Source organism: Clostridium sp. DJ247, from assembly GCF_014231265.1.
This window is the reverse complement of record NZ_JABAIW010000021.1, coordinates 1-57,671: the sequence shown is the minus strand read 5'-3', so window position 1 is coordinate 57,671 and position 57,671 is coordinate 1. Positions and strand designations below refer to the sequence as shown.

General features: G+C 30.9%; 53 protein-coding genes and 1 pseudogene (1 of these 54 running past the window's edge). 35 read left to right on the top strand and 19 right to left on the bottom strand.

What is annotated here, in order from left to right; all coding sequences use genetic code 11:
* Together rsmH (HGI79_RS10155) and mraZ (HGI79_RS10160) are read right to left on the bottom strand one after the other, a co-directional pair.
* Window positions 1–475, bottom strand: the 5' portion of a protein-coding gene (gene rsmH / locus HGI79_RS10155; protein WP_185650609.1) for a 16S rRNA (cytosine(1402)-N(4))-methyltransferase RsmH. It extends 455 nt beyond the left edge of the window; the window shows 475 of its 930 coding nt (coding positions 1–475); its start codon is at window positions 473–475; its stop codon lies off the left edge, out of view.
* 55 nt (window positions 476–530) lie between these two features.
* Entirely contained in the window at window positions 531–959 is a 429-nt protein-coding gene (gene mraZ, locus HGI79_RS10160) for a division/cell wall cluster transcriptional repressor MraZ (RefSeq protein ID WP_185650610.1), read from the bottom strand.
* A 636-nt stretch (window positions 960–1,595) separates the two neighbouring features.
* Here mraZ (HGI79_RS10160) and HGI79_RS10165 point away from each other — a divergent pair.
* Together HGI79_RS10165 and ychF (HGI79_RS10170) are read left to right on the top strand one after the other, a co-directional pair.
* A complete protein-coding gene (locus HGI79_RS10165; RefSeq protein ID WP_185650611.1) occupies window positions 1,596–1,742 on the top strand; it encodes a hypothetical protein in 147 nt (48 codons plus the stop codon).
* Between the two features lie 125 nt (window positions 1,743–1,867).
* Window positions 1,868–2,965, top strand: a complete 1,098-nt coding sequence (gene ychF, locus HGI79_RS10170) for a redox-regulated ATPase YchF (RefSeq protein ID WP_185650612.1) — start codon at window positions 1,868–1,870, stop codon at window positions 2,963–2,965.
* A 616-nt stretch (window positions 2,966–3,581) separates the two neighbouring features.
* On the opposite strand, the gene HGI79_RS10175 is transcribed toward ychF (HGI79_RS10170), so the two are convergent.
* Both HGI79_RS10175 and deoC (HGI79_RS10180) read right to left on the bottom strand, forming a co-directional pair.
* A complete protein-coding gene (locus HGI79_RS10175) occupies window positions 3,582–5,897 on the bottom strand; it encodes an AAA family ATPase (RefSeq protein WP_185650613.1) in 2,316 nt (771 codons plus the stop codon).
* A 131-nt stretch (window positions 5,898–6,028) separates the two neighbouring features.
* The gene (gene deoC, locus HGI79_RS10180) at window positions 6,029–6,688 is read right to left on the bottom strand and encodes a deoxyribose-phosphate aldolase (protein WP_185650614.1); all 660 of its coding nucleotides are present in this window, start codon (window positions 6,686–6,688) and stop codon (window positions 6,029–6,031) included.
* Between the two features lie 608 nt (window positions 6,689–7,296).
* Between deoC (HGI79_RS10180) and HGI79_RS10185 the strand changes: the two genes are divergently transcribed.
* Window positions 7,297–7,701 (top strand): hypothetical protein, encoded by a 405-nt coding sequence (locus HGI79_RS10185; protein WP_185650615.1) that lies wholly within the window; start codon window positions 7,297–7,299, stop codon window positions 7,699–7,701.
* 36 nt (window positions 7,702–7,737) lie between these two features.
* Here HGI79_RS10185 and HGI79_RS10190 read toward each other — a convergent pair whose 3' ends face one another.
* A complete protein-coding gene (locus HGI79_RS10190) occupies window positions 7,738–10,278 on the bottom strand; it encodes a calcium-translocating P-type ATPase, PMCA-type (protein ID WP_207725757.1) in 2,541 nt (846 codons plus the stop codon).
* Between the two features lie 367 nt (window positions 10,279–10,645).
* Between HGI79_RS10190 and HGI79_RS10195 the strand changes: the two genes are divergently transcribed.
* Entirely contained in the window at window positions 10,646–12,286 is a 1,641-nt protein-coding gene (locus tag HGI79_RS10195) for a putative manganese-dependent inorganic diphosphatase (RefSeq protein WP_185650616.1), read from the top strand.
* 404 nt (window positions 12,287–12,690) lie between these two features.
* On the opposite strand, the gene HGI79_RS10200 is transcribed toward HGI79_RS10195, so the two are convergent.
* The 10 genes and pseudogenes from HGI79_RS10200 to HGI79_RS10240 all read right to left on the bottom strand — a co-directional run.
* Window positions 12,691–13,152, bottom strand: coding sequence for a hypothetical protein (locus HGI79_RS10200; RefSeq protein WP_185650617.1), 462 nt, complete (start codon window positions 13,150–13,152; stop codon window positions 12,691–12,693).
* Window positions 13,153–13,636: 484 nt separating this feature from the next.
* Window positions 13,637–14,428, bottom strand: a complete 792-nt coding sequence (locus HGI79_RS10205; RefSeq protein WP_185650618.1) for a flagellar hook-basal body complex protein — start codon at window positions 14,426–14,428, stop codon at window positions 13,637–13,639.
* 250 nt (window positions 14,429–14,678) lie between these two features.
* A complete protein-coding gene (locus HGI79_RS10210; protein ID WP_185650619.1) occupies window positions 14,679–15,458 on the bottom strand; it encodes a flagellar basal-body rod protein FlgG in 780 nt (259 codons plus the stop codon).
* Window positions 15,455–15,577 (bottom strand): hypothetical protein, encoded by a 123-nt coding sequence (locus tag HGI79_RS23240; protein ID WP_278046699.1) that lies wholly within the window; start codon window positions 15,575–15,577, stop codon window positions 15,455–15,457. The genes HGI79_RS10210 and HGI79_RS23240 overlap by 4 nt, the downstream gene beginning before the upstream one ends.
* 77 nt (window positions 15,578–15,654) lie before the next feature.
* Complete coding sequence (locus HGI79_RS10215; protein WP_185650620.1) at window positions 15,655–16,314, bottom strand: hypothetical protein; 660 nt, start codon at window positions 16,312–16,314, stop codon at window positions 15,655–15,657.
* Between the two features lie 37 nt (window positions 16,315–16,351).
* Window positions 16,352–17,083: a FliA/WhiG family RNA polymerase sigma factor gene (locus HGI79_RS10220; protein ID WP_185650621.1), complete on the bottom strand. Its 732-nt coding sequence runs from the start codon at window positions 17,081–17,083 to the stop codon at window positions 16,352–16,354.
* A gap of 4 nt (window positions 17,084–17,087) precedes the next feature.
* Entirely contained in the window at window positions 17,088–17,762 is a 675-nt protein-coding gene (locus HGI79_RS10225; RefSeq protein ID WP_185650622.1) for a flagellar brake protein, read from the bottom strand.
* Between the two features lie 13 nt (window positions 17,763–17,775).
* Window positions 17,776–18,654: a MinD/ParA family protein gene (locus HGI79_RS10230; protein ID WP_185650623.1), complete on the bottom strand. Its 879-nt coding sequence runs from the start codon at window positions 18,652–18,654 to the stop codon at window positions 17,776–17,778.
* Window positions 18,648–19,850: a flagellar biosynthesis protein FlhF gene (gene flhF, locus HGI79_RS10235; protein WP_185650624.1), complete on the bottom strand. Its 1,203-nt coding sequence runs from the start codon at window positions 19,848–19,850 to the stop codon at window positions 18,648–18,650. Before flhF (HGI79_RS10235) ends, HGI79_RS10230 begins: the two co-directional genes overlap by 7 nt.
* A pseudogene (locus tag HGI79_RS10240) lies at window positions 19,850–21,100 on the bottom strand (FHIPEP family type III secretion protein); the annotation flags it as partial. The gene flhF (HGI79_RS10235) and the pseudogene HGI79_RS10240, both read right to left, overlap by 1 nt.
* Before the next feature lie 44 nt (window positions 21,101–21,144).
* On the opposite strand from HGI79_RS10240, the gene HGI79_RS10245 reads away from it, so the two are divergent.
* From HGI79_RS10245 to HGI79_RS10285, 10 genes are all read left to right on the top strand, one after another.
* Window positions 21,145–22,341: an FHIPEP family type III secretion protein gene (locus HGI79_RS10245; RefSeq protein WP_395939533.1), complete on the top strand. Its 1,197-nt coding sequence runs from the start codon at window positions 21,145–21,147 to the stop codon at window positions 22,339–22,341.
* Complete coding sequence (gene flhF / locus HGI79_RS10250; protein ID WP_185650624.1) at window positions 22,341–23,543, top strand: flagellar biosynthesis protein FlhF; 1,203 nt, start codon at window positions 22,341–22,343, stop codon at window positions 23,541–23,543. The genes HGI79_RS10245 and flhF (HGI79_RS10250) overlap by 1 nt, the downstream gene beginning before the upstream one ends.
* Complete coding sequence (locus HGI79_RS10255; RefSeq protein WP_185650623.1) at window positions 23,537–24,415, top strand: MinD/ParA family protein; 879 nt, start codon at window positions 23,537–23,539, stop codon at window positions 24,413–24,415. The genes flhF (HGI79_RS10250) and HGI79_RS10255 overlap by 7 nt, the downstream gene beginning before the upstream one ends.
* 13 nt (window positions 24,416–24,428) lie before the next feature.
* A complete protein-coding gene (locus tag HGI79_RS10260; protein ID WP_185650622.1) occupies window positions 24,429–25,103 on the top strand; it encodes a flagellar brake protein in 675 nt (224 codons plus the stop codon).
* A 4-nt stretch (window positions 25,104–25,107) separates the two neighbouring features.
* A complete protein-coding gene (locus tag HGI79_RS10265; RefSeq protein WP_185650621.1) occupies window positions 25,108–25,839 on the top strand; it encodes a FliA/WhiG family RNA polymerase sigma factor in 732 nt (243 codons plus the stop codon).
* Window positions 25,840–25,876: 37 nt separating this feature from the next.
* Window positions 25,877–26,536, top strand: a complete 660-nt coding sequence (locus tag HGI79_RS10270; protein WP_185650620.1) for a hypothetical protein — start codon at window positions 25,877–25,879, stop codon at window positions 26,534–26,536.
* Between the two features lie 77 nt (window positions 26,537–26,613).
* Window positions 26,614–26,736: a hypothetical protein gene (locus HGI79_RS23235; RefSeq protein WP_278046699.1), complete on the top strand. Its 123-nt coding sequence runs from the start codon at window positions 26,614–26,616 to the stop codon at window positions 26,734–26,736.
* Window positions 26,733–27,512, top strand: a complete 780-nt coding sequence (locus tag HGI79_RS10275) for a flagellar basal-body rod protein FlgG (RefSeq protein ID WP_185650619.1) — start codon at window positions 26,733–26,735, stop codon at window positions 27,510–27,512. The genes HGI79_RS23235 and HGI79_RS10275 overlap by 4 nt, the downstream gene beginning before the upstream one ends.
* Window positions 27,513–27,762: 250 nt before the next feature.
* Complete coding sequence (locus HGI79_RS10280; RefSeq protein ID WP_185650618.1) at window positions 27,763–28,554, top strand: flagellar hook-basal body complex protein; 792 nt, start codon at window positions 27,763–27,765, stop codon at window positions 28,552–28,554.
* A gap of 484 nt (window positions 28,555–29,038) precedes the next feature.
* A complete protein-coding gene (locus HGI79_RS10285; protein ID WP_185650617.1) occupies window positions 29,039–29,500 on the top strand; it encodes a hypothetical protein in 462 nt (153 codons plus the stop codon).
* Window positions 29,501–29,904: 404 nt separating this feature from the next.
* Here HGI79_RS10285 and HGI79_RS10290 read toward each other — a convergent pair whose 3' ends face one another.
* Complete coding sequence (locus tag HGI79_RS10290; RefSeq protein ID WP_185650616.1) at window positions 29,905–31,545, bottom strand: putative manganese-dependent inorganic diphosphatase; 1,641 nt, start codon at window positions 31,543–31,545, stop codon at window positions 29,905–29,907.
* A gap of 367 nt (window positions 31,546–31,912) precedes the next feature.
* On the opposite strand from HGI79_RS10290, the gene HGI79_RS10295 reads away from it, so the two are divergent.
* Window positions 31,913–34,453, top strand: coding sequence for a calcium-translocating P-type ATPase, PMCA-type (locus HGI79_RS10295; RefSeq protein ID WP_207725757.1), 2,541 nt, complete (start codon window positions 31,913–31,915; stop codon window positions 34,451–34,453).
* Window positions 34,454–34,489: 36 nt separating this feature from the next.
* On the opposite strand, the gene HGI79_RS10300 is transcribed toward HGI79_RS10295, so the two are convergent.
* Window positions 34,490–34,894, bottom strand: coding sequence for a hypothetical protein (locus HGI79_RS10300; protein WP_185650615.1), 405 nt, complete (start codon window positions 34,892–34,894; stop codon window positions 34,490–34,492).
* A gap of 608 nt (window positions 34,895–35,502) precedes the next feature.
* Between HGI79_RS10300 and deoC (HGI79_RS10305) the strand changes: the two genes are divergently transcribed.
* Window positions 35,503–36,162 carry a deoxyribose-phosphate aldolase gene (gene deoC / locus HGI79_RS10305; RefSeq protein WP_185650614.1) on the top strand — a complete coding sequence of 220 codons (660 nt, stop codon included), beginning with the start codon at window positions 35,503–35,505 and terminating at the stop codon, window positions 36,160–36,162.
* 131 nt (window positions 36,163–36,293) lie between these two features.
* Complete coding sequence (locus tag HGI79_RS10310) at window positions 36,294–38,609, top strand: AAA family ATPase (RefSeq protein WP_185650613.1); 2,316 nt, start codon at window positions 36,294–36,296, stop codon at window positions 38,607–38,609.
* Between the two features lie 616 nt (window positions 38,610–39,225).
* Here the strand turns inward: HGI79_RS10310 and ychF (HGI79_RS10315) are convergent.
* Window positions 39,226–40,323, bottom strand: a complete 1,098-nt coding sequence (ychF, locus tag HGI79_RS10315; RefSeq protein ID WP_185650612.1) for a redox-regulated ATPase YchF — start codon at window positions 40,321–40,323, stop codon at window positions 39,226–39,228.
* Window positions 40,324–40,448: 125 nt separating this feature from the next.
* Complete coding sequence (locus HGI79_RS10320; RefSeq protein ID WP_185650611.1) at window positions 40,449–40,595, bottom strand: hypothetical protein; 147 nt, start codon at window positions 40,593–40,595, stop codon at window positions 40,449–40,451.
* A gap of 636 nt (window positions 40,596–41,231) precedes the next feature.
* Between HGI79_RS10320 and mraZ (HGI79_RS10325) the strand changes: the two genes are divergently transcribed.
* From mraZ (HGI79_RS10325) to HGI79_RS10410, 18 genes are all read left to right on the top strand, one after another.
* Window positions 41,232–41,660: a division/cell wall cluster transcriptional repressor MraZ gene (gene mraZ / locus HGI79_RS10325; protein ID WP_185650610.1), complete on the top strand. Its 429-nt coding sequence runs from the start codon at window positions 41,232–41,234 to the stop codon at window positions 41,658–41,660.
* Window positions 41,661–41,715: 55 nt separating this feature from the next.
* Entirely contained in the window at window positions 41,716–42,645 is a 930-nt protein-coding gene (gene rsmH, locus HGI79_RS10330) for a 16S rRNA (cytosine(1402)-N(4))-methyltransferase RsmH (protein WP_185650609.1), read from the top strand.
* A gap of 27 nt (window positions 42,646–42,672) precedes the next feature.
* Window positions 42,673–43,167 carry a hypothetical protein gene (locus HGI79_RS10335; RefSeq protein WP_185650608.1) on the top strand — a complete coding sequence of 165 codons (495 nt, stop codon included), beginning with the start codon at window positions 42,673–42,675 and terminating at the stop codon, window positions 43,165–43,167.
* Window positions 43,168–43,263: 96 nt separating this feature from the next.
* Window positions 43,264–45,450, top strand: coding sequence for a stage V sporulation protein D (locus tag HGI79_RS10340; protein ID WP_185650607.1), 2,187 nt, complete (start codon window positions 43,264–43,266; stop codon window positions 45,448–45,450).
* Between the two features lie 376 nt (window positions 45,451–45,826).
* Complete coding sequence (locus HGI79_RS10345; RefSeq protein ID WP_185650606.1) at window positions 45,827–47,281, top strand: UDP-N-acetylmuramoyl-L-alanyl-D-glutamate--2,6-diaminopimelate ligase; 1,455 nt, start codon at window positions 45,827–45,829, stop codon at window positions 47,279–47,281.
* 32 nt (window positions 47,282–47,313) lie between these two features.
* Window positions 47,314–48,696 (top strand): UDP-N-acetylmuramoyl-tripeptide--D-alanyl-D-alanine ligase, encoded by a 1,383-nt coding sequence (gene murF / locus HGI79_RS10350; RefSeq protein WP_185650605.1) that lies wholly within the window; start codon window positions 47,314–47,316, stop codon window positions 48,694–48,696.
* 39 nt (window positions 48,697–48,735) lie between these two features.
* The gene (mraY, locus tag HGI79_RS10355; protein WP_185650604.1) at window positions 48,736–49,683 is read left to right on the top strand and encodes a phospho-N-acetylmuramoyl-pentapeptide-transferase; all 948 of its coding nucleotides are present in this window, start codon (window positions 48,736–48,738) and stop codon (window positions 49,681–49,683) included.
* Window positions 49,684–49,747: 64 nt separating this feature from the next.
* Window positions 49,748–50,851, top strand: coding sequence for a stage V sporulation protein E (gene spoVE, locus HGI79_RS10360; protein ID WP_185650603.1), 1,104 nt, complete (start codon window positions 49,748–49,750; stop codon window positions 50,849–50,851).
* Between the two features lie 280 nt (window positions 50,852–51,131).
* Window positions 51,132–51,902, top strand: coding sequence for a cell division protein FtsQ/DivIB (locus HGI79_RS10365; RefSeq protein WP_185650602.1), 771 nt, complete (start codon window positions 51,132–51,134; stop codon window positions 51,900–51,902).
* A gap of 14 nt (window positions 51,903–51,916) precedes the next feature.
* Complete coding sequence (locus tag HGI79_RS10370) at window positions 51,917–52,639, top strand: DUF881 domain-containing protein (RefSeq protein WP_185650601.1); 723 nt, start codon at window positions 51,917–51,919, stop codon at window positions 52,637–52,639.
* Between the two features lie 20 nt (window positions 52,640–52,659).
* Window positions 52,660–52,998, top strand: a complete 339-nt coding sequence (locus HGI79_RS10375) for a small basic family protein (RefSeq protein ID WP_185650600.1) — start codon at window positions 52,660–52,662, stop codon at window positions 52,996–52,998.
* A gap of 13 nt (window positions 52,999–53,011) precedes the next feature.
* The gene (locus HGI79_RS10380; RefSeq protein ID WP_185650599.1) at window positions 53,012–53,728 is read left to right on the top strand and encodes a DUF881 domain-containing protein; all 717 of its coding nucleotides are present in this window, start codon (window positions 53,012–53,014) and stop codon (window positions 53,726–53,728) included.
* Window positions 53,729–53,904: 176 nt separating this feature from the next.
* On the top strand, window positions 53,905–54,570 hold the full coding sequence (locus HGI79_RS10385; protein WP_185650598.1) for a YggS family pyridoxal phosphate-dependent enzyme: 666 nt from the start codon (window positions 53,905–53,907) through the stop codon (window positions 54,568–54,570).
* A gap of 12 nt (window positions 54,571–54,582) precedes the next feature.
* Window positions 54,583–55,044, top strand: coding sequence for a cell division protein SepF (locus tag HGI79_RS10390; RefSeq protein WP_185650597.1), 462 nt, complete (start codon window positions 54,583–54,585; stop codon window positions 55,042–55,044).
* Between the two features lie 14 nt (window positions 55,045–55,058).
* Window positions 55,059–55,325, top strand: coding sequence for a YggT family protein (locus HGI79_RS10395; protein ID WP_185650596.1), 267 nt, complete (start codon window positions 55,059–55,061; stop codon window positions 55,323–55,325).
* Between the two features lies 1 nt (window position 55,326).
* The gene (locus HGI79_RS10400; RefSeq protein ID WP_185650595.1) at window positions 55,327–56,097 is read left to right on the top strand and encodes an RNA-binding protein; all 771 of its coding nucleotides are present in this window, start codon (window positions 55,327–55,329) and stop codon (window positions 56,095–56,097) included.
* 15 nt (window positions 56,098–56,112) lie between these two features.
* A complete protein-coding gene (locus tag HGI79_RS10405; RefSeq protein WP_185650594.1) occupies window positions 56,113–56,742 on the top strand; it encodes a DivIVA domain-containing protein in 630 nt (209 codons plus the stop codon).
* Window positions 56,743–56,882: 140 nt separating this feature from the next.
* Complete coding sequence (locus HGI79_RS10410) at window positions 56,883–57,575, top strand: 5'-methylthioadenosine/adenosylhomocysteine nucleosidase (RefSeq protein WP_185650593.1); 693 nt, start codon at window positions 56,883–56,885, stop codon at window positions 57,573–57,575.
* Window positions 57,576–57,671 lie beyond the last annotated feature (96 nt).

Genomic DNA, 57,671 nt, shown 5'->3' with positions numbered 1-57,671 from the left:
AGTTATCTTCACCATAATCTCTTATAACTCTGTATAATTCTTCTTCGCTATACCCATTAATTACATCATAGGCAGAAAAATCATCTTCTCTATTCATTCTCATATCTAATGGTGCATCTTTCATGTAACTAAAACCTCTTTCTGCTTCATCTAACTGATGAGAGGATACTCCAAGGTCCATTATTATACCGTCAACTTTTTCTACCTCTAACTCTTCTAATACTTTTTCAATATTATAAAAATTACTATGAACATATAAAACATTATTAAATGAAGCTAATCTCTTCTTAGCTGCTTCCAAAGCATTTTTATCTTGATCTATACCAATAAGTTTTCCCTCAGGAGACAACCTCTTTAAAATTTCATAAGAGTGTCCACCTCCACCTAAAGTACAATCTACATATATGCCATCTGCTTTAATATTTAGTCCGTCTATTGTTTCATTTAATAGCACAGATACATGCTTAAACTCCATATGTTACTTCCTCCGTTTTTATATTTAATCCTATTGATTAAGCAGCTTAACCAATTTAAATGCCCAATTCACCCATCTGTTCTGCGATTTGATCATAATCTATATTTGAGCTATTGTATTCCTCCCACTTTTCTTTACTCCATATTTCAATTCTATTTGATACTCCAATACTTACTATTTCCTTTTTTATGTCTCCATATTCTAAAAGACTTTGTGGAATTACTGTTCTTCCCTGTTTGTCCATCTCTATTTCATTAGCTCCAGAGAAAAAGAATCTTACAAAAGCTCTTGCATTCTTATTGGTTAAAGGAAGTTTTTTTAGCTTTTGCTCTAGTACTTCCCACTCATTTAAAGTGTAACAGTATAGACATCCGTCTAAACCCTTGGTGAGTATAAATTTATTACCTAATTCTTCTCTGAACTTCGAAGGTACAATTATTCTGTTTTTGCTATCTAAGGCGTGCTCGTATTCACCTATAAACATTTTGCACCTCAATTTTATCCATTAGCTACCATCCATAAGACTCCAGCTTTTGCAAACAGGGAGTTATGGGCTACTATGCTCTGGATTGGTTCAATTTATTATTTCACACCACTTTACACCACTTTTAACCACATAGGTTTACTTATTCTATTTTAACATAAAAATCCCTCTTTTCAAAAACTTTTTTAATGTATTTTTTAAACTTATTAAAATTATTTTTTCAACATATATCGACTTAAGTTTTTCTAAACACTTTACAAGACTTTGGCTTATACTACCTGAAGAATTATTTTCCTACATTAATTTCTACAAATTATACTACTAAATTTTTTATTATTAGTTAAGATATTATCAAAACATTTCCATTTTAAGGTAACATTCCCTTAACTTTTCTTAATAAAAACTCTCTAATACTTAAACAATAAATATATTAGCTTCTAGTAATGTCTACATAGATAAAGTGAAACTTGAATCAGATGGGGCTTTGATCCCACCTGATTCTTAGTTGAACAAATCCAGGGACGTGGCCGCTCTTTACTCCTACCTTGAAGAAGATGGGAGTATTAGAGCGGGTAGTCATCGGATAAAATATAAAACTTTGCATAGAAATATATTTTTAAGAGAGGAGATATAACCATGAGAAAATGTGGACCAATAAAGAGTATATTTAGACAACATCATGTTCACTGCTTAAATAACTATGAAAAAATGTGTATAGCTGCAATGATTGGTTTGGGTTTTATGAAGGGTGTGTGTGTGGGCATGTATCTTTCACGTAAATAGTTTTCATTTGTTTTCCAAGTTAAACTTCCATAATAAAAGCATTTCTTGAAATGACTTCTTTTGTAGAGTATAATTTAGACTGAATTATACTTGAAATTTTTGATTTGAGAAAGGAATGTACATACATGAAACTTGGAATTGTAGGCCTACCAAACGTAGGTAAAAGTACGTTATTTAATGCTATAACAAAGGCAGGTGCTGAATCTGCAAACTATCCATTTTGTACCATAGAGCCTAACGTAGGAGTTGTTAGTGTTCCTGACAAAAGATTAGATGTATTAGAGAAAATGTATAATACTAAAAAAAAGATATATACAGCTATTGAGTTTTATGATATAGCAGGCTTAGTTAGAGGTGCTAGCAAAGGCGAAGGACTTGGAAACAAATTCTTATCCCATATAAGAGAGGTTGAGGCTATAGTTCATGTAGTTAGATGCTTTGATGATCCTAATATAGTTCACGTAGATGCATCTGTTGACCCTATACGTGATATAGAAACTATAAGCTTAGAACTTATATTCTCAGATATAGAAGTTATGGATAGAAGAATTGAAAAGGTAGTTAAACTTGCTAGAAGCGGAAACAAAGAAGCTAAAGCAGAGTATGATCTTATGCAAAAGGTTAAACTGCATTTAGAAGAAGGAAAACCAGTAAGAACTATGGAACTTACTGATGATGAAGATGAACAAGTTAAAGGATTTTTCCTACTTACAACTAAACCTGTACTTTATGTAGCAAATGTTTCCGAAGATGATTTAGTGTCTGGAAATACAGAAAATGATTATGTTAAAAAAGTTAAAGAGTTTGCTGCTAACGAAGGTTCTGGGGTAGTAGTAATTTCAGCAAAAATTGAAGAAGAACTATCATCTCTAGAAGAAGATGAAAAAAGTGAAATGCTGCAAGAATATGGATTAGATGAGGCAGGTCTTGATAAGCTGATACACGAAAGTTATAAGTTGCTTGGACTTATGAGCTTCTTAACTGCTGGTGTTGTTGAAGTTAGAGCTTGGACTATAAAAAATGGTACAAAAGCACCTCAAGCTGCTGGAAAAATCCACTCAGATATAGAAAAAGGATTTATAAGAGCAGAAATAATATCCTATGATAAACTTGTAGAATCTGGTTCTGAATCCGCTGCAAGAGAAAAAGGATACTTTAGACTAGAAGGAAAAGATTATATTATGCAAGATGGAGACATCGTTCACTTTAGATTTAACGTATAATATAGGGGGCTAGAGTGAAAATTTAACTTATACGACCGGATATGTTGCCAAACTTCAGCACGTTAAAAACTTTTTATCAGTCTAAAGTTTGTGTTTTAAGCAGAGAGCCAAAATCTGTGATTTTGTGCGAATCGCTTACTCATCTGACGTAAGGAAGATGAGTTTCATATAAAATAAAAAGCTTTGATAAACTCGTACTTCAAACATATCAAAGCTCCTAAGATTTTCTAAAAACACTTCACTAAGACTGATAAAAAAGTTTTTAAATGTGCTTTCAGTTTTGGCAACATATCCCTACGTATAAGTTAAATTTTAACCAAGAATTCCTATATATAGATCTGGAACTTTTAAATTTAATTTATGTAGCATAGCACATTACTAGATTGTGCAACCTTTAAATAGTTTATTAGAAAGTCTTAGTCTCAAATTAGTAGGAAAGCTTAGTACTTTGATACTGTTTGAGCCTAAGCGAGTTTATCAAAGTCCTTAGCTTTTCTGCTAATTTGAGGCTTAGACTTTCTTAAACTATTTATCAGTGGCATAATCTAGTAATGTGCTAGGTGAAATAAATTAAATTTAAAAGTTCTGTACCTATATATTTTATATCCTTTTTAATTTACTTACGTTTTCTAGTGTCACTCTTTCCTAAGTATTTTTTAATTTCTTTTTCTATAGTATCCATTATATTTTCATATTTTACAGACTCCTCACCCATAAGTACTTCTACAGCATCCTCTATAGTTGACATTGAATAAATGTGGAAGCTTCCTTTTTTAATTGCTTCTTCTACTTCTCCACTCAATACAAGGCTATCAATATTAGAATCAGGAATAAGTACACCTTTTCCTTCTATACTATCGACTAACTTACATATCTTAAAAAAACCTTCTATTTTCTCATTGACTCCACCTATAGGCTGCACTTCTCCAAACTGATTTATGGAGCCAGTAACTGATATATTTTGCCTTATACCTATTTTACTTAGTGAAGATAGCATAGATATCACTTCTGCAACGGATGCACTGTCCCCATCTATCTTTCCATATAACTGCTCAAAGCTAATATGAAAATCTACTGGTAATTTTTCATATCCACCAATTAGTGTATTAATATATCCTCTTAAGGTATTTATTGCTTTGTTGTGAATTTTACCACTTAAATCACTTTCTTTCTGAACATCTACAATGTTCCCATTACCTTTATAGCAAGAACAGGTTATTCTTATTGGTTTTCCAAAACTAAAATAACCAGTGTCAATGACAGACAAAGCATTTATTTGACCTACTAATTTGTCTTTTACATTTATAAATATTTTACGTTCCTTATAGCTTTTAGCTATTTCTTCTTCTATTAATTCTTCACTATAAACAACCTCTATTATATCCGTTCCATTAATAGAATTTCTATTTTCATTTTCAACTTTATTATTAGCCAGCATTAAAACTCTTCCTAATTCATAATCGTCAATATACAACTTATTCTTATTTTCTGCCTTTCTTGCTGAAAATTTTGCTAGTTCTTTTATAGCTTCATCAGTTAAAGTGTTTAAGTTATTATCTCTGCATATACCATGAACTTTTTCTAAAAATGCCTGTGTAGTATCCTCATTAATATCTAATAACGACTTATATTCTGCTCTTATCTTAAATATTTTTTTAAAATCCTCATCATGGGTGTATAATAAGTCGTAGGTTTCATAATCTCCTATAAGTATTATTTTTTCACTAAACTTTACAGGCTCAGGCTTTAATCCACTAAGAGATAGAAGCTCTAAATATCCTCTATTATAATCTAAGTCTACTTTTCCACTTATTAAAGATTTCTTTAAATAGTAATATGCTGAAGAGTTATTTATAAGACTGTTAACCCTCAGTATTAAGCAACCACCGTTAGCTCTTAGAAATACTCCTGCCTTAATTAAACTTATATCTGTTGTATATACACCATTCTTATTTTCATATTCTATGCTTCCCAAAAGATTATTAACACTGGGATCTTCTTCAAAGATTACCGGTGGGCTGTCATTTTCACTGTTGTCTACCAAAACATTAACTACATATTTGTAAATTGTTTCATTTATCTCTTCTTCATCTTCATCGTAACCTATAGAATATATCTCTATTATACCTGTTTCGATATCATGGCAAACATAATTTAAAAATTCAATGACTTCAATATTATCTGCAAATTCACTCAGATATTCCTGTTTTAACTCTTTAGTCTCTTCTAAATAGTATGACTCCATAAGAACTTTTATTTTGTTGATTTCTGATAACTCCATATCCTTTAATTCATCTAGCACTTCTTGAGCGTTAACCTTTAACACACTAACTTTATTTAATATTTCTTCTTTTTCTAAAACTTCTAAAGAGTCATAATCTTTTTCATTCATTAGTTTACCTTCGTCTTTAAGTGGTATGAAGGTAAATCCATTTTTTGTAGGCCTCATGGTAAACCCATCTTCCTCTGCCATTTTTACTAATTTGCTAATTAAGTCATTTCTTTTCTTTTGTATATTATCTATGATTTCTTCTTTTTCCTTGTTTGAAGTTCCATTATAAAATTCATAAGTGCACACTTCATAGGCTTTTTGTATATTTTCTAAAGTTTTCTTAAGCTTTATACCTTTGCCACCTTCTAAAAATAAAGCTTTAGGATATTTTTCATCATCTCTTACCACGTAGCATATATCCTTAGGTCTACTTTTATTTTCTAGAATATCCTTTATAAATACCGTAATACTATCTAACTTATCCTTTGAAAAATCATCTATAAGATAAACATTATATCCTTCCTTATCTATTTCTAAAGCGGTTTTTATTTTTTTAAAAACTTCTCTATATTCGGGTACATTATTAGCTTCTTTTCTTACTTGAATATTACTAAAATTAAATTCATACACAATCTCCTCAGGCGTCAATTCTCTATTCATATCTCATCCCCCTTTCATGGCTTACTATAATAATATTCTTAAAAATTATATTTAGGCACAAAAATTATAAAAAATAAAAAGATACCTACAAATTTATTTAAAAATATGTAGATATCTCTTATTATTGATTATTACTTAGCACCTTCACATATGTCAATAGAAGCTGATGCACCTATTCTAGAGGCACCTGCCTCTATTAGAGCTTCTGCTTGTTGGAAACTATGTATCCCACCAGATGCTTTAACCCCTATATTACTACCAACAGTTTCTCTCATAATTCTTATATCCTCTATAGTAGCACCATTAGTTGAAAATCCCGTTGAAGTTTTTACATAATCTGCCCCTGCTTCTTTTGACAACTTACATGCTGTAACTTTCTCTTCCTGGGTTAAAAGACAAGCTTCAATTATAACCTTTGTTAACGCTTTTCCTTTAGCTGTATCTACTACGGCTTTTATGTCATTTTTTACATATTCATAGTCTTTATCTTTAAGTTTTCCAATATTAATAACCATGTCAACTTCCTGAGCACCATTTTTTATGGCATCTTCCGTTTCAAATGCTTTCACTGCAGATGTTGTAGCTCCTAGCGGAAAACCAATAACAGTACAAACCTTTACTGCACTTCCTTTTAACATTTCACAAACTAATGATACATGACATGGATTTACACACACTGAAGCAAAATTATTCTCTAACGCTTCCTTGCAAATCTCTCTAACCTTATGTTCTGAAGCCTCAGGTTTTAAGATCGTATGATCTATAATTTTTGCTATTTCTTGCTTTTTCATATTTAATCCTCCATTAATATATATTTTTTATAGTAGCTTGCGGAATTTCACAAGCATTGATTTGTATAACTTTTTTACTGTTAGGCTTTTATCTTTTCTTAGTTTATACTTAAGTTATTATATTAAATTATAGCACTGATATAAAAATATTAGTTATAAACTTCTAAATAAATATTAGTCTTAATCGCACAATAAACATATGTAATTAATATTTAAATTTTTAACCTAGACTTTATTTTATAATAGTAGTTAAAAACTTACAAGATATATTAGGTTATTAATTTACCTATAGAGTTCCTTGTCCAAAATTCAAACTTATATTCAATTCAACCAACGACTTATCAATGGTAATTGATAAGTTGATCCAGACTGTGATACGAGTTTATCAAAGGTTCTTAGATTTTCAGAAACACGAACTTTAGATTGATTAAAATGTTTTCATTATTTAAATACATCTAATAGAGTTTACAGGGAAAACTATAACAAAAGTACCTCATTATATTTTAAAATGAATAATACTATGTTATAATATACATAAAATTCTATCTGTAATTTCTGCTGAATACTCAGCATTCTATAAAATAATTTAACGTAAAGGAGTTATCTGCATGAGCTTTAAAGAAAAAATTGCGCAATACTACACAAAATCCTACTTAAAAAAATATGGTGATAGACTTACACAGCTACAAGGTACAGTAGTATCTGTAAAGGTTACTGAAAAAACTCTCCTTTGGATATTTAATAAGTTAAGTGTTACAATTCTAGTAAGACCTGAAAGAAGTAAAACTGTAATTAAATGTACTTATATTAGAAATAGATGGTTTAAGAAACCCGAATTTATAACAATAAACCAAGGTAATTTAGTTTTAGTTCAAGGACTTAAAGGTAAGAAAGGAAAACAAAATAGCGAGCAAATAGAGTTAATGAATATTAGAAATATGACTACTAAAAAGGATTTAGTCCCAATTGAAGGTAAGCCTCAAAGAGTTCAAAAAATACAAAGAATCAAATAAAATTAGAATTGCAGATGCAATTCTAATTTTTTTACCCTATTTAAAATATAAATATAGACTATTTACTAATGCAATGATTCCAGAGAAGAATATTACTATTCCCCACTGTCCTGCATTAAGTGCTGTAGTGTGGAATACGCCTTGCATAAATGGAATATAAAGTACACACAAAAGCATACTAATAGAAACAGCTACAGCTCCAACTAAATATGGGTTAGTAAATAATTTTATTTCAAATATAGAATGCCTTTCTGATCTACATTCAAATACATGTATTAATTGAGATATTATTAGTGTAGACAAAGCAAGTGTTCTGCAAGTTATTAAATTATAACCATAATATCTACCTGCAATAAATGCAAAAACCGTACAAACACCTATAAGCGATCCTCTTACAATTATTCTTTCACTGAGCCCTCTGGCAAATATACTTTCATTTTTAGGCCTTGGCTTTCCACTCATTATATCTTCATCTGCAGGATCAACGCCTAAGGCTATAGCAGGAAGTCCATCTGTAGCAAGGTTAACTAATAGAATCTGTATAGGAAGAAGAGGAGTATCTAGATAAAAAAGTGATGCTAAAAACATAGTTAAAACTTCTCCTAAGTTGCAAGAAAGCAAATATCTAATAAATTTTCTTATGTTGTCATAAATTATTCTTCCTTCTTCTACAGCTGATACAATGGTAGCAAAGTTATCATCTAAAAGTATCATTGAAGAAGCTTCTTTAGTTACATCTGTTCCCGATATACCCATTGAGATTCCGATATCTGCTTCTTTTACTGCTGGTGCATCATTTACCCCATCTCCAGTCATTGCCACAATTTTGTTTTTAGTTTTAAATGCTTTAACTATTCTTAACTTATGGTTTGGACTTACTCTTGCATAAATAGAAATCCCATCTACTTTTGATGCTAGTTGTTTATCGTTAAGTTTATCTATTTCCTCACCTGTTATAACTTCAGATTGATTCTTACATATATCTAATTCCTTTCCTATAGCAAAGGCAGTATTCTTGTGGTCACCAGTTATCATAACAGGTCTTATGCCAGCTAGTTTACATTTTAACACTGCATCTTTTGCTTCTTTTCTAGGCGGATCTATTATTCCTGCAACTCCTATAAATATTAAGTTCTCCTCTAAATTCTTTCCTTTAACTATTCCTTTATCCTTATAAGCAGCTGCTATACATCTTAAGGCATTGAAGGACATAGCCTCTACAGCTTTAAGAACTCTGTTTCTGTAATCTGATGTAAATAATTTTACTTCTCCTTTTTCTACAATATATTTGCACTTATTTATTATTCTCTCTGGAGCACCCTTTACATAGCAAGTTTCTTTCGTTCCTTCTCGCATGATTACAGACATCATTTTTCTATCTGAATCAAAGGGAATATCATAAACTCTTTTGGCTTTATTCAAAAATTCATTTAAGTGCGTACTATCCTTAAAAAAAGCTTTTATCAGAGCTGTTTCTGTAGGATCCCCAAACAAGCTTTTTGCAATATTATTTTCCTTATAATCAAAATTACAATCATTACAATATGTAAAAGCTTTCTTTAATAACAAGTTGTCAGGTGCCAATTCTCTATCTATATAGTAGGATCTACTATGAAAAAACATAGCCTTTACCGTCATCTTGTTTTCTGTTAAAGTTCCTGTCTTGTCACTGCAAATTATTGACGTGCACCCTAAAGTTTCAACTGCAGGTAGCTTCCTAATTAAAGCATTTCTCTTTAACATTCTAGAAACACCAAGAGCTAGAGCAACTGTAACTATTGCTGTTAGTCCTTCAGGTATTGCAGCTACGGCTAAACTTACTCCAAGTAGAAACATTTCGTATTTGTCTTGTCCTCGACCTATACCTGTTAGAGTAACCACAAAACAAATAACAATACAAAGTACTACTAATATCTTTCCAAGTGAATTAAGCTTTTCTTTAAGTGGAGATCTCTCATTCTCAATATTTTGAAGCATTCCAGCTATTTTTCCCATTTCAGTTTTCATACCAGTTTCGATAATTCTGCCTTTCCCTTTTCCTGTCAAAACTATAGTTCCCATAAAAATCGAATTATTTTTCGTTGTTGAGCTTTTTTCAACACTAACGGATTCCCCTGTTAAAAGAGATTCGTCAACCATAAAATTACTATCCTCTACAATCATACAATCCGCTGGAACTCTATCGCCGCTTTCAAGTATAATCAAATCTCCTATTACTAATTCCTCTGCACTTATTACTTTTACCACGCTGTTTCTTATTACTTTTGCAGTAGGAGCAGCCAACTCTTTTAGTGCTTCTAAGGATTTTTCAGTTTTATACTCTTGTATAAATCCTAAGAATGCATTCATTATAATTATTATAATGATAGTTATTGCATCAGCCTTTTCTCCCATAAACCCAGATATCAGTGTAGCAGCTATAAGTACCCAGGTTATAAAATCGTTAAACTGGGAAAGAAATATTCCAATTGGAGATACTTTTTTCTTTTTTTCTATTCTGTTTGCTCCATATTTTTTTAATCTTCTTTCAGCTTCTGCTTGAGTAAGCCCACTTTGCAAATCCTTTTCATTAATCAAATTTATCCCCCCTAGCTATTTATTATTTTACTCATCCATTACCATCTGGCCATACTTCTCCACAGATCATACAAGTTTTAAAGTTATATAATACAGTAGATGTATAGTAGTGGATATAACTACTTATTTATAGCAGTTATTAAATTTTTTCTTTACTAATTAAATATATGAACTGATACTGTAATATTATGAAAAAATCTTATATGTAAAAATTCATTTAACCTAGGCATCTGAAAACTAAAAATAATGGCTATATACTTGATTTTTATGATAAAATATGTTTGATAAAGCAAAAGTATTGTATATAATATATATATATATGCTTAGATATAATTTACTTTTAGTATAAATTTAGGAGGAAACCATAATGAATAATGTAGTATACATAACAGGGCACAAAAATCCAGATACTGATTCTATTTGTTCAGCCTTGTCTTATGCAGAACTTAAAAATAAAACTGGTGTAAATGCAGTTCCTATAAGACTAGGAAAAATAAGCAAGGAAACTCAATTTGTTCTTGACTACTTTGATGTAAAACCACCAATGCTTGTAGAAACTGTAAAGACTCAAATAGCAGATTTGAAAATAGATGGAATAACACCTATATCTGCTGACACTTCATTAAAAGCAGCTTGGTCAATAATAAGAAAGAATGATGTAAAAACTTTACCAGTAGTGGATAATGAAGATAGCTTAATCGGAATAGCGTCTCAATCAAACATAACATCTAGTTATATGGATATATGGGACACTAGTATAATTGAAAAAAGTGGTGCAAAACTTGAAAATATACTAGAAACTCTTTCTGCTAAATGCATCTATGCTTCTGAAAAAGAACCAAGGTTTACTGGAAAACTAGTTGTAGCAGCAATGCAACCAGAAAGTGCTGAAGAACTAATTGAAGAGGGTGATCTTGTAATCTGCGGCAACAGAGAGGATGCCCAAAATGTAATACTTGATTGTAAAGCTTCTTTAATGATAATAACAGGTAATCATGCTGTAAGTGATTCAATAATCGAAAAAGCTAAGAATATTGGTTGTTCAATAATAGTAACACCTTATGATAGCTTTACTACATCAAGATTAATACCTCAAAGCATACCTGTTAGTTACGTTATGACTAAAGAGAATCTTATATACTTTAAAACTGATGATCTTATTGACGATGTAAGAGATATAATGTTAAAAACAAGATTTAGAAGCTATCCTGTAGTGAATTCAGAAAATCAGGTTGTTGGGAATATATCTAGATATCATTTAATATCTGAAAATAAAAAGAAAGTTATTCTTGTAGACCATAATGAAAGAGCTCAATCTGTTCATGGTTTAGAAGACGCAGAGCTTTTAGAAATAATTGACCACCATAGAATAGCTGATATTCAAACAGGGTCTCCAATATATTTTAGAAATGAACCTGTGGGATGTACTGCTACAATAGTGGGTTCTATGTTCTTTGAGAATGGTATAAGACCATCTGCAAAAATTGCTGGTCTTTTATGTGCTGCTATTATTTCTGATACATTATTATTTAAATCTCCTACTTCAACTGATAAAGATAAAGCTGTGTTAGAAAGATTAGCAAGTATAGCTAACATTGATCCAGAGAAATTTGCAAAAGAAATGTTTAAAGCAGCTTCTTCTCTAGAAGGAAAAACACCTGAAGAAATACTTAATCAGGATTATAAAGAATTCGCTTTAAATGGTATAAAGATTGCTGTAGGTCAAGTTTCAACTATGGATATTGAAGGCTTTAAGCCAATAAAGAAAGATATTATCGATCTAATGGAGAGCAAATGTAAATCTGAAAACTTAGGTTTAGTTTTACTTATGCTTACAGATATACTAGATGGCGGTTCTGAATTAATTATAACGGGAGAATATAAAGACCTTGCAGCTGGAGTATTTAATGTAACTCTAGAGGAAAGCTGTGCTTATGCACCTGGCGTTATGTCAAGAAAGAAACAAGTTATACCACCTTTAACTACTGCTATGGCAGCTCTAAAATAATGAAAATTTAAATTATACGTAGAGATATGTTACCAAAACTGAAAGCACATTTAAAAACTTTTTTATCAGTCTTAGTGAAGTGTTTTAGAAAATCTTAGAACCTTATATATGTTTGAGCGTAGCGAGTTTATATAAGGTTCTTAGGTTTTCATTATGAAACTACTCTTCCTTTCGTCAGAGTAGTACACACAGAGTAAGCGACCATATCAAAATCACAGATTTTGATATGGTCGCTTAACCGATTCGCACAAAATCACAGATTTTGGCTCTCTGCTTAAACACAAACTTTAGACTGATTAAAAGTTTTTAACGTGCTGAAGTTTGGTAACATATCTTGGAGTATAATTTAAATTTTCATCTTAAAGCCCAATAATATGGTTGTTTTAAAACTAAATTTTATATTTTTAATCTTCTATTTCGCTTATATCAACAGTTCTCATCTTAATGTTTTCAATATTTCCTTGCCATAGGTTTTGTTCAACAGCATAGTTTATGTTTTCATTAGAAAAGTCTACTGTTTCTTCTCCTACTGAATCAAAAGATTGTCCATTTCCACTACTTATATTAGCACCATCTGAATATTGTTGCGGATCTTCTGTATGATCGCATGGACATTTATATGGATCAGTTGCTTTCATTCCTTCTACTTCAGTCATATCAGGATACATTCCAAAAGGCTGTACTCCTTGAAAGTCTGGAGTAGGATTAAATTGACCAGGCATTTGACCTGGAAAACCCATAACTTGCATATTAGCCATTGGGCACATCATTGGACACGCCATTCGATACATGTATAAACTATTCATAAATGGACAGTTATGTTGCATATTGGCTTCTGTATATTTTCTATAACAGTTATTATCCATATTAATCCCTCCTATAAACATATAATATATCAATATATTATATGTTTATACTGGTCAAATGTTTACACAAACTAGAAATTAAAACAAAAACACACTAGATAAATTACAGGTAACCATGCCCGAAATTTAACTTATACTCCAGTATATATTGCCATGTTTCGTCACGTTAAATATTTTTAATTAGTCTAGAGCTCAAATTTGAGAAAAATCTAAGAACTTTGATAAACTCGCTATGCTCAAACATATCTAAAGTTCTAAGATTTTTTCTCAAATTTTCGCTAAGACTAATAAAAAATATTTAAATGTGACCTCAACATTGGCAATATATACTTACGCATAAGTTAAATTTAAGTTGTAGTTACCTTTATAGATTTGGAACTTTTAAATTTAATTTATGTAGCATAGCACAATCTAGTAATGTGCTAGGTGAAATAAATTAAATTTAAAAGTTCCGTACCTATAATTTATCTAGTGTGCAAAAATTTTAGCGCCCCTTCATGCTGTTTATAAGACCCCACATCTCATCTCCAGTTTTCATTGCCCTAGAGCCTAATTCAAAGGCTCTTTGAGCTACAATCATATCTGTCATTTCCTTGCCTACATCTACATTGGAATCTTCTAAAAATCCTTGCATTATGTTTGTATCAGTTGTTCCATTCATTTGCGTTTGAGCATTAGGTACGTATAAATTTTCTCCAACAGAAGTTAAAGAATCTTGTCCTATAGGACTATATGTATTTATATTTCCATAAAGTACACTGTTACTATTATCATTTACATATATTTCACCACTTTGTTTAACTGCAAAGTTATCTGATGTAAAAACTTTTCCAGAATTAAACATATCAGAACCCTCTTGTGTAAAAGCTATGTCCAATCTATTACCATTTTTATCAACAATATCTCCATTATTATCTATATTAAATGAACCTGCTCTTTCATATGCCTTTGACCCATCTGGCAATGTAACTCTAAAATATCCATCTCCGTCAATAGCTAAGTCAGTTTTAACTCCTGTATCTCTTAGAGTTCCTTGAGTGGTATCTCTAATCCATTGTCCAGCCTTAACTCCAGTTCCATTTAAAATCTCATTTTTATTATTATCATTAGTAGGGTATCCTGTTCTCTTTAGGTTTTCATATACTAAATCTTGAAAACTTACATTTTCTTTTTTATAACCTACAGTATTAACGTTAGCAATATTATTAGAAATACTATCTAATTTTTGCTGTTCAGCATTCATAGCACTTCTTCCGTTCCAAAGAATCCTTAACATAGTTTAACCACCTTTGTATACACATAATAATTTTATCCCATAGTCAATTGCCGCTAATCCCCCTATTTCTTCAAGGGTTGAGCTTAGTAGTACTAATCTCTTGAATTCATTGAAGTTTCACTTTATCCGATGACTACCCGCTCTAATACTCCCATCTTCTCCAAAGTGGGAGTAAAGAGCGGCTGCGTCCCTGGATTCGTTCAGCTAAGAATCAGTTGAGGTCAAAACCTCATCTGATTCAAGTTTCACTTTATCTTACGCTGCCTACTTCATTTACAGCCTTTCCTAAGGTATCATCTAATGATTGAATAATTTTTTGATTTGTTTCGAAACTTCTCATAGTAGTAATCATGTCTGACATTTCATTTATTATATTTATGTTGGATCTTTCCAAAGAGTTTTGTCTAACTGTGGAGTTAACTTCCGTTGGATTAGTTCCTGCATATAAGTTATCTCCAACCTTTTTTAGATTCTTATAATCCCCAAAGTCTACAGTATATAATTTGTACATTTTAACATTGTTAACACTTATGTTACCATTAACATCACTAGTAATTTTGCCATTTCCAACGTTTATTGGTTCTAATTGATTCGTTTGAAGGTTTCTAGCAATAACTATATCTCCTGAATCATTTACTAAAACCCCATTCATATTTACATGAAAATGACCATCTCTAGTATAATACTCAGTATTATTAATGCCGTCATTTCTTTGAACCGTAAAAAATCCTTTTCCTTTTATAGCAAAGTCTGTTGGTTTATCAGTTGATTGTATCATACCTTGGGTAAAATTAGTATTTACAGAATCAACTTCACTTCCTAAGCTTAAGGATCCTATAACATTCTTTACGTTTTTTCCCCCAACTACTTTATCATAGTTTTGGAGTAATACATCATCAAACCTTTTAATGGATAAGTTGTCCCCCTTATAACCAACTGTATTAGCATTTGCTAAATTATTGGTTATAACATCTTGTTTTGCTTCTTGTGTTATCATGCCTGATACTGCAGTATATAAACCTCTTATCATTTGCCCACTCCCTTATTATTTATCACTTTAACTTCTTCTGGATAAACCATTCCCATAGATCTAGCTTTATCTTCTACTTGACTTTTACTCACTTGGTAACTTATCTTACTTCCAATCATAAGACCTGTAGATATAATAATTCCTATTCCAATACCTATTAATAGTTTTTTATCACTTAGGAAATCTATTAATGCTTTTATTTTATATATAATTCTTTTATTAATAGTACTTCCCCCTTACCTATACCTATAATCTTAGATATTTCATCTACAGACAGGCCATCCTCTAACATTTTGGTTATTTCCTTTATTTTTATATTATTATCAGTCACCTTGTTATTTTCGTATTTTTTTTCATTATTTTTTATAGTATTCTCTACATTTTTATGTATACTTTCCTTAGCACTAATATTTAACTTTTTATCCTTACTCATATCTCTTGATTTTTCTATTTCATTATTACTGTTTATCTCTATGTCTTTATTTATATTATAACTTATATCATTTTGATTTTTAAATTTTGTACTACTATTTATATCACTATCATAATTACTTAAATTTTTATGTTCATCTTTAGAATCCTTATCTATAGACATTTCTTTATGTACAAGTTCTTTTTTAGAATTATTACTTTCTATGACACTAACCTTATATTTTAAAGTCTCAATTTCCTTTTGAAGCTCTAAAATTGTCTCCGCAAATTCCTTCCTAATCTGTATAATTTTAACATCATAATCCTTTATGTCTTTTTCCTTAACATCAAGTGTTTCACTGAACGAGTTTTTACTTCTCTTGATAGCATTAATATTAACTACTATAAGCAGTATTCCTATTGTCAAAAGTGCTATTTCAGTCATGCTTCCTCCTTAAATAGATATGTAACTATTATATTTATTAATTTTCTATGTACTTGAGTTTACCCATTGCTTTCCTTAAGTGTACTATTGCTCTGCTATGAAGTTGGCATACTCTTGACTCTGATACACTTAATATCTTACCAATTTCTTTTAAGGTTAAACCTTCATAATAATATAAAGATAAAACTGTTTTATCTTTTTCGTTAAGTAAGTCTAGGGCTTTAGTAAGATATTCTAACTCTTCTTTTTCTTCAAGGGTTTTTTCAGGACTTGGACTTTTATTATCTTCTATAGTTCCCATCAAAGAAATATCGTCATCCTCTGAAAAAATAAGATCTTCTAGTGACACCACTGATATATAATTTATGTATCCTTCTATTTCCATCATTTCTTTTATTGTTATTTGGAGTAATTTGGCTATTTCATCATCTGAAGGTTCTCTTCCCAATTCCTTTTGAAGTTTTTCTACAGCATCATTGTATCTATTTAGTTTGTCCATTGCACCTTTAGATATAGGACTGTTTCTTCTAAGCTCATCTATCATAGAACCTTTTATTCTTATAGATGCATAAGTAGAAAACTTCATACCTCTATCTGCATCAAATTTGTTTATTGCATCCATAAGTCCAATCATTCCATAACTAACTAAATCTTCATACTCAATATATTTAGTTTTCCCTATTATTACTCTTGATGCAATATATTTAACTAACGGTATATACTTTTTAACCAATTCTTCCTTTACATCTAACTTACCTGCTAAAGCCATAGCGCTAATCCCCCTTCGCTCCTTTCTTCATCTGCTCTCTCATAGTTGCAAAGACCAAACCTATAATAGTCTCTCTACTTTTTTGATCTAAGTCTATAAAGCTTAACCCACAAATAAATTTAGGAATATTTTTATCATTCTCTATTCTTACAATTTTTCCTCTTATTGTTAAGTTTTCTTGTGGTAGTGAAATTGTAACTAATAATATATCTCCATAGTTAACTTTTGTCTCAAAACTTCTATCCACTGCCAATCTCATACCGCCGCCACTTATATCTAAGGAATATGCATCAAAAAACTCAATTTGATTGTTATTTATATTTTGTATATTCTTATCTTGAAATACAGTTGCACAATATACATTTAGCATTAAAGGTACTCTAACAAAACCTCTTCTTTGCATCTTATTCACTTTATCTGGTATCTTTAACATAATTAATAATATTTTTTCTATCTTTCTGCCTATTACAACTGTACTAAATTTATATACGTCATTACCAAAGTAGTATGTAGCCCTTACACTTTCACCTTTTTTTAAAGGCAGGTATTGACCATTATTTACAGGTATACTTATACCTATATAATCATCATTTACATCTTGTATAACGCTTTTGTAAACTCCATGTTCCAATTCGATTTCAATTTTTTTATTTACTTCAAACACCATTTTGTTACTCATATAGACTTACCCCTTACGAAAAAATATTAAAAATCTTTTTGAATAACTCTTGTACACTCTTACCTTTACTGTTTTCTTCAGCCCCCAGAATTTTTGAAGCTATATCGCTTAAATCTCGTGCTACTGTAGAATTAGGAAAACTTATTATAAAAGGTTCTTGTTTTCTCACAGCTTGTATAAGTCTCTTATCTTCTGACATACTACCTAAATACTGCAGTTTTATGTTAAGAAACTTTGTTACTGCATTATTAAACTTACTAAAGGTAGTCTCCCCCTCTTTATTGTCAAAAGTTTTGTTAACTACTATCTTAGCTGCATCTTTTATTTTAAAATGATTTACAGCCTTAAGCAAACTATACGCATCTGTAAGTGACGTTGGTTCAGGAGTAATTATAATCAAAAGCTCTTCGCAACAAGCAATAAAACCAAGTACGCTTCTGTTAACCCCAGCTCCTGTATCCATTATAATGTAGTCCAGATTATCTAGCTTTGATAACTTACTCAAAAATTCCTTATTTTGCTTTTCTGTTACTTCCTCAAATTGTGATACACCAGTTCCTCCTGGAAGCAGCTTTACTCCAAAGGGTCCCTCAATTATTACTTCCTCAATATTTTTATTACTAAATATTATATCATATACACTAAACCTAGGCAAAAACCCCATAAGCACATCATCATTACCCATGCCTATATCCGCATCAAATATAAGAACCTTTTTTCCCATTTTTTGAAGTGTTATGGCTAAATTTACTACAAAATTACTTTTTCCTACTCCACCTTTACCAGAAGTAACTGTGATTATCCTAGGTTTTAACTCAATTTTTTTTTCTTCTGCTTTATCTAATTTTTGCTTTTCTGCTAATTGTCTCAATTTGTCTGCTTGATCTAGCATATAGTATCCTCTCCTAGCATCACATTAGTTATATTTTTAGCAGTTAATATTTTTAAATCCTCTGGTACGTTTTGTCCTGTAGTGACAAAGCTAATGGGTTTATTTGCGCTTTGTTGTATATTTAGTATAGATCCGTAAGTAGAAGTTTCATCTAATTTTGTAATTATAATACTATTATAATTTAATGGTTTATATCCGTTAACAATTATATCGATATCTTTGTTTTTTGTTGTGCAACTAATAACTAAATGTATGCTGCATGTTTCTACTTTATCTATAAATGCTCTTAACTCAGAAATTTGCATTGCATTCTTACTACTTCTGCCTGTAGTATCAATTAATATCACATCGCAATGTTTCATACTATCTATTGCAGCTTCCATTTCTTTAATTGTCAAAACAACTCTAAAAGGTATGTTCATAATATCTGCATAAGTTCTCAACTGTTCAACTGCACCAATTCTATAAGTATCAATAGTTATAAGTCCTATATTTTTTCCTTCTATAAGGGCTAGTTTCCCTGCAAGTTTTGCAATAGTAGTTGTTTTCCCTACACCTGTTGGTCCTACAAGAACTACTTTATTGCCTAATGGTTTAGGATCTATTTTAATCATGTCTTCTATAACTTCTTTTAGTTTCTCTTCTTCTAATCTATCATCCGTAACGCTATTCATTTTACTAATTATACTTTTAATTACACTGGGTTTAAAATCATAACTTTCCAGTCTAATCTGCAGCTTACTTTTTCCAAGTTGGTTAGAGTTAGACATGGTCATCATTTCACTGAGCATAGTTCTCATTTCTTGTACTTCTTTTATCAAATCTGAATTATTTTTTTCTACTAAGTTATCATTATATATACTTTTAGGAACTTTACTGCTGCTATGCCCATTGTTAACATACCCTATAGTATCAGCACTCTTAGTAGTATTATTTACTGGCTTATATTTATCAGCTGCTGTTTCATTAGACATTATCTTTTTTATAGCTTCTAAGCCTTCCTGAACATCCTTTGACTTATCTTCCTTGTTATCAACTACTGCTGTAACTTCTAGAATCTTCTTTGAGAAAATTCCAAATAAACCCTTTTTTCTTACTTTTCTTTGGCTTACAATCACAGCATCCTTACCAAGCTCATACCTTATTCTAGTAACTGCCTCATTCATATTGTTTACTCTATATCTTTTTACAATCATTATATAGAAATCACTCCCTCAGTTTTTATCTGCACATCATTAGGTATTTCGTTAAGTGACAACACATTTACAGCTGGAAACACCATTTCAATTAATCTTCTGAAAGCAGGTCTGATTTTAGGCGATACTAAAATTACCGGTTGATTTTCGTAAAAATATACTGAATCCAAGGTGTTTTTGATGGAATTTAGTATGCTTCCAGTAGTATCTGGATCTATAGCAGGAAAAGAACCTTGCATAGATTTCTGTATATTATTACTTACTAAATCCTCTATACTAGGGTCTAGAGTAACTACAGTAACTGAACCGCTTTCATCTATTAGGGAATTACAAATGCTTCTTCCTAAAGAAAATCTTACATATTCTGTAAGCACTTCAATATCCTTTGTTGTTCTTGAGTTATCAGCAAGTGATTCCATTATAGTTACCATATCTTTAATAGATACTCTCTCTCTTAATAAGTTTTGAAGTACCTTTTGAAGCTCACCTATGGTTAAAAGATCAGGTATAAGTTCTTCTACAACAGTGCTGTATTTTTCTTTTACAGAGTCTACTATAAGCTTAACCTCTTGTCTTCCAAGCAGCTCATAGGAATGATTTTTTATAGTTTCTGTTAAGTGAGTAACCATAACAGTTGTTGGATCTACAACTGTGAGACCCTTAATTTCTGCTTCTTCTCTTTGATCTTTATTAATCCAAATAGCTGGAAGACCAAAGGAAGGTTCTACAGTTCTTATTCCCTGAATTTCTGCCTCTCCATTAGTAGGATCCATACATAAAAGCATACTTGGCATAAGCTCACCTTTTGCTAATACAGTTCCTCTTATTTTTATAACATACTCATTAGTTTTTAATTGAAGGTTGTCCCTTATTCTGATTGGCTGAACTACAATACCCATTTCTATAGCGCATTGACGTCTCACTGAAGTTATTCTTTGAAGTAAGTCACCGCCGGAAGCCTCATCTGCTAAAGGAATAAGTCCATAGCCAATTTCAACCTCCATAGGTTCTACAGATATTAAACTCATAACATTTTCTGGTTCTTTATTTTCAGTTTCAATTATTTCTTTCTGTTCCAATTCCATTTGCTGGACTACTTGTTCCTTTGCATCTTTATACAACAAATAAGCAGCAACACCACAAGCTGCAGCTAGTGTAAAGAAGGATAAGTGTGGAAGTCCAGGTATAATTGCCAAGAAAAGAAGAACTATTGATGCTATGGCTATTACCTTAGGAAATCCAGTTAACTGGATTTCCTAAGGTAATAGCCATAGCATCAATAGTTCTTCTTTTCTTGGCAATTATACCTGGACTTCCACACTTATCCTTCTTTACACTAGCTGCAGCTTGTGGTGTTGCTGCTTATTTGTTGTATAAAGATGCAAAGGAACAAGTAGTCCAGCAAATGGAATTGGAACAGAAAGAAATAATTGAAACTGAAAATAAAGAACCAGAAAATGTTATGAGTTTAATATCTGTAGAACCTATGGAGGTTGAAATTGGCTATGGACTTATTCCTTTAGCAGATGAGGCTTCCGGCGGTGACTTACTTCAAAGAATAACTTCAGTGAGACGTCAATGCGCTATAGAAATGGGTATTGTAGTTCAGCCAATCAGAATAAGGGACAACCTTCAATTAAAAACTAATGAGTATGTTATAAAAATAAGAGGAACTGTATTAGCAAAAGGTGAGCTTATGCCAAGTATGCTTTTATGTATGGATCCTACTAATGGAGAGGCAGAAATTCAGGGAATAAGAACTGTAGAACCTTCCTTTGGTCTTCCAGCTATTTGGATTAATAAAGATCAAAGAGAAGAAGCAGAAATTAAGGGTCTCACAGTTGTAGATCCAACAACTGTTATGGTTACTCACTTAACAGAAACTATAAAAAATCATTCCTATGAGCTGCTTGGAAGACAAGAGGTTAAGCTTATAGTAGACTCTGTAAAAGAAAAATACAGCACTGTTGTAGAAGAACTTATACCTGATCTTTTAACCATAGGTGAGCTTCAAAAGGTACTTCAAAACTTATTAAGAGAGAGAGTATCTATTAAAGATATGGTAACTATAATGGAATCACTTGCTGATAACTCAAGAACAACAAAGGATATTGAAGTGCTTACAGAATATGTAAGATTTTCTTTAGGAAGAAGCATTTGTAATTCCCTAATAGATGAAAGCGGTTCAGTTACTGTAGTTACTCTAGACCCTAGTATAGAGGATTTAGTAAGTAATAATATACAGAAATCTATGCAAGGTTCTTTTCCTGCTATAGATCCAGATACTACTGGAAGCATACTAAATTCCATCAAAAACACCTTGGATTCAGTATATTTTTACGAAAATCAACCGGTAATTTTAGTATCGCCTAAAATCAGACCTGCTTTCAGAAGATTAATTGAAATGGTGTTTCCAGCTGTAAATGTGTTGTCACTTAACGAAATACCTAATGATGTGCAGATAAAAACTGAGGGAGTGATTTCTATATAATGATTGTAAAAAGATATAGAGTAAACAATATGAATGAGGCAGTTACTAGAATAAGGTATGAGCTTGGTAAGGATGCTGTGATTGTAAGCCAAAGAAAAGTAAGAAAAAAGGGTTTATTTGGAATTTTCTCAAAGAAGATTCTAGAAGTTACAGCAGTAGTTGATAACAAGGAAGATAAGTCAAAGGATGTTCAGGAAGGCTTAGAAGCTATAAAAAAGATAATGTCTAATGAAACAGCAGCTGATAAATATAAGCCAGTAAATAATACTACTAAGAGTGCTGATACTATAGGGTATGTTAACAATGGGCATAGCAGCAGTAAAGTTCCTAAAAGTATATATAATGATAACTTAGTAGAAAAAAATAATTCAGATTTGATAAAAGAAGTACAAGAAATGAGAACTATGCTCAGTGAAATGATGACCATGTCTAACTCTAACCAACTTGGAAAAAGTAAGCTGCAGATTAGACTGGAAAGTTATGATTTTAAACCCAGTGTAATTAAAAGTATAATTAGTAAAATGAATAGCGTTACGGATGATAGATTAGAAGAAGAGAAACTAAAAGAAGTTATAGAAGACATGATTAAAATAGATCCTAAACCATTAGGCAATAAAGTAGTTCTTGTAGGACCAACAGGTGTAGGGAAAACAACTACTATTGCAAAACTTGCAGGGAAACTAGCCCTTATAGAAGGAAAAAATATAGGACTTATAACTATTGATACTTATAGAATTGGTGCAGTTGAACAGTTGAGAACTTATGCAGATATTATGAACATACCTTTTAGAGTTGTTTTGACAATTAAAGAAATGGAAGCTGCAATAGATAGTATGAAACATTGCGATGTGATATTAATTGATACTACAGGCAGAAGTAGTAAGAATGCAATGCAAATTTCTGAGTTAAGAGCATTTATAGATAAAGTAGAAACATGCAGCATACATTTAGTTATTAGTTGCACAACAAAAAACAAAGATATCGATATAATTGTTAACGGATATAAACCATTAAATTATAATAGTATTATAATTACAAAATTAGATGAAACTTCTACTTACGGATCTATACTAAATATACAACAAAGCGCAAATAAACCCATTAGCTTTGTCACTACAGGACAAAACGTACCAGAGGATTTAAAAATATTAACTGCTAAAAATATAACTAATGTGATGCTAGGAGAGGATACTATATGCTAGATCAAGCAGACAAATTGAGACAATTAGCAGAAAAGCAAAAATTAGATAAAGCAGAAGAAAAAAAAATTGAGTTAAAACCTAGGATAATCACAGTTACTTCTGGTAAAGGTGGAGTAGGAAAAAGTAATTTTGTAGTAAATTTAGCCATAACACTTCAAAAAATGGGAAAAAAGGTTCTTATATTTGATGCGGATATAGGCATGGGTAATGATGATGTGCTTATGGGGTTTTTGCCTAGGTTTAGTGTATATGATATAATATTTAGTAATAAAAATATTGAGGAAGTAATAATTGAGGGACCCTTTGGAGTAAAGCTGCTTCCAGGAGGAACTGGTGTATCACAATTTGAGGAAGTAACAGAAAAGCAAAATAAGGAATTTTTGAGTAAGTTATCAAAGCTAGATAATCTGGACTACATTATAATGGATACAGGAGCTGGGGTTAACAGAAGCGTACTTGGTTTTATTGCTTGTTGCGAAGAGCTTTTGATTATAATTACTCCTGAACCAACGTCACTTACAGATGCGTATAGTTTGCTTAAGGCTGTAAATCATTTTAAAATAAAAGATGCAGCTAAGATAGTAGTTAACAAAACTTTTGACAATAAAGAGGGGGAGACTACCTTTAGTAAGTTTAATAATGCAGTAACAAAGTTTCTTAACATAAAACTGCAGTATTTAGGTAGTATGTCAGAAGATAAGAGACTTATACAAGCTGTGAGAAAACAAGAACCTTTTATAATAAGTTTTCCTAATTCTACAGTAGCACGAGATTTAAGCGATATAGCTTCAAAAATTCTGGGGGCTGAAGAAAACAGTAAAGGTAAGAGTGTACAAGAGTTATTCAAAAAGATTTTTAATATTTTTTCGTAAGGGGTAAGTCTATATGAGTAACAAAATGGTGTTTGAAGTAAATAAAAAAATTGAAATCGAATTGGAACATGGAGTTTACAAAAGCGTTATACAAGATGTAAATGATGATTATATAGGTATAAGTATACCTGTAAATAATGGTCAATACCTGCCTTTAAAAAAAGGTGAAAGTGTAAGGGCTACATACTACTTTGGTAATGACGTATATAAATTTAGTACAGTTGTAATAGGCAGAAAGATAGAAAAAATATTATTAATTATGTTAAAGATACCAGATAAAGTGAATAAGATGCAAAGAAGAGGTTTTGTTAGAGTACCTTTAATGCTAAATGTATATTGTGCAACTGTATTTCAAGATAAGAATATACAAAATATAAATAACAATCAAATTGAGTTTTTTGATGCATATTCCTTAGATATAAGTGGCGGCGGTATGAGATTGGCAGTGGATAGAAGTTTTGAGACAAAAGTTAACTATGGAGATATATTATTAGTTACAATTTCACTACCACAAGAAAACTTAACAATAAGAGGAAAAATTGTAAGAATAGAGAATGATAAAAATATTCCTAAATTTATTTGTGGGTTAAGCTTTATAGACTTAGATCAAAAAAGTAGAGAGACTATTATAGGTTTGGTCTTTGCAACTATGAGAGAGCAGATGAAGAAAGGAGCGAAGGGGGATTAGCGCTATGGCTTTAGCAGGTAAGTTAGATGTAAAGGAAGAATTGGTTAAAAAGTATATACCGTTAGTTAAATATATTGCATCAAGAGTAATAATAGGGAAAACTAAATATATTGAGTATGAAGATTTAGTTAGTTATGGAATGATTGGACTTATGGATGCAATAAACAAATTTGATGCAGATAGAGGTATGAAGTTTTCTACTTATGCATCTATAAGAATAAAAGGTTCTATGATAGATGAGCTTAGAAGAAACAGTCCTATATCTAAAGGTGCAATGGACAAACTAAATAGATACAATGATGCTGTAGAAAAACTTCAAAAGGAATTGGGAAGAGAACCTTCAGATGATGAAATAGCCAAATTACTCCAAATAACAATAAAAGAAATGATGGAAATAGAAGGATACATAAATTATATATCAGTGGTGTCACTAGAAGATCTTATTTTTTCAGAGGATGACGATATTTCTTTGATGGGAACTATAGAAGATAATAAAAGTCCAAGTCCTGAAAAAACCCTTGAAGAAAAAGAAGAGTTAGAATATCTTACTAAAGCCCTAGACTTACTTAACGAAAAAGATAAAACAGTTTTATCTTTATATTATTATGAAGGTTTAACCTTAAAAGAAATTGGTAAGATATTAAGTGTATCAGAGTCAAGAGTATGCCAACTTCATAGCAGAGCAATAGTACACTTAAGGAAAGCAATGGGTAAACTCAAGTACATAGAAAATTAATAAATATAATAGTTACATATCTATTTAAGGAGGAAGCATGACTGAAATAGCACTTTTGACAATAGGAATACTGCTTATAGTAGTTAATATTAATGCTATCAAGAGAAGTAAAAACTCGTTCAGTGAAACACTTGATGTTAAGGAAAAAGACATAAAGGATTATGATGTTAAAATTATACAGATTAGGAAGGAATTTGCGGAGACAATTTTAGAGCTTCAAAAGGAAATTGAGACTTTAAAATATAAGGTTAGTGTCATAGAAAGTAATAATTCTAAAAAAGAACTTGTACATAAAGAAATGTCTATAGATAAGGATTCTAAAGATGAACATAAAAATTTAAGTAATTATGATAGTGATATAAATAGTAGTACAAAATTTAAAAATCAAAATGATATAAGTTATAATATAAATAAAGACATAGAGATAAACAGTAATAATGAAATAGAAAAATCAAGAGATATGAGTAAGGATAAAAAGTTAAATATTAGTGCTAAGGAAAGTATACATAAAAATGTAGAGAATACTATAAAAAATAATGAAAAAAAATACGAAAATAACAAGGTGACTGATAATAATATAAAAATAAAGGAAATAACCAAAATGTTAGAGGATGGCCTGTCTGTAGATGAAATATCTAAGATTATAGGTATAGGTAAGGGGGAAGTACTATTAATAAAAGAATTATATATAAAATAAAAGCATTAATAGATTTCCTAAGTGATAAAAAACTATTAATAGGTATTGGAATAGGAATTATTATATCTACAGGTCTTATGATTGGAAGTAAGATAAGTTACCAAGTGAGTAAAAGTCAAGTAGAAGATAAAGCTAGATCTATGGGAATGGTTTATCCAGAAGAAGTTAAAGTGATAAATAATAAGGGAGTGGGCAAATGATAAGAGGTTTATATACTGCAGTATCAGGCATGATAACACAAGAAGCAAAACAAGATGTTATAACCAATAATTTAGCAAATGCTAATACAGTTGGTTATAAGGGGGACAACTTATCCATTAAAAGGTTTGATGATGTATTACTCCAAAACTATGATAAAGTAGTTGGGGGAAAAAACGTAAAGAATGTTATAGGATCCTTAAGCTTAGGAAGTGAAGTTGATTCTGTAAATACTAATTTTACCCAAGGTATGATACAATCAACTGATAAACCAACAGACTTTGCTATAAAAGGAAAAGGATTTTTTACGGTTCAAAGAAATGACGGCATTAATAATACTGAGTATTATACTAGAGATGGTCATTTTCATGTAAATATGAATGGGGTTTTAGTAAATGATTCAGGAGATATAGTTATTGCTAGAAACCTTCAAACGAATCAATTAGAACCAATAAACGTTGGAAATGGCAAAATTACTAGTGATGTTAATGGTAACATAAGTGTTAACAATGTTAAAATGTACAAATTATATACTGTAGACTTTGGGGATTATAAGAATCTAAAAAAGGTTGGAGATAACTTATATGCAGGAACTAATCCAACGGAAGTTAACTCCACAGTTAGACAAAACTCTTTGGAAAGATCCAACATAAATATAATAAATGAAATGTCAGACATGATTACTACTATGAGAAGTTTCGAAACAAATCAAAAAATTATTCAATCATTAGATGATACCTTAGGAAAGGCTGTAAATGAAGTAGGCAGCGTAAGATAAAGTGAAACTTGAATCAGATGAGGTTTTGACCTCAACTGATTCTTAGCTGAACGAATCCAGGGACGCAGCCGCTCTTTACTCCCACTTTGGAGAAGATGGGAGTATTAGAGCGGGTAGTCATCGGATAAAGTGAAACTTCAATGAATTCAAGAGATTAGTACTACTAAGCTCAACCCTTGAAGAAATAGGGGGATTAGCGGCAATTGACTATGGGATAAAATTATTATGTGTATACAAAGGTGGTTAAACTATGTTAAGGATTCTTTGGAACGGAAGAAGTGCTATGAATGCTGAACAGCAAAAATTAGATAGTATTTCTAATAATATTGCTAACGTTAATACTGTAGGTTATAAAAAAGAAAATGTAAGTTTTCAAGATTTAGTATATGAAAACCTAAAGAGAACAGGATACCCTACTAATGATAATAATAAAAATGAGATTTTAAATGGAACTGGAGTTAAGGCTGGACAATGGATTAGAGATACCACTCAAGGAACTCTAAGAGATACAGGAGTTAAAACTGACTTAGCTATTGACGGAGATGGATATTTTAGAGTTACATTGCCAGATGGGTCAAAGGCATATGAAAGAGCAGGTTCATTTAATATAGATAATAATGGAGATATTGTTGATAAAAATGGTAATAGATTGGACATAGCTTTTACACAAGAGGGTTCTGATATGTTTAATTCTGGAAAAGTTTTTACATCAGATAACTTTGCAGTTAAACAAAGTGGTGAAATATATGTAAATGATAATAGTAACAGTGTACTTTATGGAAATATAAATACATATAGTCCTATAGGACAAGATTCTTTAACTTCTGTTGGAGAAAATTTATACGTACCTAATGCTCAAACGCAAATGAATGGAACAACTGATACAAACATAATGCAAGGATTTTTAGAAGATTCCAATGTAGATGTAGGCAAGGAAATGACAGATATGATTGTAGCTCAAAGAGCCTTTGAATTAGGCTCTAGGGCAATGAAAACTGGAGATGAGATGTGGGGTCTTATAAACAGCATGAAGGGGCGCTAAAATTTTTGCACACTAGATAAATTATAGGTACGGAACTTTTAAATTTAATTTATTTCACCTAGCACATTACTAGATTGTGCTATGCTACATAAATTAAATTTAAAAGTTCCAAATCTATAAAGGTAACTACAACTTAAATTTAACTTATGCGTAAGTATATATTGCCAATGTTGAGGTCACATTTAAATATTTTTTATTAGTCTTAGCGAAAATTTGAGAAAAAATCTTAGAACTTTAGATATGTTTGAGCATAGCGAGTTTATCAAAGTTCTTAGATTTTTCTCAAATTTGAGCTCTAGACTAATTAAAAATATTTAACGTGACGAAACATGGCAATATATACTGGAGTATAAGTTAAATTTCGGGCATGGTTACCTGTAATTTATCTAGTGTGTTTTTGTTTTAATTTCTAGTTTGTGTAAACATTTGACCAGTATAAACATATAATATATTGATATATTATATGTTTATAGGAGGGATTAATATGGATAATAACTGTTATAGAAAATATACAGAAGCCAATATGCAACATAACTGTCCATTTATGAATAGTTTATACATGTATCGAATGGCGTGTCCAATGATGTGCCCAATGGCTAATATGCAAGTTATGGGTTTTCCAGGTCAAATGCCTGGTCAATTTAATCCTACTCCAGACTTTCAAGGAGTACAGCCTTTTGGAATGTATCCTGATATGACTGAAGTAGAAGGAATGAAAGCAACTGATCCATATAAATGTCCATGCGATCATACAGAAGATCCGCAACAATATTCAGATGGTGCTAATATAAGTAGTGGAAATGGACAATCTTTTGATTCAGTAGGAGAAGAAACAGTAGACTTTTCTAATGAAAACATAAACTATGCTGTTGAACAAAACCTATGGCAAGGAAATATTGAAAACATTAAGATGAGAACTGTTGATATAAGCGAAATAGAAGATTAAAAATATAAAATTTAGTTTTAAAACAACCATATTATTGGGCTTTAAGATGAAAATTTAAATTATACTCCAAGATATGTTACCAAACTTCAGCACGTTAAAAACTTTTAATCAGTCTAAAGTTTGTGTTTAAGCAGAGAGCCAAAATCTGTGATTTTGTGCGAATCGGTTAAGCGACCATATCAAAATCTGTGATTTTGATATGGTCGCTTACTCTGTGTGTACTACTCTGACGAAAGGAAGAGTAGTTTCATAATGAAAACCTAAGAACCTTATATAAACTCGCTACGCTCAAACATATATAAGGTTCTAAGATTTTCTAAAACACTTCACTAAGACTGATAAAAAAGTTTTTAAATGTGCTTTCAGTTTTGGTAACATATCTCTACGTATAATTTAAATTTTCATTATTTTAGAGCTGCCATAGCAGTAGTTAAAGGTGGTATAACTTGTTTCTTTCTTGACATAACGCCAGGTGCATAAGCACAGCTTTCCTCTAGAGTTACATTAAATACTCCAGCTGCAAGGTCTTTATATTCTCCCGTTATAATTAATTCAGAACCGCCATCTAGTATATCTGTAAGCATAAGTAAAACTAAACCTAAGTTTTCAGATTTACATTTGCTCTCCATTAGATCGATAATATCTTTCTTTATTGGCTTAAAGCCTTCAATATCCATAGTTGAAACTTGACCTACAGCAATCTTTATACCATTTAAAGCGAATTCTTTATAATCCTGATTAAGTATTTCTTCAGGTGTTTTTCCTTCTAGAGAAGAAGCTGCTTTAAACATTTCTTTTGCAAATTTCTCTGGATCAATGTTAGCTATACTTGCTAATCTTTCTAACACAGCTTTATCTTTATCAGTTGAAGTAGGAGATTTAAATAATAATGTATCAGAAATAATAGCAGCACATAAAAGACCAGCAATTTTTGCAGATGGTCTTATACCATTCTCAAAGAACATAGAACCCACTATTGTAGCAGTACATCCCACAGGTTCATTTCTAAAATATATTGGAGACCCTGTTTGAATATCAGCTATTCTATGGTGGTCAATTATTTCTAAAAGCTCTGCGTCTTCTAAACCATGAACAGATTGAGCTCTTTCATTATGGTCTACAAGAATAACTTTCTTTTTATTTTCAGATATTAAATGATATCTAGATATATTCCCAACAACCTGATTTTCTGAATTCACTACAGGATAGCTTCTAAATCTTGTTTTTAACATTATATCTCTTACATCGTCAATAAGATCATCAGTTTTAAAGTATATAAGATTCTCTTTAGTCATAACGTAACTAACAGGTATGCTTTGAGGTATTAATCTTGATGTAGTAAAGCTATCATAAGGTGTTACTATTATTGAACAACCAATATTCTTAGCTTTTTCGATTATTGAATCACTTACAGCATGATTACCTGTTATTATCATTAAAGAAGCTTTACAATCAAGTATTACATTTTGGGCATCCTCTCTGTTGCCGCAGATTACAAGATCACCCTCTTCAATTAGTTCTTCAGCACTTTCTGGTTGCATTGCTGCTACAACTAGTTTTCCAGTAAACCTTGGTTCTTTTTCAGAAGCATAGATGCATTTAGCAGAAAGAGTTTCTAGTATATTTTCAAGTTTTGCACCACTTTTTTCAATTATACTAGTGTCCCATATATCCATATAACTAGATGTTATGTTTGATTGAGACGCTATTCCGATTAAGCTATCTTCATTATCCACTACTGGTAAAGTTTTTACATCATTCTTTCTTATTATTGACCAAGCTGCTTTTAATGAAGTGTCAGCAGATATAGGTGTTATTCCATCTATTTTCAAATCTGCTATTTGAGTCTTTACAGTTTCTACAAGCATTGGTGGTTTTACATCAAAGTAGTCAAGAACAAATTGAGTTTCCTTGCTTATTTTTCCTAGTCTTATAGGAACTGCATTTACACCAGTTTTATTTTTAAGTTCTGCATAAGACAAGGCTGAACAAATAGAATCAGTATCTGGATTTTTGTGCCCTGTTATGTATACTACATTATTCATTATGGTTTCCTCCTAAATTTATACTAAAAGTAAATTATATCTAAGCATATATATATATATTATATACAATACTTTTGCTTTATCAAACATATTTTATCATAAAAATCAAGTATATAGCCATTATTTTTAGTTTTCAGATGCCTAGGTTAAATGAATTTTTACATATAAGATTTTTTCATAATATTACAGTATCAGTTCATATATTTAATTAGTAAAGAAAAAATTTAATAACTGCTATAAATAAGTAGTTATATCCACTACTATACATCTACTGTATTATATAACTTTAAAACTTGTATGATCTGTGGAGAAGTATGGCCAGATGGTAATGGATGAGTAAAATAATAAATAGCTAGGGGGGATAAATTTGATTAATGAAAAGGATTTGCAAAGTGGGCTTACTCAAGCAGAAGCTGAAAGAAGATTAAAAAAATATGGAGCAAACAGAATAGAAAAAAAGAAAAAAGTATCTCCAATTGGAATATTTCTTTCCCAGTTTAACGATTTTATAACCTGGGTACTTATAGCTGCTACACTGATATCTGGGTTTATGGGAGAAAAGGCTGATGCAATAACTATCATTATAATAATTATAATGAATGCATTCTTAGGATTTATACAAGAGTATAAAACTGAAAAATCCTTAGAAGCACTAAAAGAGTTGGCTGCTCCTACTGCAAAAGTAATAAGAAACAGCGTGGTAAAAGTAATAAGTGCAGAGGAATTAGTAATAGGAGATTTGATTATACTTGAAAGCGGCGATAGAGTTCCAGCGGATTGTATGATTGTAGAGGATAGTAATTTTATGGTTGACGAATCTCTTTTAACAGGGGAATCCGTTAGTGTTGAAAAAAGCTCAACAACGAAAAATAATTCGATTTTTATGGGAACTATAGTTTTGACAGGAAAAGGGAAAGGCAGAATTATCGAAACTGGTATGAAAACTGAAATGGGAAAAATAGCTGGAATGCTTCAAAATATTGAGAATGAGAGATCTCCACTTAAAGAAAAGCTTAATTCACTTGGAAAGATATTAGTAGTACTTTGTATTGTTATTTGTTTTGTGGTTACTCTAACAGGTATAGGTCGAGGACAAGACAAATACGAAATGTTTCTACTTGGAGTAAGTTTAGCCGTAGCTGCAATACCTGAAGGACTAACAGCAATAGTTACAGTTGCTCTAGCTCTTGGTGTTTCTAGAATGTTAAAGAGAAATGCTTTAATTAGGAAGCTACCTGCAGTTGAAACTTTAGGGTGCACGTCAATAATTTGCAGTGACAAGACAGGAACTTTAACAGAAAACAAGATGACGGTAAAGGCTATGTTTTTTCATAGTAGATCCTACTATATAGATAGAGAATTGGCACCTGACAACTTGTTATTAAAGAAAGCTTTTACATATTGTAATGATTGTAATTTTGATTATAAGGAAAATAATATTGCAAAAAGCTTGTTTGGGGATCCTACAGAAACAGCTCTGATAAAAGCTTTTTTTAAGGATAGTACGCACTTAAATGAATTTTTGAATAAAGCCAAAAGAGTTTATGATATTCCCTTTGATTCAGATAGAAAAATGATGTCTGTAATCATGCGAGAAGGAACGAAAGAAACTTGCTATGTAAAGGGTGCTCCAGAGAGAATAATAAATAAGTGCAAATATATTGTAGAAAAAGGAGAAGTAAAATTATTTACATCAGATTACAGAAACAGAGTTCTTAAAGCTGTAGAGGCTATGTCCTTCAATGCCTTAAGATGTATAGCAGCTGCTTATAAGGATAAAGGAATAGTTAAAGGAAAGAATTTAGAGGAGAACTTAATATTTATAGGAGTTGCAGGAATAATAGATCCGCCTAGAAAAGAAGCAAAAGATGCAGTGTTAAAATGTAAACTAGCTGGCATAAGACCTGTTATGATAACTGGTGACCACAAGAATACTGCCTTTGCTATAGGAAAGGAATTAGATATATGTAAGAATCAATCTGAAGTTATAACAGGTGAGGAAATAGATAAACTTAACGATAAACAACTAGCATCAAAAGTAGATGGGATTTCTATTTATGCAAGAGTAAGTCCAAACCATAAGTTAAGAATAGTTAAAGCATTTAAAACTAAAAACAAAATTGTGGCAATGACTGGAGATGGGGTAAATGATGCACCAGCAGTAAAAGAAGCAGATATCGGAATCTCAATGGGTATATCGGGAACAGATGTAACTAAAGAAGCTTCTTCAATGATACTTTTAGATGATAACTTTGCTACCATTGTATCAGCTGTAGAAGAAGGAAGAATAATTTATGACAACATAAGAAAATTTATTAGATATTTGCTTTCTTGCAACTTAGGAGAAGTTTTAACTATGTTTTTAGCATCACTTTTTTATCTAGATACTCCTCTTCTTCCTATACAGATTCTATTAGTTAACCTTGCTACAGATGGACTTCCTGCTATAGCCTTAGGCGTTGATCCTGCAGATGAAGATATAATGAGTGGAAAGCCAAGGCCTAAAAATGAAAGTATATTTGCCAGAGGGCTCAGTGAAAGAATAATTGTAAGAGGATCGCTTATAGGTGTTTGTACGGTTTTTGCATTTATTGCAGGTAGATATTATGGTTATAATTTAATAACTTGCAGAACACTTGCTTTGTCTACACTAATAATATCTCAATTAATACATGTATTTGAATGTAGATCAGAAAGGCATTCTATATTTGAAATAAAATTATTTACTAACCCATATTTAGTTGGAGCTGTAGCTGTTTCTATTAGTATGCTTTTGTGTGTACTTTATATTCCATTTATGCAAGGCGTATTCCACACTACAGCACTTAATGCAGGACAGTGGGGAATAGTAATATTCTTCTCTGGAATCATTGCATTAGTAAATAGTCTATATTTATATTTTAAATAGGGTAAAAAAATTAGAATTGCATCTGCAATTCTAATTTTATTTGATTCTTTGTATTTTTTGAACTCTTTGAGGCTTACCTTCAATTGGGACTAAATCCTTTTTAGTAGTCATATTTCTAATATTCATTAACTCTATTTGCTCGCTATTTTGTTTTCCTTTCTTACCTTTAAGTCCTTGAACTAAAACTAAATTACCTTGGTTTATTGTTATAAATTCGGGTTTCTTAAACCATCTATTTCTAATATAAGTACATTTAATTACAGTTTTACTTCTTTCAGGTCTTACTAGAATTGTAACACTTAACTTATTAAATATCCAAAGGAGAGTTTTTTCAGTAACCTTTACAGATACTACTGTACCTTGTAGCTGTGTAAGTCTATCACCATATTTTTTTAAGTAGGATTTTGTGTAGTATTGCGCAATTTTTTCTTTAAAGCTCATGCAGATAACTCCTTTACGTTAAATTATTTTATAGAATGCTGAGTATTCAGCAGAAATTACAGATAGAATTTTATGTATATTATAACATAGTATTATTCATTTTAAAATATAATGAGGTACTTTTGTTATAGTTTTCCCTGTAAACTCTATTAGATGTATTTAAATAATGAAAACATTTTAATCAATCTAAAGTTCGTGTTTCTGAAAATCTAAGAACCTTTGATAAACTCGTATCACAGTCTGGATCAACTTATCAATTACCATTGATAAGTCGTTGGTTGAATTGAATATAAGTTTGAATTTTGGACAAGGAACTCTATAGGTAAATTAATAACCTAATATATCTTGTAAGTTTTTAACTACTATTATAAAATAAAGTCTAGGTTAAAAATTTAAATATTAATTACATATGTTTATTGTGCGATTAAGACTAATATTTATTTAGAAGTTTATAACTAATATTTTTATATCAGTGCTATAATTTAATATAATAACTTAAGTATAAACTAAGAAAAGATAAAAGCCTAACAGTAAAAAAGTTATACAAATCAATGCTTGTGAAATTCCGCAAGCTACTATAAAAAATATATATTAATGGAGGATTAAATATGAAAAAGCAAGAAATAGCAAAAATTATAGATCATACGATCTTAAAACCTGAGGCTTCAGAACATAAGGTTAGAGAGATTTGCAAGGAAGCGTTAGAGAATAATTTTGCTTCAGTGTGTGTAAATCCATGTCATGTATCATTAGTTTGTGAAATGTTAAAAGGAAGTGCAGTAAAGGTTTGTACTGTTATTGGTTTTCCGCTAGGAGCTACAACATCTGCAGTGAAAGCATTTGAAACGGAAGATGCCATAAAAAATGGTGCTCAGGAAGTTGACATGGTTATTAATATTGGAAAACTTAAAGATAAAGACTATGAATATGTAAAAAATGACATAAAAGCCGTAGTAGATACAGCTAAAGGAAAAGCGTTAACAAAGGTTATAATTGAAGCTTGTCTTTTAACCCAGGAAGAGAAAGTTACAGCATGTAAGTTGTCAAAAGAAGCAGGGGCAGATTATGTAAAAACTTCAACGGGATTTTCAACTAATGGTGCTACTATAGAGGATATAAGAATTATGAGAGAAACTGTTGGTAGTAATATAGGGGTTAAAGCATCTGGTGGGATACATAGTTTCCAACAAGCAGAAGCTCTAATAGAGGCAGGTGCCTCTAGAATAGGTGCATCAGCTTCTATTGACATATGTGAAGGTGCTAAGTAATAATCAATAATAAGAGATATCTACATATTTTTAAATAAATTTGTAGGTATCTTTTTATTTTTTATAATTTTTGTGCCTAAATATAATTTTTAAGAATATTATTATAGTAAGCCATGAAAGGGGGATGAGATATGAATAGAGAATTGACGCCTGAGGAGATTGTGTATGAATTTAATTTTAGTAATATTCAAGTAAGAAAAGAAGCTAATAATGTACCCGAATATAGAGAAGTTTTTAAAAAAATAAAAACCGCTTTAGAAATAGATAAGGAAGGATATAATGTTTATCTTATAGATGATTTTTCAAAGGATAAGTTAGATAGTATTACGGTATTTATAAAGGATATTCTAGAAAATAAAAGTAGACCTAAGGATATATGCTACGTGGTAAGAGATGATGAAAAATATCCTAAAGCTTTATTTTTAGAAGGTGGCAAAGGTATAAAGCTTAAGAAAACTTTAGAAAATATACAAAAAGCCTATGAAGTGTGCACTTATGAATTTTATAATGGAACTTCAAACAAGGAAAAAGAAGAAATCATAGATAATATACAAAAGAAAAGAAATGACTTAATTAGCAAATTAGTAAAAATGGCAGAGGAAGATGGGTTTACCATGAGGCCTACAAAAAATGGATTTACCTTCATACCACTTAAAGACGAAGGTAAACTAATGAATGAAAAAGATTATGACTCTTTAGAAGTTTTAGAAAAAGAAGAAATATTAAATAAAGTTAGTGTGTTAAAGGTTAACGCTCAAGAAGTGCTAGATGAATTAAAGGATATGGAGTTATCAGAAATCAACAAAATAAAAGTTCTTATGGAGTCATACTATTTAGAAGAGACTAAAGAGTTAAAACAGGAATATCTGAGTGAATTTGCAGATAATATTGAAGTCATTGAATTTTTAAATTATGTTTGCCATGATATCGAAACAGGTATAATAGAGATATATTCTATAGGTTACGATGAAGATGAAGAAGAGATAAATGAAACAATTTACAAATATGTAGTTAATGTTTTGGTAGACAACAGTGAAAATGACAGCCCACCGGTAATCTTTGAAGAAGATCCCAGTGTTAATAATCTTTTGGGAAGCATAGAATATGAAAATAAGAATGGTGTATATACAACAGATATAAGTTTAATTAAGGCAGGAGTATTTCTAAGAGCTAACGGTGGTTGCTTAATACTGAGGGTTAACAGTCTTATAAATAACTCTTCAGCATATTACTATTTAAAGAAATCTTTAATAAGTGGAAAAGTAGACTTAGATTATAATAGAGGATATTTAGAGCTTCTATCTCTTAGTGGATTAAAGCCTGAGCCTGTAAAGTTTAGTGAAAAAATAATACTTATAGGAGATTATGAAACCTACGACTTATTATACACCCATGATGAGGATTTTAAAAAAATATTTAAGATAAGAGCAGAATATAAGTCGTTATTAGATATTAATGAGGATACTACACAGGCATTTTTAGAAAAAGTTCATGGTATATGCAGAGATAATAACTTAAACACTTTAACTGATGAAGCTATAAAAGAACTAGCAAAATTTTCAGCAAGAAAGGCAGAAAATAAGAATAAGTTGTATATTGACGATTATGAATTAGGAAGAGTTTTAATGCTGGCTAATAATAAAGTTGAAAATGAAAATAGAAATTCTATTAATGGAACGGATATAATAGAGGTTGTTTATAGTGAAGAATTAATAGAAGAAGAAATAGCTAAAAGCTATAAGGAACGTAAAATATTTATAAATGTAAAAGACAAATTAGTAGGTCAAATAAATGCTTTGTCTGTCATTGACACTGGTTATTTTAGTTTTGGAAAACCAATAAGAATAACCTGTTCTTGCTATAAAGGTAATGGGAACATTGTAGATGTTCAGAAAGAAAGTGATTTAAGTGGTAAAATTCACAACAAAGCAATAAATACCTTAAGAGGATATATTAATACACTAATTGGTGGATATGAAAAATTACCAGTAGATTTTCATATTAGCTTTGAGCAGTTATATGGAAAGATAGATGGGGACAGTGCATCCGTTGCAGAAGTGATATCTATGCTATCTTCACTAAGTAAAATAGGTATAAGGCAAAATATATCAGTTACTGGCTCCATAAATCAGTTTGGAGAAGTGCAGCCTATAGGTGGAGTCAATGAGAAAATAGAAGGTTTTTTTAAGATATGTAAGTTAGTCGATAGTATAGAAGGAAAAGGTGTACTTATTCCTGATTCTAATATTGATAGCCTTGTATTGAGTGGAGAAGTAGAAGAAGCAATTAAAAAAGGAAGCTTCCACATTTATTCAATGTCAACTATAGAGGATGCTGTAGAAGTACTTATGGGTGAGGAGTCTGTAAAATATGAAAATATAATGGATACTATAGAAAAAGAAATTAAAAAATACTTAGGAAAGAGTGACACTAGAAAACGTAAGTAAATTAAAAAGGATATAAAATATATAGGTACAGAACTTTTAAATTTAATTTATTTCACCTAGCACATTACTAGATTATGCCACTGATAAATAGTTTAAGAAAGTCTAAGCCTCAAATTAGCAGAAAAGCTAAGGACTTTGATAAACTCGCTTAGGCTCAAACAGTATCAAAGTACTAAGCTTTCCTACTAATTTGAGACTAAGACTTTCTAATAAACTATTTAAAGGTTGCACAATCTAGTAATGTGCTATGCTACATAAATTAAATTTAAAAGTTCCAGATCTATATATAGGAATTCTTGGTTAAAATTTAACTTATACGTAGGGATATGTTGCCAAAACTGAAAGCACATTTAAAAACTTTTTTATCAGTCTTAGTGAAGTGTTTTTAGAAAATCTTAGGAGCTTTGATATGTTTGAAGTACGAGTTTATCAAAGCTTTTTATTTTATATGAAACTCATCTTCCTTACGTCAGATGAGTAAGCGATTCGCACAAAATCACAGATTTTGGCTCTCTGCTTAAAACACAAACTTTAGACTGATAAAAAGTTTTTAACGTGCTGAAGTTTGGCAACATATCCGGTCGTATAAGTTAAATTTTCACTCTAGCCCCCTATATTATACGTTAAATCTAAAGTGAACGATGTCTCCATCTTGCATAATATAATCTTTTCCTTCTAGTCTAAAGTATCCTTTTTCTCTTGCAGCGGATTCAGAACCAGATTCTACAAGTTTATCATAGGATATTATTTCTGCTCTTATAAATCCTTTTTCTATATCTGAGTGGATTTTTCCAGCAGCTTGAGGTGCTTTTGTACCATTTTTTATAGTCCAAGCTCTAACTTCAACAACACCAGCAGTTAAGAAGCTCATAAGTCCAAGCAACTTATAACTTTCGTGTATCAGCTTATCAAGACCTGCCTCATCTAATCCATATTCTTGCAGCATTTCACTTTTTTCATCTTCTTCTAGAGATGATAGTTCTTCTTCAATTTTTGCTGAAATTACTACTACCCCAGAACCTTCGTTAGCAGCAAACTCTTTAACTTTTTTAACATAATCATTTTCTGTATTTCCAGACACTAAATCATCTTCGGAAACATTTGCTACATAAAGTACAGGTTTAGTTGTAAGTAGGAAAAATCCTTTAACTTGTTCATCTTCATCATCAGTAAGTTCCATAGTTCTTACTGGTTTTCCTTCTTCTAAATGCAGTTTAACCTTTTGCATAAGATCATACTCTGCTTTAGCTTCTTTGTTTCCGCTTCTAGCAAGTTTAACTACCTTTTCAATTCTTCTATCCATAACTTCTATATCTGAGAATATAAGTTCTAAGCTTATAGTTTCTATATCACGTATAGGGTCAACAGATGCATCTACGTGAACTATATTAGGATCATCAAAGCATCTAACTACATGAACTATAGCCTCAACCTCTCTTATATGGGATAAGAATTTGTTTCCAAGTCCTTCGCCTTTGCTAGCACCTCTAACTAAGCCTGCTATATCATAAAACTCAATAGCTGTATATATCTTTTTTTTAGTATTATACATTTTCTCTAATACATCTAATCTTTTGTCAGGAACACTAACAACTCCTACGTTAGGCTCTATGGTACAAAATGGATAGTTTGCAGATTCAGCACCTGCCTTTGTTATAGCATTAAATAACGTACTTTTACCTACGTTTGGTAGGCCTACAATTCCAAGTTTCATGTATGTACATTCCTTTCTCAAATCAAAAATTTCAAGTATAATTCAGTCTAAATTATACTCTACAAAAGAAGTCATTTCAAGAAATGCTTTTATTATGGAAGTTTAACTTGGAAAACAAATGAAAACTATTTACGTGAAAGATACATGCCCACACACACACCCTTCATAAAACCCAAACCAATCATTGCAGCTATACACATTTTTTCATAGTTATTTAAGCAGTGAACATGATGTTGTCTAAATATACTCTTTATTGGTCCACATTTTCTCATGGTTATATCTCCTCTCTTAAAAATATATTTCTATGCAAAGTTTTATATTTTATCCGATGACTACCCGCTCTAATACTCCCATCTTCTTCAAGGTAGGAGTAAAGAGCGGCCACGTCCCTGGATTTGTTCAACTAAGAATCAGGTGGGATCAAAGCCCCATCTGATTCAAGTTTCACTTTATCTATGTAGACATTACTAGAAGCTAATATATTTATTGTTTAAGTATTAGAGAGTTTTTATTAAGAAAAGTTAAGGGAATGTTACCTTAAAATGGAAATGTTTTGATAATATCTTAACTAATAATAAAAAATTTAGTAGTATAATTTGTAGAAATTAATGTAGGAAAATAATTCTTCAGGTAGTATAAGCCAAAGTCTTGTAAAGTGTTTAGAAAAACTTAAGTCGATATATGTTGAAAAAATAATTTTAATAAGTTTAAAAAATACATTAAAAAAGTTTTTGAAAAGAGGGATTTTTATGTTAAAATAGAATAAGTAAACCTATGTGGTTAAAAGTGGTGTAAAGTGGTGTGAAATAATAAATTGAACCAATCCAGAGCATAGTAGCCCATAACTCCCTGTTTGCAAAAGCTGGAGTCTTATGGATGGTAGCTAATGGATAAAATTGAGGTGCAAAATGTTTATAGGTGAATACGAGCACGCCTTAGATAGCAAAAACAGAATAATTGTACCTTCGAAGTTCAGAGAAGAATTAGGTAATAAATTTATACTCACCAAGGGTTTAGACGGATGTCTATACTGTTACACTTTAAATGAGTGGGAAGTACTAGAGCAAAAGCTAAAAAAACTTCCTTTAACCAATAAGAATGCAAGAGCTTTTGTAAGATTCTTTTTCTCTGGAGCTAATGAAATAGAGATGGACAAACAGGGAAGAACAGTAATTCCACAAAGTCTTTTAGAATATGGAGACATAAAAAAGGAAATAGTAAGTATTGGAGTATCAAATAGAATTGAAATATGGAGTAAAGAAAAGTGGGAGGAATACAATAGCTCAAATATAGATTATGATCAAATCGCAGAACAGATGGGTGAATTGGGCATTTAAATTGGTTAAGCTGCTTAATCAATAGGATTAAATATAAAAACGGAGGAAGTAACATATGGAGTTTAAGCATGTATCTGTGCTATTAAATGAAACAATAGACGGACTAAATATTAAAGCAGATGGCATATATGTAGATTGTACTTTAGGTGGAGGTGGACACTCTTATGAAATTTTAAAGAGGTTGTCTCCTGAGGGAAAACTTATTGGTATAGATCAAGATAAAAATGCTTTGGAAGCAGCTAAGAAGAGATTAGCTTCATTTAATAATGTTTTATATGTTCATAGTAATTTTTATAATATTGAAAAAGTATTAGAAGAGTTAGAGGTAGAAAAAGTTGACGGTATAATAATGGACCTTGGAGTATCCTCTCATCAGTTAGATGAAGCAGAAAGAGGTTTTAGTTACATGAAAGATGCACCATTAGATATGAGAATGAATAGAGAAGATGATTTTTCTGCCTATGATGTAATTAATGGGTATAGCGAAGAAGAATTATACAGAGTTATAAGAGATTATGGTGAAGATAACTTTGCTAAAAGGATAGCAAAAAAGATAGTAGAAAAACGTGTAAAGGAGGACATAAAGACTACAGGACGATTAGTAGAAATAATTAAAGAAGCTATACCAGCAAGGTTTCAAAAAGATGGTCATCCAGCAAAGAGAACGTTTCAAGCAATAAGAATCGAAGTTAATAAGGAATTAGAAATATTAGATAAAGCAGTAGAAGATAGTATACAGCATTTAAACAAAGGTGGAAGAATAGCAATTATAACCTTCCATTCATTAGAAGATAGAAAAATAAAAGTAAAGTTTAAAGAATTAGATAACCCTTGCAAATGTCCTTCGGATTTTCCATTCTGTGTATGTGGAAAGAAGCCTTTAATAAAGATAATAAGTAGAAAGCCTATAGAACCTTCCAAAGAAGAAATGGAGGTAAATTCAAGAAGTAAAAGTGCAAAGCTTAGGGTAGCTGAGAGAATTTAGTTCTAAAATTTATGTGGGGTGAATAAAGTGATAGTGGTAAATGAAGATAGCGTTATACATGGTAATACTGTTCTGCAGCCTAAATATAATCCTTCCATAGACAAAGGAATAGATAGGGAAAAAGAAGCAAAGAGAAAAATAAAGGAAAGAAACCAAAGGCAAAGAAGACTTAAAGATAAAGTTAAGGTTATAAGAAATATAGCGTTAACTTTCGCTATAGGATTAACCTTAGTAGGTAGATACTGTTATATATATAACATGCAAATGGAACTGAATTCTATAAAATCAAATATAGGCGAAACAAATAAGGATAACGAAAATTTAAAAGTAGAGCTAGTAAAGTACAATAATCTTCAATACATAGAGGAAACTGCAATAAATAGGCTGCATATGTTACCACCAGATAAAAGTTCAGCAATTTATACTGATTTACATAAGGATGTTATACAATACACAGAGAAAAAAAGTAAAGAAGAGACACAACAGAATATATGGAATAAGTTGAAAAAGATGCTATTTTAAGTTTTATAAGCAATTAGTCAATATTTATTACCTTCATAGGATTGCTTAGAACAACTTAAATAGCTGTTCTTAGTAATATTTTACGGAGGTAATAGTTTGTCTAAAAAAGAATATAGAGATAAAGTAGTTATCCGAAAGAGAATGGTAGTTGTTTTCAGCTTTCTTTTTGTTGCATTCTGCGTGCTATTTGGCAGAATGTTTTACGTAATGGTGCATCAATCGGCTAAACTTAAAACATTAGCAATTGATCAGTGGACAAGTGAGGTAAAAATTGATGCTAAAAGAGGTAGGATATTAGATAGAAACGGGCACGAGCTTGTAGTAAGTGCTAACGTTTATAGAGTAGATTTGGATATGAACACACTAAAGGATACTATGAAAGAAAAAAATTTAACACAGGATGAAGTTGCAGATAAATTAGCTTCGGCCTTATCAATGGAAAAGACTCAGGTTTCCAAAATACTTAATAAGAAGCTACCTGGTGGACTTCCATTAGGTTCTGCTTATCTTAAGAGGAGAATAGAAAAAGATGAAGCAGACAAGGTAAGGGATTTAAATTTAAGAGGAGTTTTAATATCTGCAGATACTAAAAGATATTATCCTAACAACAATTTTTTAGCACATGTTCTTGGACATACTAACTCTGATGGTAATGGACTTACAGGGGTAGAATTATATTATAATAAGGAGCTATCAGGAATACCAGGAGTCAGGATTGCTGAAACAGATAAAAAAAGCAAGGGTCTTCCATACACTATTTCTGAATATACTAAACCCAAGGATGGTAAAGATGTTGTTTTAACCATTGATGAAATGATTCAGCATTTTGCAGAAAAAGCCGCAGATCAAGCCATGATTGATAATAAAGCGAAAGCTGTAACTATAATAGTTATGGATCCTAAAAATGGTGAAGTTTTAGCGTTGGTTAACAAGCCGGACTATAATCTCAATGATCCATGGATTAAAGATAAATCTTATGATGAGCTTCAGAAAATGTGGAGAGACAGAGCAGTAAATGATACTTTTGAACCTGGATCCATATTTAAAGTAATTACAGCCTCAGCTGCCATGGAAGAAGGTGTGGTAAGTGAGAATGATAGATTCTCTTGTTCAGGCAGTTTTACTGTAGCAAATAAGATTATACATTGTTGGAAAACTTCTGGTCATGGAGAAGAGAGTTTTATTGATATATTAAAAAACTCTTGTAATGTAGGTTTTGCTGCTGTTGGTAAAAAGGTAGGTAAAGAGAACTTGTATAAATACATACAAAAGTTTGGATTTGGTGAGAAAACAGGTATAGATTTACCAGGAGAAGCAAAAGGAATAATTAAAAAACCACAGAGTATTAGTGATCTAGACTTAGCCACTATATCCTTTGGACAGACCAATACAGCATCACCTATTCAATATCTAACTGCTTTAAATGCTGTAGCAAATGGAGGATATTTAATAAAACCTCATGTTATGAAAGAAATATCCCATTACGATGAGAATACGGGCTCGGAAACAGCAGATAAAAGCTATGATGTAAACAGTAGTATTAAAAAAATATTAGATTCAAATAAGATGGCTCAGTTAAGAGGCTATCTAGAGAAGGTTGTTTCAGAAGGTGGAGGAAAGAAGGCTTTTATAGATGGATACCATATAGCCGGAAAAACAGGAACAGCTCAAAAAGCTGGACAAGGGGGATATCAGCCAGGAAAATATATATCATCTTTTGGTGGTATGGCTCCGGCTAATGATCCTAAAATCACAGTATTTGTATCTATAGATGAGCCAGATCCTTCCAATTATTATGCAGGTCAAATTACAGCACCAGTAGCGCAACAGGTATTTAATGATATATTTAATTATCTAGATATGAAGAGTGATGCTAGTGCAGATGATGTAGCTAAAAGTATGTTAAAGGATGTAATTGTGCCAGATGTAAGGGGAATGAAGAAGACAGATGGGGAAAAAGTTTTAAAGGGTCAAAAGTTAGAGGTAGAGGGTGATTCTAATGGAGAATATATTACAGATATGAATCCAAAGCCAGGATATACAGTTAAAGAAGGAAGTAAAATTATCCTTTACACAGGAAGCGCACCAAACTATAATAAAGTAGTAACAGTTCCAGATGTTACAGGTTTAGGCCGAGAGCAAGCAATATCTATATTTAACAGTATAGGACTTAAAGCAGATTTTGATGGAGATGGAATGGTAACGGATCAGAGTGTTACTCCAGGAAAAGAAGTACCTAAAGGGACAGTTATAAATGTTCATACAGAACCAATAGGAGATTAATATTTAGGCATGTAACGCAGACTAGAAAACAAAATTCTATATGCGCTGCATGCCAATGCTATGTAAAGAAATTTAAGTTATTGCAGGGTTCGTGGGTGGAAACTTAACTTATACTCCGGAATATGTTGTCAAACTTCAGCACGTTAAAAACTTTTAATCAGTCTAAAGTTCGTGTTTTTGAAAATCTAAGAACCTTTGATAAACTCGCTATGCTCAAACATATCAAACGTCCTAAGATTTTCTAAAACACTTCACTAAGACTGATAAAAAAGTTTTTAAATGTGCCGTCAGTTTTGACAACATATTCCTACGTATAAGTTAAATTTCAGCCGTAGAACACTATATAAATCTATAAGAATACTAGGGAGTTGATGTAATGAATCTAAAGGAAATATTGAGGGGTATAGAATATCAACTTACAAAAGGAAATGAAAATCTAGATATAAAAGAAATACAATATGATTCTAGAGCTGTTAAAGCTGGTGATTTGTTTATATGTATTGAAGGTTATAGTACAGATGGACATAAATACATAAGTAGTGCTGTTGCTAAGGGTGCGGTGGCTATTATATGCAGCAAGGAAATAGATAATATACCTGATTGTACGGTTATAATGGTAAAGGATAGTAGAAAAGTTATGGCATTGGCTTCGGCAAATTACTATAATAAGCCTGCTGAAAAGATGAAAATAATTGGGGTTACAGGAACTAATGGAAAGACTACATCTACTTTTATGATAAAGTCTATATTAGAAGCAAATGGTTATAAGGTTGGACTTATAGGAACTATAGCCAACTATATAGGCAGCCAAAAGATACCTGCACATAGAACTACACCAGAGTCACTAGAACTTCAAAAGCTATTTAAAGATATGATAGATCAGGGGGTAGATTACTGCGTAATGGAGGTTTCTTCCCACTCTTTATATCTAGATAGAGTTTATGGAATAAAGTTCTCTCAAGCTATATTTACAAATTTAACACAGGATCATCTAGATTTTCATAAAACCTTTGAGAACTACTATAATGCAAAGCTTATTTTATTTAAAAATACTTCTAATTCAATTGTGAATATAGATGATAACTATGGATACAGAGTATATAATGATGCCAAGGGTAACAGCAGGATGTCTTATTCTATAGAAAAGGAAAGTGATGTAAAGGCATCTAATATAATTATGCATTCTAGAGGAATAGAATTTGACGTAACATACAAAGAACAATGTGAGCATATAAATTTAAATATACCAGGTAAGTATAATGTTATGAATGCTCTTGGCAGTATAGGTGCCTGTTTGAATGAAGGAATATGTCTTGAGACTATAAAAAAAGGTCTAGAAGGTATGCTTTGCGTACCGGGCAGATGTGAAATTGTTACCCAAAATTATAACTTAGGGTATGAAGTAATAGTTGATTATGCACATACTCCAGATGGTCTAGAAAATATATTAAAAACTGCTAGAGAATTTACAAAAGGGAGACTTATAAGTGTATTTGGCTGTGGCGGAGATAGAGATAATGCTAAGAGGTCTATAATGGGAAGAATAGGAACGGAATTAAGTGATTTAGCAGTAATCACCTCGGATAATCCTAGGACAGAAGATCCATTGTCAATAATACAGGAAATAAAAAGCGGTATTAATAAAGACAACTTCATTATTATAGAAAATAGAAGAGAGGCCATTAAAAAAGCTATGGAAATGGCAGAAAAAGATGATGTTATTGTGGTAGCTGGAAAAGGACATGAAGATTATCAAGTACTAAAAGATAAAACTATACATTTTGATGAGAGAGAAATTATTGCAGAAATAGTTGGGGAATTAAAAAAATAACTTTATAGCTATTGGAAAGGGGTTGGCAGCTATTGGAAAGAATGACTTATAAAGAAATAGTTGATGCAGTTCAAGGAAAAATAATTTTAAAGGGAGAAAACTTTGAATTTAATGCTGTTAGTACAGATACAAGAAAAATAGAAAAAGGTAATATATTTTTTGCATTAAAAGGCGAAAATTTTAATGGTAATAATTATATAAAAGAGGCTAGTGAAAAAGGTGCGGTTATCTGTATTGTGGATGAAATAAAATACAAAGAAGAAGATATTAATAAAAATACTACAGTTATTAAGGTTGAAGATACAAGAAAGGCATTACTTGATTTAGCGGAATTTTACAGAAGTAAGCTTGATGTTAAAGTAATAGGAATAACTGGATCTACAGGTAAAACATCAACTAAGGATTTGGTAGCAGCTGTTTTAAGTTCTAAATATAAAGTGTTTAAGACTGAAGGGAATTTTAATAATCAAATAGGTCTTCCGCTTATGATATTTAAGTTAGACAATAGCTATGATATTGCGGTTTTAGAAATGGGGATGAATAATTTAAATGAAATTCATACTATGGCAAAGGCAGCAAGACCAGATATAGCGTTAATAACTAATGTAGGAACAGCTCATATAGGAAATCTTGGAAATAGAGAAAATATACTTAAGGCAAAACTTGAAATTACGGATTACTTTAGTAAGAATAACACTTTGATAGTAAACAGCGATAATGATTTGCTAAGTAATATAAAAGAACATAACTTCCGATTAATTAAAACAGCAATAGATAATGAAGGAAACTTCAAAGCAGAAAATATATATTTAGGGGAAGAGTATGTTGAATTTTCAATTAATGAATCAAGTAACATTTTAGATGAAAAGTATCATATAGATGTTCCAGGAAAGCATACAATATCAAATGGTTTATTAGCTATAGTCTGTGGAAAAATTTTAGGACTAAATTATGCAGAAATAACTGACGGATTAAAGAAGCTGCAGACTACAGCTATGAGATTAGACATAATTAAAGGTGAAAAATTTACTATTATAAACGATTGTTATAATGCTAATCCCGATTCTATGAAAGCGGCTATAGATGTACTGAAAAATTTAAAAGCAAAAAGAAAAATTGCAGTTCTTGGTACTATGGGAGAGTTAGGACATAAATCCTTTAATGCTCATACAGATATAGGTAGATATGCCTTTGAAAATGGAGTAGATGTACTTATAACTATTGGAGAATTTAGTAAGGCTTACGAAGAAGGATATAATTGCTTACACAAATTCAAAGCCTTTGGCGATATTGATTCTGCTTCAAAATATCTCTTAGAACAGTGTCTGCAGTATGGAGATGCTATTTTAATAAAAGCTTCAAGAGCCATGAAACTTGAAATAATTGTTGATATACTAAAGAAGAATAACTGTTAAGGAGGTGAAGACGCTCTAAATTTAGAGCGCAAATATAATATGGACAAATTAATTTATTCAGTGTTAGTTGCATTTTTTATATCTATTTTAGCAGGACCTATAATAATACCTGTGCTTCATAAGTTTAAATTTGGACAGAGTATAAGAGAAGAGGGACCAAAAAGTCATCAAAAAAAAGCAGGTACTCCAACTATGGGAGGAATAATATTTATACTTTCCTCATTCATAACAATGTTTTTAATTGTTAGAAAGCTTGGAGATGAGGCTATGGTTGCTTTATATGCATTTGTAGCTTTTGGAATTATAGGCGCTTTAGATGATGGATTAAAGATTTTGCGTAAAAAAAACTTAGGACTTAGAGCTTATCAAAAAATGATTTTGTTATTAATAGTATCAGGTGCCTTTGCTTATTATGCTTCTACTAATATAGGTACTGACATTATAGTACCTTTTATGCATAAAAGCTGGAACTTGGGATTATTATATATTCCGTTTATTGTAATATATTTTACAGCTGTAACTAATGCAGTAAACTTAACTGATGGACTTGATGGATTAGCTACCTCTGTATCATTACTAGTATTGACATTCTTCTCATTAGTAAGTTTTGCTATGGGACATCATACTTTAGCAATTTTTTGTGCAGTTGTTGCTGGTGCACTTTTAGGATTTCTCAGATATAATGCTTTTCCTGCACAAATATTTATGGGAGATACGGGATCACTGGCACTGGGAGGTGCAATAGGTGCTATTGCATTGATATTAAAATTACCATTATTGGTTATAATAGTAGGTGGAATATATGTGATGGAAACATTATCTGTTATTATACAGGTTATATCTTTTAAGTTAACAGGAAGAAGAGTATTTAAAATGAGTCCAATACATCATCATTTTGAGCTGTCAGGCTGGCATGAAACTAAAGTTGTATCAGTGTTTTGTATAATTACAGTCATATTATGTCTTGTTGCTTTTTTATCATTGTAAGATAACGTATAATGTTAGTAAACATAGTCAGGCCGATGGAGTAATTAAGTAGGAGGATTTTATAATGAGTAAACCCAGCAGCAAAATGGGGCCTATAGATTTTGTGTTGTTTTCAACTATAATGCTTTTAGTAGCTATCGGAGTAGTTATGGTTTATAGCGCTAGTTCTTACAGTGCATTTTTTAATCTAAAGGATAGTATGTTTTATTTAAAGAAACAAGGAATAGCAGCTATCATTGGATGTTTTTCTATGTTTATGACAATTAGAATGGATTATCATAAAATAAAGAAATACACAAAGCTAATAATGATAGTTGTTGTTATATTATTGGCAGCTGTTTTCGCCTTCCCACCAGTAAATGGCGCAAGAAGGTGGATAACATTACCTGGTATACATATACAACCCTCTGAAATAGCTAAGTATATTGTAGTTTTATACATGGCTAAAAGCATAGAGACTAAAGGTGAAAAAATTAAAACTTTAAAATATGGTGTTATACCATATCTATTAGTTTCTGGGTTTTATGCTGGTATGGTTTTCTTAGAAAAAAATCTAAGTATTGCCACGGTAATATTGATGGTTACTCTTATTGTACTTTATGTAGCAGGAGCCAAAACCTCTCATATGCTCGGATTAATCGGATTAGTGGCACTGGCAGGGGTAGCGGGCATACTTTTTGAACCTTATAGAATGGCTAGATTTACTAGCTTCTTAGATCCATGGAAGGATCCGAAAGGAGATGGATATCAACTGATACAATCTCTTCTTGCACTGGGATCAGGAGGTATATGGGGAATGGGCCTCGGTAAGTCAAGGCAAAAGTGCTATTACATACCAGAACCTCACAATGATTTTATATTTTCTATCATAGGAGAAGAATTAGGACTTATAGGTTGTACCTTTATTGTTATACTGTTCATTATATTTATATGGAGAGGAATTGTAACTGCAGTAAAAGCTAAAGATACCTATGGAACATTACTAGCTACCGGAATTACATCGGTTATTGCGGTGCAGGCTATAATTAATATAGCGGTTGTTACAGGTTCTATGCCAGTAACTGGAGTCCCACTGCCATTTATAAGCTATGGAGGATCATCTATACTGTTTAATCTTATAGCTGCGGGAGTATTATTAAATATATCACGGCAAAGAGAATATGATTAACATTAAATTATAGCATTGCTTATGGCAATGCTATAATTTACTTTGTAAAAAATAATATAAATTTAATGAATATTTTAATGAAATTAATTTAATGAAGTGTTATTATATATATATGTTATTGTTGAAAATTATTAAGAGAAAAATTTAATATAAATTAAATTTGTTGTAACTTAAAAAATACTGTTAGCAAAACTTTAATTAGTACAGAGATATTTTGATTGTAAGTGTAATATTGTAAGCATTGTATAAACTAATGGTAGCATTAAGGTGGTTAAAATTTATGAGTCAAGCTCTAAATAAGACAAATAATGAATTAATTTTAAAAAGAAGAAAGAGAAAAAAGATAAAAAAACTCTTTATGCTGTTTATTATGTTAGTATCGCTTTTCGCTATACTCTGCCTAAAGCTTTCTTTTTTCAATATAAAAATTATTCAAGTTAACGGAAGTAAAAATATTTCGGACAAAGATATAGTTAATCTTTCTAATATTAGTATTGGAAATAACATCTTTTATATACATACAAACAGCAGTATAAATAATATTTTAAGTAATCCCTATATATATAGTGCATCTATAAAGAAGAGGCTTCCCTCAACCGTAATAATCGATGTAAAAGAAAGAAATGCTGTTTTTTATACTAAGTATGATGATAAATATCTTATAATTGACAAAGATGGTATAGTATTGCAGAAAAAAGACGATATAAAAAATATGAAACTTGTAAGATTAGATGGGTTCGACTATAGTAAGGTTGAAATAGGTAAGCCTATTAAAGATGATGATAAGCGAAAAATAGATGCAGTGACTGTTATAGGTAGTATAATACCTAATAGTACTGCAGTATCAGGTATGACTTCTGTTGATGTAACCAGTTCAATAGACATAAAACTATACTTTGGAGACATGTATATTAGACTTGGAGATGCTGCTAATATAGAGAAAAAAATTAACAAAGCTGTAAATATACTACAGAGAAAAGAATTACAAGGAGCTAAGGGATATATAGATGTAAGCTTTGATGGTAATCCTGTGTTCTTTATTCAAAAATAGGAGGATATATATTAATGCGTAGAGTTAAATCACAGGTCAGTGTAGCAGTAGTATGCGGAATACTTGGGTTTATGCTTGCTTATCAATTTAAAATTCTAATGAAGCAAGATCAAACATTAAGTATTACCAATAAAAATAGCACTGATGTTACTGTAGAAATAGAGCAGTATAAAAAACAAAAACAAGCACTAGAGCAAAAGGTAAACGACCTTCAAAATCAGGTGAAAAACTATGAAAATGCAGTAGCAGGGAAAAGTGATGCTACTAAAAATCTTTTGGAAGAATTAGATAATACTAGAATGATGACTGGACTTACGGATGTAAAGGGGCCTGGTGTAATAATTTATTTAGAACCTAACAATAAACTTTTAGGAAATAATATAGGGGATCAGATAACTGACAAACATTTAGCATATTTAGTTAATGAGTTAAGGTTTGCAGGAGCTGAAGCAATATCAATTAACGATATTAGAATAGTTTCTAGAACTGGTATAAGAACTGCTGGAAACTATATATTAATAAATGACGAAAAAGTTTCTCCATCAAGCAGAATTGTAATACAAGCCATAGGAGATAAAAATTTATTATATAGTGATTTGAGTTTTCCAGAAGTTTTTTCAGATTTCAAAATGTTAAGTGACGTTAAATTTGAAAAATCCGATAACATAGTGATTAAAAAATACAATAAAACTTATAAATTTGAATATGTAAAACCAGTAAAACCAGTAAAACAATAGATTAGAGGTGTATACAAATAATGATAGGATTTATTGGACTTATAATCGGGATAATAGTAGGTGTTATTTGGAATGTTAATATTCCTGATAAGTTTTCTCCCTATATGTCGGTGGCAATATTGGCCTGCCTAGATTCGGTATTTGGTGCCATAAAAGGAAGTCTTGGAAAAAATTTCCAACCAGATATATTTATATCAGGTTTTTTTGGAAATGCAGTTTTAGCTGCAGGTTTAGCTTACTTAGGAGATAAACTAGGGGTACCCATATATCTTGCAGCGGTAATAGTATTTGGGGGAAGAATATTTGACAACTTTGCAACTATTAGAAGATTACTAATTGAGAAGGCTAGAGCTCGTTAATGAGGTGAATTGAATGAAGAATAATGAAGCTAATGCTTTCGTTTTTATAGCTTCTATAATTATAGGTATACTGATATCTACGAATATTGGTTTTACTAGAGATACTGCGACAGTTTTTTTAAGTGCAAAACAATATCAAGATGCATATAACTATAAGAATAAGTTATATGGAGAAATAACAGGACTTATGAATCAATATGATGATTATTATACAAAACTACAAAAGTATAAAAATAATGAAGAAAACCAGTCTCAAATTGTTAGCACTATAAATGATGAATTAAGTGAAAATAATTTAATACTAGGAAAGACAGCTGTAGAAGGTCAAGGTATAACAATACAATTGAGAGATGCACCAATTGAATATATGACTAATACATTAGAAGATCAATTACTCGTTATCCACGATTTAGATATAGTACACGTAATAAATGATTTAAGAAATGCTGGAGCTGAAGCTATTTCTATAAATGGTCAAAGAGTAATAGATAAAACAGAAATATATTGTAGTGGAGCTTTTTTAAGAGTTAACGGCGTAAAGATAGCCGTTCCATTTTCAATTAATGCTATCGGAAACAAAGAGGTTTTGTATAATTATATGATGTCAAACGAAAACTATTTAAAGACTTTAATGATGCGAAAAATTAGAGTTGACGTTAGAGAAGTGGATAACACAAAAATACCTGCATATATAGGTGATGAAAAAATTAAGTTTATGATAAGAAAATAGTAAATATAAATTATAATATATGTCAGAACTTCTAATATAATATTTAAATTTAATTAAAATATTAATTAATTTTTGAAGGAATTTTAACTTTTATGAAGAATACTTATATTTATATGAAGAATACTTATATTTATATAATATAAATTACATTTACACACTAGGAGGAGACGGTTAAATTGTCAATTGGGGAAAATATATATGAATTAAGAAAAAAAATTCCACAGCATGTTACATTAGTGGCAGTTTCAAAGACAAAGTCCGTCAAAGAGATTGAAGATGCATATAATGCTGATGTTAGAGACTTTGGTGAGAACAAAGTTCAAGAACTCACAGCTAAGTATGATGAACTACCAAAAGATATAAGATGGCATCTAATAGGTCATTTGCAAAGGAATAAAGTGAAATATATAGTGGGAAAAGTGCATCTTATACATTCTTTGGATAGTATAAGACTCCTTGACGAAATTGAAAGACACTATAAGGAACAAGGACTAATAGCACAAGTATTAATTCAAATAAATATAGGAAAAGAAGAAAATAAAACTGGAATTTATATTGAAAATTTAGAAGATTTACTTGAAGCTTGTGAAAATTGCAGTAATATACAGGTAAAGGGTCTTATGACTGTTATACCTAAAGGTGATGAAGAAAGTTGCAGATACTATTTTAAACAAATGAAAAATTTATTTAATAAATTATGTGAAAGAAAATTTAAAAATGTTAAAATGGAATTCTTATCTATGGGAATGACTGGTGACTACAGCATAGCTATTGAAGAAGGAGCAAATGTAGTAAGAATAGGAGAAGGCATATTTGGGAAAAGAATGTATAATAATAAATAGGAGGTAATTTAGATGGCAGGAAAAGTACTAACAAAAATGATGGAATTTTTAGGATTAGAAGATGATTTAGATGAAGATATAGAAGAAACTGAAGCAAAAAAAGATACTAATGAGTCAAATGAAGTGGAGCCAGTTATATCTAGCTCGAAGAGACAAAATAAAGTTGTAAACCTACATACACATACAACTATATCAGCTAAGGTTAAAATTGTTAAACCAACAACTTATGAAGAAGCAGCGGACATTTGCGATGAACTTAAAAACAGGAAAATTGTTGTAATTAATACAACTGGATTAGAGACAAAAATAGCACAGAGACTACTTGATTTTATGGGAGGCGCAAGCTATGCACTAGGTGGAGACCTAGAAGAAATAGAAAAAGGTGTATACATATTATCACCAGCTAACGTTGAGGTTAGTAATGACTTAAAAAGTGAGCTTACAGGTAAAGGAATTTTTAGTTGGAGTAAGTAATATTGGAGGATAGTATGATAAGTAGTACTTTAAGGGTTGCAATATCTTTACTTTTTAGATTTATAGAAGCAGCTATATTGATTGAGGTAATTCTTTCATGGGTTATGCCAGGAAAAAGAAATACTTTTATTGATTTGCTGCGTGTGTTTACAGAGCCTTTTATGGCTCCAGGAAGAAAAATTCAAGAGAAGCTTATACCTGGTCTAATGATTGACTTTTCTCCTATTATAGCCTTATTTATATTAGATATTTTACAGAGGATTGTATTCAGTATTATTTGATATGAATAAAAAAGATTTTCTAAATAGGATGAATTCTATAGAGAATAGTATAGCTTCTAGTATTTATGATAAAATTGCTTTAGCACAGAAAACTAATAAAGTAATTTATTCAGGAGAATTTTATACTCCTAATATATGGATGCCATTAGAAAGCATGCAAAATAACTTAGGTATAGGTATTTATACTTATGGAATTTTTGAAGATGCAGAAAGAAAAATAGTAGCTTTTTCTTATAATGAGGTATGGGACTATCCAATAGACTTGGTTATGATAAAATGCAGTTCGAAATTTAATAAGCTATATCATAAAGATTATTTAGGTTCTGTAATGGCATTAGGAATTAAGAGGGAAAAATTAGGTGATTTAATATTAAAAGAAGATAAATGTTATCTTGCTGCAAGTGCAGAAATAAGTACATATATTAAATATAATTTAACTAGCGTAGGAAAATCCACTTGTTCTGTAGATATTTTAGATAGAGAATTTAATGAAATTCCTCTATATAATTTTGAATCCATTGTTGTTAATGTTTCTTCACTTAGAGTTGATTGTGTTGTTAGTTCTTTATGTAATATATCAAGGACTAAAGCTGAAGATTTAATTAGGCAGGGTAAAGTACTTATAAATTATTCTGAAGTCCTAAGAAAAGATAAAATATTAAAGAACGACTCTGTAATGACCATAAGAGGCTATGGAAAATTTAAAGTAATAGAAGAAGCTGGATGGACTGGAAGCGGAAGAATGAAAATCATTGTAAAAAAATTTGTTTAATTTGAGGTGTTCACAATGAGAATAACGGCTATGGAAATAACTAGTAAAGAGTTTAAAAAAGCTATTAGAGGCTATAATGCAGATGAAGTAGATGAGTTTCTAGATAGAATAGCCGAAAATTATGAAGCTCTTTACAAAGAAAATTCATCACTGAAAGAAAAACTATCCAATATAGAAGAGAGAATGAATCATTACAATAAAATGGAAAGCACAATTCAAAATACATTATTATTAGCACAAAATGCTTCGGAACAAGCAAGAGAAAATGCTAAAAAAGAAAGTGAGCTAATTCTTAAAAATGCAAACGAAGCTGCTCAAAGAATAATAGATAAAGCACATAGCGATGTAATACAAATTAATGATGAATTTGAAAGAACAAAACAAGAATTTTGTAAATTTAAAACTAAGTTTAGAAGTTTTATGGAATCTCAGTTAGAGATGTTCGATGATATGGAGAAAGAATTTATAAAAAATTACAACATTGGGTACGAAGTAAATGAAAATAGAAACCTACCAATAAAGGAAAAAGAGATAGAGATAGTATCTAGTGATAATACAATAGATACAACTGATAACTTGGAGGGAAACATTTTTACAAACGAAAATGAATTAGAAGAAATTAAAAACTTTTTTGTAAATGATTAAAAATCCCACTCCTTTGAGTGAGATTTTTTATTTTAATATAAAGTTGACAATCAACAATCATTTATGTAATGTATTAATCAGGTAAGTAAAAGTGATGGAAAAAATAACATAATATATAAATATTTTTAGGAGGTAGTATAATGATAATCGGAATTATAGGTGCTATGGATGAGGAGTTAGCAATTTTATTAAAGGATATGGAAATAGAAAGTACAAAAGTTAAAGCTAATATGAATTTTAATTATGGTAAGGTATATAATCAAAATGTAGTTGTAGTTAGAAGTGGAATAGGTAAGGTAAATGCTGCTGTATGTACTCAAATATTAGTAGATGATTTTAATGTAGATAAAGTAATAAATGTAGGTATAGCTGGCGGAATAGGAAAAGATGTTTATCCAGGAGATATAGTAGTAGCTGATAGCCTTGTACAACATGACATGGATACATCAGCTTTGGGAGATGAAATTGGACAAATACCAAGACTGGATACATATGATTTTAAATGTGAAATAAGTCTCGTTAACAGAGCTAAAGCAGCATGTGAAAATATAGAAGAACACAAAAGCTTTGTAGGAAGAATAGTTACTGGTGATCAATTTATTTGTAATACTGAAAAAATAAAATGGTTAAACGAAAAATTTTCAGCACTTGCTTGTGAAATGGAAGGTGGAAGTATTGCACAAGTCTGCTACTTAAATAGCATTCCTTTTGTTGTTATAAGATCTATATCAGATAATGCAAATAATGGAGCTCATATGGACTATGAAAAGTTTGCACCTATAGCTATTAAAAATTCAACAGAAATTTTAAAAGACATGCTTACAAATATGTAAGTGATATATAAACATGCTGGAAATTTAACTTATACGACCGGATATATTACCATGTTTCGTCACGTTAAATATTTTTAATTAGTCTAAAGCTTAAAT

Coding starts and splice junctions, on each gene's coding strand:
- mraZ (WP_185650610.1), bottom strand. CDS start 959: ATGTTTATAGGTGAATACGAGCACGCCTTAGATAGCAAAAACAGAATA.
- HGI79_RS10165 (WP_185650611.1), top strand. CDS start 1,596: ATGAGAAAATGTGGACCAATAAAGAGTATATTTAGACAACATCATGTT.
- ychF (WP_185650612.1), top strand. CDS start 1,868: ATGAAACTTGGAATTGTAGGCCTACCAAACGTAGGTAAAAGTACGTTA.
- HGI79_RS10175 (WP_185650613.1), bottom strand. CDS start 5,897: ATGAATAGAGAATTGACGCCTGAGGAGATTGTGTATGAATTTAATTTT.
- deoC (WP_185650614.1), bottom strand. CDS start 6,688: ATGAAAAAGCAAGAAATAGCAAAAATTATAGATCATACGATCTTAAAA.
- HGI79_RS10185 (WP_185650615.1), top strand. CDS start 7,297: ATGAGCTTTAAAGAAAAAATTGCGCAATACTACACAAAATCCTACTTA.
- HGI79_RS10195 (WP_185650616.1), top strand. CDS start 10,646: ATGAATAATGTAGTATACATAACAGGGCACAAAAATCCAGATACTGAT.
- HGI79_RS10200 (WP_185650617.1), bottom strand. CDS start 13,152: ATGGATAATAACTGTTATAGAAAATATACAGAAGCCAATATGCAACAT.
- HGI79_RS10205 (WP_185650618.1), bottom strand. CDS start 14,428: ATGTTAAGGATTCTTTGGAACGGAAGAAGTGCTATGAATGCTGAACAG.
- HGI79_RS10210 (WP_185650619.1), bottom strand. CDS start 15,458: ATGATAAGAGGTTTATATACTGCAGTATCAGGCATGATAACACAAGAA.
- HGI79_RS23240 (WP_278046699.1), bottom strand. CDS start 15,577: ATGATTGGAAGTAAGATAAGTTACCAAGTGAGTAAAAGTCAAGTAGAA.
- HGI79_RS10215 (WP_185650620.1), bottom strand. CDS start 16,314: ATGACTGAAATAGCACTTTTGACAATAGGAATACTGCTTATAGTAGTT.
- HGI79_RS10220 (WP_185650621.1), bottom strand. CDS start 17,083: ATGGCTTTAGCAGGTAAGTTAGATGTAAAGGAAGAATTGGTTAAAAAG.
- HGI79_RS10225 (WP_185650622.1), bottom strand. CDS start 17,762: ATGAGTAACAAAATGGTGTTTGAAGTAAATAAAAAAATTGAAATCGAA.
- HGI79_RS10230 (WP_185650623.1), bottom strand. CDS start 18,654: ATGCTAGATCAAGCAGACAAATTGAGACAATTAGCAGAAAAGCAAAAA.
- flhF (WP_185650624.1), bottom strand. CDS start 19,850: ATGATTGTAAAAAGATATAGAGTAAACAATATGAATGAGGCAGTTACT.
- flhF (WP_185650624.1), top strand. CDS start 22,341: ATGATTGTAAAAAGATATAGAGTAAACAATATGAATGAGGCAGTTACT.
- HGI79_RS10255 (WP_185650623.1), top strand. CDS start 23,537: ATGCTAGATCAAGCAGACAAATTGAGACAATTAGCAGAAAAGCAAAAA.
- HGI79_RS10260 (WP_185650622.1), top strand. CDS start 24,429: ATGAGTAACAAAATGGTGTTTGAAGTAAATAAAAAAATTGAAATCGAA.
- HGI79_RS10265 (WP_185650621.1), top strand. CDS start 25,108: ATGGCTTTAGCAGGTAAGTTAGATGTAAAGGAAGAATTGGTTAAAAAG.
- HGI79_RS10270 (WP_185650620.1), top strand. CDS start 25,877: ATGACTGAAATAGCACTTTTGACAATAGGAATACTGCTTATAGTAGTT.
- HGI79_RS23235 (WP_278046699.1), top strand. CDS start 26,614: ATGATTGGAAGTAAGATAAGTTACCAAGTGAGTAAAAGTCAAGTAGAA.
- HGI79_RS10275 (WP_185650619.1), top strand. CDS start 26,733: ATGATAAGAGGTTTATATACTGCAGTATCAGGCATGATAACACAAGAA.
- HGI79_RS10280 (WP_185650618.1), top strand. CDS start 27,763: ATGTTAAGGATTCTTTGGAACGGAAGAAGTGCTATGAATGCTGAACAG.
- HGI79_RS10285 (WP_185650617.1), top strand. CDS start 29,039: ATGGATAATAACTGTTATAGAAAATATACAGAAGCCAATATGCAACAT.
- HGI79_RS10290 (WP_185650616.1), bottom strand. CDS start 31,545: ATGAATAATGTAGTATACATAACAGGGCACAAAAATCCAGATACTGAT.
- HGI79_RS10300 (WP_185650615.1), bottom strand. CDS start 34,894: ATGAGCTTTAAAGAAAAAATTGCGCAATACTACACAAAATCCTACTTA.
- deoC (WP_185650614.1), top strand. CDS start 35,503: ATGAAAAAGCAAGAAATAGCAAAAATTATAGATCATACGATCTTAAAA.
- HGI79_RS10310 (WP_185650613.1), top strand. CDS start 36,294: ATGAATAGAGAATTGACGCCTGAGGAGATTGTGTATGAATTTAATTTT.
- ychF (WP_185650612.1), bottom strand. CDS start 40,323: ATGAAACTTGGAATTGTAGGCCTACCAAACGTAGGTAAAAGTACGTTA.
- HGI79_RS10320 (WP_185650611.1), bottom strand. CDS start 40,595: ATGAGAAAATGTGGACCAATAAAGAGTATATTTAGACAACATCATGTT.
- mraZ (WP_185650610.1), top strand. CDS start 41,232: ATGTTTATAGGTGAATACGAGCACGCCTTAGATAGCAAAAACAGAATA.
- rsmH (WP_185650609.1), top strand. CDS start 41,716: ATGGAGTTTAAGCATGTATCTGTGCTATTAAATGAAACAATAGACGGA.
- HGI79_RS10345 (WP_185650606.1), top strand. CDS start 45,827: ATGAATCTAAAGGAAATATTGAGGGGTATAGAATATCAACTTACAAAA.
- mraY (WP_185650604.1), top strand. CDS start 48,736: ATGGACAAATTAATTTATTCAGTGTTAGTTGCATTTTTTATATCTATT.
- spoVE (WP_185650603.1), top strand. CDS start 49,748: ATGAGTAAACCCAGCAGCAAAATGGGGCCTATAGATTTTGTGTTGTTT.
- HGI79_RS10365 (WP_185650602.1), top strand. CDS start 51,132: ATGAGTCAAGCTCTAAATAAGACAAATAATGAATTAATTTTAAAAAGA.
- HGI79_RS10370 (WP_185650601.1), top strand. CDS start 51,917: ATGCGTAGAGTTAAATCACAGGTCAGTGTAGCAGTAGTATGCGGAATA.
- HGI79_RS10375 (WP_185650600.1), top strand. CDS start 52,660: ATGATAGGATTTATTGGACTTATAATCGGGATAATAGTAGGTGTTATT.
- HGI79_RS10380 (WP_185650599.1), top strand. CDS start 53,012: ATGAAGAATAATGAAGCTAATGCTTTCGTTTTTATAGCTTCTATAATT.
- HGI79_RS10390 (WP_185650597.1), top strand. CDS start 54,583: ATGGCAGGAAAAGTACTAACAAAAATGATGGAATTTTTAGGATTAGAA.
- HGI79_RS10395 (WP_185650596.1), top strand. CDS start 55,059: ATGATAAGTAGTACTTTAAGGGTTGCAATATCTTTACTTTTTAGATTT.
- HGI79_RS10400 (WP_185650595.1), top strand. CDS start 55,327: ATGAATAAAAAAGATTTTCTAAATAGGATGAATTCTATAGAGAATAGT.
- HGI79_RS10405 (WP_185650594.1), top strand. CDS start 56,113: ATGAGAATAACGGCTATGGAAATAACTAGTAAAGAGTTTAAAAAAGCT.
- HGI79_RS10410 (WP_185650593.1), top strand. CDS start 56,883: ATGATAATCGGAATTATAGGTGCTATGGATGAGGAGTTAGCAATTTTA.